Annotated in this window: 55 protein-coding genes (1 of these 55 only partly in view); 24 read left to right on the top strand and 31 right to left on the bottom strand. The window is 68.8% G+C overall.

The annotated features are described in order from the left end of the window. Nucleotides 1–225, top strand: the 3' end of a protein-coding gene (gatB, locus tag MKL09_RS26210; RefSeq protein WP_244024940.1) for an Asp-tRNA(Asn)/Glu-tRNA(Gln) amidotransferase subunit GatB. The gene continues 1,248 nt to the left of window position 1, outside the view; only the last 225 of its 1,473 coding nucleotides appear in the window; its start codon lies off the left edge, out of view; the stop codon is at nt 223–225. Between the two features lie 526 nt (nt 226–751). On the opposite strand, the gene MKL09_RS26205 is transcribed toward gatB, so the two are convergent. Continuing rightward, nucleotides 752–1,237 (bottom strand): DUF3280 domain-containing protein, encoded by a 486-nt coding sequence (locus MKL09_RS26205; RefSeq protein ID WP_244024939.1) that lies wholly within the window; start codon nt 1,235–1,237, stop codon nt 752–754. Between the two features lie 140 nt (nt 1,238–1,377). Between MKL09_RS26205 and MKL09_RS26200 the strand changes: the two genes are divergently transcribed. After that, nucleotides 1,378–2,010 (top strand): LysE family translocator, encoded by a 633-nt coding sequence (locus tag MKL09_RS26200; RefSeq protein ID WP_244024938.1) that lies wholly within the window; start codon nt 1,378–1,380, stop codon nt 2,008–2,010. Between the two features lie 57 nt (nt 2,011–2,067). Here MKL09_RS26200 and MKL09_RS26195 read toward each other — a convergent pair whose 3' ends face one another. The 4 genes from MKL09_RS26195 to MKL09_RS26180 form a co-directional block, all read right to left on the bottom strand. Next, entirely contained in the window at nt 2,068–3,117 is a 1,050-nt protein-coding gene (locus MKL09_RS26195; RefSeq protein ID WP_244024937.1) for an HlyD family secretion protein, read from the bottom strand. After that, on the bottom strand, nt 3,118–3,312 hold the full coding sequence (locus MKL09_RS26190) for a DUF1656 domain-containing protein (RefSeq protein WP_243970523.1): 195 nt from the start codon (nt 3,310–3,312) through the stop codon (nt 3,118–3,120). A 23-nt stretch (nt 3,313–3,335) separates the two neighbouring features. Then, nucleotides 3,336–5,375, bottom strand: coding sequence for an FUSC family protein (locus MKL09_RS26185; protein ID WP_244024936.1), 2,040 nt, complete (start codon nt 5,373–5,375; stop codon nt 3,336–3,338). A gap of 117 nt (nt 5,376–5,492) precedes the next feature. Beyond that, nucleotides 5,493–5,774, bottom strand: coding sequence for a hypothetical protein (locus MKL09_RS26180; protein WP_244024935.1), 282 nt, complete (start codon nt 5,772–5,774; stop codon nt 5,493–5,495). 236 nt (nt 5,775–6,010) lie between these two features. Between MKL09_RS26180 and MKL09_RS26175 the strand changes: the two genes are divergently transcribed. Continuing rightward, nucleotides 6,011–6,646 (top strand): glutathione S-transferase N-terminal domain-containing protein, encoded by a 636-nt coding sequence (locus MKL09_RS26175; RefSeq protein ID WP_244024934.1) that lies wholly within the window; start codon nt 6,011–6,013, stop codon nt 6,644–6,646. A 3-nt stretch (nt 6,647–6,649) separates the two neighbouring features. Here the strand turns inward: MKL09_RS26175 and MKL09_RS26170 are convergent, their stop codons facing one another. Continuing rightward, nucleotides 6,650–7,114: a DUF2147 domain-containing protein gene (locus MKL09_RS26170; protein ID WP_244024933.1), complete on the bottom strand. Its 465-nt coding sequence runs from the start codon at nt 7,112–7,114 to the stop codon at nt 6,650–6,652. 268 nt (nt 7,115–7,382) lie between these two features. On the opposite strand from MKL09_RS26170, the gene ndk reads away from it, so the two are divergent. Further along, complete coding sequence (gene ndk, locus MKL09_RS26165; protein ID WP_244024932.1) at nt 7,383–7,805, top strand: nucleoside-diphosphate kinase; 423 nt, start codon at nt 7,383–7,385, stop codon at nt 7,803–7,805. A 168-nt stretch (nt 7,806–7,973) separates the two neighbouring features. Next, nucleotides 7,974–8,339: a hypothetical protein gene (locus MKL09_RS26160; RefSeq protein WP_244024931.1), complete on the top strand. Its 366-nt coding sequence runs from the start codon at nt 7,974–7,976 to the stop codon at nt 8,337–8,339. A gap of 58 nt (nt 8,340–8,397) precedes the next feature. On the opposite strand, the gene purN is transcribed toward MKL09_RS26160, so the two are convergent. Further along, nucleotides 8,398–9,048, bottom strand: a complete 651-nt coding sequence (gene purN, locus MKL09_RS26155; RefSeq protein ID WP_244024930.1) for a phosphoribosylglycinamide formyltransferase — start codon at nt 9,046–9,048, stop codon at nt 8,398–8,400. Further along, nucleotides 9,048–10,115 (bottom strand): phosphoribosylformylglycinamidine cyclo-ligase, encoded by a 1,068-nt coding sequence (purM, locus tag MKL09_RS26150; protein ID WP_244024929.1) that lies wholly within the window; start codon nt 10,113–10,115, stop codon nt 9,048–9,050. Before purM ends, purN begins: the two co-directional genes overlap by 1 nt. Nucleotides 10,116–10,365: 250 nt before the next feature. Between purM and MKL09_RS26145 the strand changes: the two genes are divergently transcribed. From MKL09_RS26145 to MKL09_RS26130, 4 genes are all read left to right on the top strand, one after another. Further along, nucleotides 10,366–11,076, top strand: a complete 711-nt coding sequence (locus MKL09_RS26145) for a hypothetical protein (protein WP_244024928.1) — start codon at nt 10,366–10,368, stop codon at nt 11,074–11,076. 91 nt (nt 11,077–11,167) lie between these two features. Next, nucleotides 11,168–13,744, top strand: coding sequence for an RNA degradosome polyphosphate kinase (locus MKL09_RS26140; RefSeq protein ID WP_244024927.1), 2,577 nt, complete (start codon nt 11,168–11,170; stop codon nt 13,742–13,744). Between the two features lie 270 nt (nt 13,745–14,014). Further along, nucleotides 14,015–15,568 (top strand): exopolyphosphatase, encoded by a 1,554-nt coding sequence (gene ppx / locus MKL09_RS26135; RefSeq protein WP_244024926.1) that lies wholly within the window; start codon nt 14,015–14,017, stop codon nt 15,566–15,568. A gap of 484 nt (nt 15,569–16,052) precedes the next feature. Continuing rightward, nucleotides 16,053–18,149: a methyl-accepting chemotaxis protein gene (locus MKL09_RS26130; protein ID WP_244024925.1), complete on the top strand. Its 2,097-nt coding sequence runs from the start codon at nt 16,053–16,055 to the stop codon at nt 18,147–18,149. A 56-nt stretch (nt 18,150–18,205) separates the two neighbouring features. Here the strand turns inward: MKL09_RS26130 and MKL09_RS26125 are convergent, their stop codons facing one another. Further along, entirely contained in the window at nt 18,206–20,533 is a 2,328-nt protein-coding gene (locus tag MKL09_RS26125; protein ID WP_279606134.1) for an NADP-dependent malic enzyme, read from the bottom strand. A 78-nt stretch (nt 20,534–20,611) separates the two neighbouring features. On the opposite strand from MKL09_RS26125, the gene MKL09_RS26120 reads away from it, so the two are divergent. Both MKL09_RS26120 and MKL09_RS26115 read left to right on the top strand, forming a co-directional pair. Then, nucleotides 20,612–21,301, top strand: a complete 690-nt coding sequence (locus MKL09_RS26120) for a CatB-related O-acetyltransferase (protein ID WP_244024977.1) — start codon at nt 20,612–20,614, stop codon at nt 21,299–21,301. Beyond that, nucleotides 21,298–21,549 carry a DUF3297 family protein gene (locus MKL09_RS26115; RefSeq protein WP_244024924.1) on the top strand — a complete coding sequence of 84 codons (252 nt, stop codon included), beginning with the start codon at nt 21,298–21,300 and terminating at the stop codon, nt 21,547–21,549. The genes MKL09_RS26120 and MKL09_RS26115 overlap by 4 nt, the downstream gene beginning before the upstream one ends. On the opposite strand, the gene MKL09_RS26110 is transcribed toward MKL09_RS26115, so the two are convergent. The 6 genes from MKL09_RS26110 to aspS all read right to left on the bottom strand — a co-directional run bounded on the left by MKL09_RS26110 (nt 21,519) and on the right by aspS (nt 26,644). Next, entirely contained in the window at nt 21,519–21,842 is a 324-nt protein-coding gene (locus tag MKL09_RS26110; protein ID WP_244024976.1) for a hypothetical protein, read from the bottom strand. The two genes, MKL09_RS26115 and MKL09_RS26110, sit on opposite strands and share 31 nt — an antisense overlap. 138 nt (nt 21,843–21,980) lie before the next feature. Next, the gene (locus MKL09_RS26105; protein WP_244024923.1) at nt 21,981–22,406 is read right to left on the bottom strand and encodes a helix-turn-helix domain-containing protein; all 426 of its coding nucleotides are present in this window, start codon (nt 22,404–22,406) and stop codon (nt 21,981–21,983) included. Further along, a complete protein-coding gene (locus MKL09_RS26100) occupies nt 22,399–22,653 on the bottom strand; it encodes a type II toxin-antitoxin system RelE family toxin (RefSeq protein ID WP_244024922.1) in 255 nt (84 codons plus the stop codon). The genes MKL09_RS26105 and MKL09_RS26100 overlap by 8 nt, the downstream gene beginning before the upstream one ends. A gap of 178 nt (nt 22,654–22,831) precedes the next feature. Next, complete coding sequence (locus MKL09_RS26095) at nt 22,832–23,908, bottom strand: acyltransferase family protein (protein ID WP_244024921.1); 1,077 nt, start codon at nt 23,906–23,908, stop codon at nt 22,832–22,834. Further along, complete coding sequence (locus MKL09_RS26090; RefSeq protein WP_244024920.1) at nt 23,908–24,777, bottom strand: glycosyltransferase family 2 protein; 870 nt, start codon at nt 24,775–24,777, stop codon at nt 23,908–23,910. Before MKL09_RS26090 ends, MKL09_RS26095 begins: the two co-directional genes overlap by 1 nt. A 22-nt stretch (nt 24,778–24,799) precedes the next feature. Beyond that, nucleotides 24,800–26,644, bottom strand: a complete 1,845-nt coding sequence (gene aspS / locus MKL09_RS26085) for an aspartate--tRNA ligase (protein WP_244024919.1) — start codon at nt 26,642–26,644, stop codon at nt 24,800–24,802. Between aspS and MKL09_RS26080 the strand changes: the two genes are divergently transcribed. The 6 genes from MKL09_RS26080 (at nt 26,643) to MKL09_RS26055 (ending at nt 33,628) form a co-directional block, all read left to right on the top strand. Continuing rightward, nucleotides 26,643–27,176 (top strand): hypothetical protein, encoded by a 534-nt coding sequence (locus MKL09_RS26080; protein WP_409566990.1) that lies wholly within the window; start codon nt 26,643–26,645, stop codon nt 27,174–27,176. The two genes, aspS and MKL09_RS26080, sit on opposite strands and share 2 nt — an antisense overlap. A gap of 88 nt (nt 27,177–27,264) precedes the next feature. Then, a complete protein-coding gene (rnd, locus tag MKL09_RS26075) occupies nt 27,265–28,452 on the top strand; it encodes a ribonuclease D (RefSeq protein WP_244024918.1) in 1,188 nt (395 codons plus the stop codon). 646 nt (nt 28,453–29,098) lie between these two features. Then, complete coding sequence (locus MKL09_RS26070; RefSeq protein WP_244024917.1) at nt 29,099–29,386, top strand: hypothetical protein; 288 nt, start codon at nt 29,099–29,101, stop codon at nt 29,384–29,386. Between the two features lie 846 nt (nt 29,387–30,232). Then, nucleotides 30,233–32,038 carry a lanthanide-dependent methanol dehydrogenase XoxF1 gene (xoxF1, locus tag MKL09_RS26065; RefSeq protein WP_244024916.1) on the top strand — a complete coding sequence of 602 codons (1,806 nt, stop codon included), beginning with the start codon at nt 30,233–30,235 and terminating at the stop codon, nt 32,036–32,038. 133 nt (nt 32,039–32,171) lie between these two features. Next, entirely contained in the window at nt 32,172–32,783 is a 612-nt protein-coding gene (locus tag MKL09_RS26060; RefSeq protein ID WP_279606133.1) for a c-type cytochrome, methanol metabolism-related, read from the top strand. Further along, nucleotides 32,783–33,628 carry a substrate-binding domain-containing protein gene (locus tag MKL09_RS26055; RefSeq protein WP_244024915.1) on the top strand — a complete coding sequence of 282 codons (846 nt, stop codon included), beginning with the start codon at nt 32,783–32,785 and terminating at the stop codon, nt 33,626–33,628. Before MKL09_RS26060 ends, MKL09_RS26055 begins: the two co-directional genes overlap by 1 nt. Before the next feature lie 46 nt (nt 33,629–33,674). Here the strand turns inward: MKL09_RS26055 and folK are convergent, their stop codons facing one another. The 16 genes from folK to MKL09_RS25975 all read right to left on the bottom strand — a co-directional run bounded on the left by folK (nt 33,675) and on the right by MKL09_RS25975 (nt 47,362). After that, the gene (folK, locus tag MKL09_RS26050) at nt 33,675–34,145 is read right to left on the bottom strand and encodes a 2-amino-4-hydroxy-6-hydroxymethyldihydropteridine diphosphokinase (RefSeq protein ID WP_313901208.1); all 471 of its coding nucleotides are present in this window, start codon (nt 34,143–34,145) and stop codon (nt 33,675–33,677) included. Further along, nucleotides 34,142–34,519, bottom strand: coding sequence for a dihydroneopterin aldolase (folB, locus tag MKL09_RS26045; RefSeq protein ID WP_244024914.1), 378 nt, complete (start codon nt 34,517–34,519; stop codon nt 34,142–34,144). Before folB ends, folK begins: the two co-directional genes overlap by 4 nt. After that, the gene (gene folP, locus MKL09_RS26040; RefSeq protein ID WP_244024913.1) at nt 34,516–35,352 is read right to left on the bottom strand and encodes a dihydropteroate synthase; all 837 of its coding nucleotides are present in this window, start codon (nt 35,350–35,352) and stop codon (nt 34,516–34,518) included. Before folP ends, folB begins: the two co-directional genes overlap by 4 nt. Nucleotides 35,353–35,491: 139 nt before the next feature. Beyond that, nucleotides 35,492–35,854, bottom strand: coding sequence for a hypothetical protein (locus MKL09_RS26035; RefSeq protein ID WP_244024912.1), 363 nt, complete (start codon nt 35,852–35,854; stop codon nt 35,492–35,494). Next, a complete protein-coding gene (locus MKL09_RS26030) occupies nt 35,835–36,500 on the bottom strand; it encodes a hypothetical protein (RefSeq protein WP_279606137.1) in 666 nt (221 codons plus the stop codon). The genes MKL09_RS26035 and MKL09_RS26030 overlap by 20 nt, the downstream gene beginning before the upstream one ends. A 41-nt stretch (nt 36,501–36,541) precedes the next feature. Next, on the bottom strand, nt 36,542–37,687 hold the full coding sequence (gene pqqE, locus MKL09_RS26025; protein ID WP_244024910.1) for a pyrroloquinoline quinone biosynthesis protein PqqE: 1,146 nt from the start codon (nt 37,685–37,687) through the stop codon (nt 36,542–36,544). Further along, nucleotides 37,684–38,781: a pyrroloquinoline-quinone synthase PqqC gene (gene pqqC / locus MKL09_RS26020; protein ID WP_244024909.1), complete on the bottom strand. Its 1,098-nt coding sequence runs from the start codon at nt 38,779–38,781 to the stop codon at nt 37,684–37,686. Before pqqC ends, pqqE begins: the two co-directional genes overlap by 4 nt. A 181-nt stretch (nt 38,782–38,962) precedes the next feature. Beyond that, nucleotides 38,963–39,862, bottom strand: a complete 900-nt coding sequence (gene pqqB, locus MKL09_RS26015) for a pyrroloquinoline quinone biosynthesis protein PqqB (protein WP_244024908.1) — start codon at nt 39,860–39,862, stop codon at nt 38,963–38,965. Nucleotides 39,863–39,911: 49 nt separating this feature from the next. Continuing rightward, entirely contained in the window at nt 39,912–40,001 is a 90-nt protein-coding gene (gene pqqA, locus MKL09_RS26010) for a pyrroloquinoline quinone precursor peptide PqqA (RefSeq protein ID WP_007564431.1), read from the bottom strand. A 222-nt stretch (nt 40,002–40,223) separates the two neighbouring features. Beyond that, a complete protein-coding gene (locus MKL09_RS26005) occupies nt 40,224–40,928 on the bottom strand; it encodes a response regulator transcription factor (protein WP_244024907.1) in 705 nt (234 codons plus the stop codon). After that, the gene (locus tag MKL09_RS26000) at nt 40,925–42,559 is read right to left on the bottom strand and encodes a sensor histidine kinase (protein WP_244024906.1); all 1,635 of its coding nucleotides are present in this window, start codon (nt 42,557–42,559) and stop codon (nt 40,925–40,927) included. Before MKL09_RS26000 ends, MKL09_RS26005 begins: the two co-directional genes overlap by 4 nt. 34 nt (nt 42,560–42,593) lie before the next feature. Further along, nucleotides 42,594–42,800: a hypothetical protein gene (locus tag MKL09_RS25995; RefSeq protein ID WP_058190388.1), complete on the bottom strand. Its 207-nt coding sequence runs from the start codon at nt 42,798–42,800 to the stop codon at nt 42,594–42,596. A gap of 84 nt (nt 42,801–42,884) precedes the next feature. Then, nucleotides 42,885–43,679: a formylmethanofuran dehydrogenase subunit C gene (locus MKL09_RS25990; RefSeq protein WP_244024905.1), complete on the bottom strand. Its 795-nt coding sequence runs from the start codon at nt 43,677–43,679 to the stop codon at nt 42,885–42,887. 3 nt (nt 43,680–43,682) lie between these two features. Further along, complete coding sequence (gene fhcD, locus MKL09_RS25985) at nt 43,683–44,630, bottom strand: formylmethanofuran--tetrahydromethanopterin N-formyltransferase (protein ID WP_244024904.1); 948 nt, start codon at nt 44,628–44,630, stop codon at nt 43,683–43,685. A gap of 27 nt (nt 44,631–44,657) precedes the next feature. Then, nucleotides 44,658–46,289, bottom strand: coding sequence for a formylmethanofuran dehydrogenase subunit A (locus tag MKL09_RS25980; RefSeq protein ID WP_244024903.1), 1,632 nt, complete (start codon nt 46,287–46,289; stop codon nt 44,658–44,660). Continuing rightward, complete coding sequence (locus MKL09_RS25975; RefSeq protein WP_244024902.1) at nt 46,283–47,362, bottom strand: formyltransferase; 1,080 nt, start codon at nt 47,360–47,362, stop codon at nt 46,283–46,285. The genes MKL09_RS25980 and MKL09_RS25975 overlap by 7 nt, the downstream gene beginning before the upstream one ends. A gap of 306 nt (nt 47,363–47,668) precedes the next feature. On the opposite strand from MKL09_RS25975, the gene MKL09_RS25970 reads away from it, so the two are divergent. The 7 genes from MKL09_RS25970 to fae all read left to right on the top strand — a co-directional run bounded on the left by MKL09_RS25970 (nt 47,669) and on the right by fae (nt 54,537). Continuing rightward, nucleotides 47,669–48,649 carry a beta-ribofuranosylaminobenzene 5'-phosphate synthase family protein gene (locus MKL09_RS25970; RefSeq protein WP_244024901.1) on the top strand — a complete coding sequence of 327 codons (981 nt, stop codon included), beginning with the start codon at nt 47,669–47,671 and terminating at the stop codon, nt 48,647–48,649. A 91-nt stretch (nt 48,650–48,740) separates the two neighbouring features. Continuing rightward, nucleotides 48,741–49,634: an NAD(P)-dependent methylenetetrahydromethanopterin dehydrogenase gene (locus tag MKL09_RS25965; RefSeq protein ID WP_244024900.1), complete on the top strand. Its 894-nt coding sequence runs from the start codon at nt 48,741–48,743 to the stop codon at nt 49,632–49,634. A gap of 22 nt (nt 49,635–49,656) precedes the next feature. After that, a complete protein-coding gene (locus MKL09_RS25960) occupies nt 49,657–50,805 on the top strand; it encodes an ATP-grasp domain-containing protein (protein ID WP_244024899.1) in 1,149 nt (382 codons plus the stop codon). Next, nucleotides 50,805–51,779, top strand: coding sequence for a methenyltetrahydromethanopterin cyclohydrolase (mch, locus tag MKL09_RS25955; protein WP_244024898.1), 975 nt, complete (start codon nt 50,805–50,807; stop codon nt 51,777–51,779). The genes MKL09_RS25960 and mch overlap by 1 nt, the downstream gene beginning before the upstream one ends. Nucleotides 51,780–52,049: 270 nt before the next feature. After that, a complete protein-coding gene (locus MKL09_RS25950) occupies nt 52,050–52,958 on the top strand; it encodes a RimK family alpha-L-glutamate ligase (RefSeq protein ID WP_244024897.1) in 909 nt (302 codons plus the stop codon). Next, nucleotides 52,955–53,788: a triphosphoribosyl-dephospho-CoA synthase gene (locus MKL09_RS25945; protein ID WP_244024896.1), complete on the top strand. Its 834-nt coding sequence runs from the start codon at nt 52,955–52,957 to the stop codon at nt 53,786–53,788. Before MKL09_RS25950 ends, MKL09_RS25945 begins: the two co-directional genes overlap by 4 nt. Before the next feature lie 239 nt (nt 53,789–54,027). Then, nucleotides 54,028–54,537 carry a 5,6,7,8-tetrahydromethanopterin hydro-lyase gene (gene fae / locus MKL09_RS25940; RefSeq protein WP_058190399.1) on the top strand — a complete coding sequence of 170 codons (510 nt, stop codon included), beginning with the start codon at nt 54,028–54,030 and terminating at the stop codon, nt 54,535–54,537. Nucleotides 54,538–55,380: the final 843 nt, after the last annotated feature.

The following is a 55,380-nucleotide window of genomic DNA, read 5'->3' as shown; positions in this document are numbered from 1 at the left end:
CGCGCCGTGGTCGAGAGCCGCGGCATGAAGCAGGTGACCGACACCGGCGCCATCGAGGCCGCCATCGACCAGATCATCGCGGCCAACCCCGACAAGGTCGCCCAGGCCAAGGAGAAGCCGACCCTGCTCGGCTGGTTCGTCGGCCAGACCATGAAGGCGACCGGCGGCAAGGCGAACCCGGCGGCGGTCAACGCGCTGCTCAAGGACAAGCTCGGGATCGCCTGAGCCGCGTTTGGATCACGGCACGATGAGATCCCGCCGCGGCCATGCCGGGCGGGCGGTGGCAGATCGGGTCCTGAAGAAGAAACCGCGGCGGAAGCGGCGCTAAGTGGGGCCTTTCGCGCATTCGAAGACGGGCCATCACTTGGCCGCTTCTGCGCCCCTGGGGCCGCTCCCGTCCGGTTGTTCGTTTGCTGCCGCTGGATCCCGGGCCGAACCTGTCCCAAAAATCGTCTAGGCGGCGTCACGCTGCGGTGGAGTCATGCCTGTCTCCTCCAGCTTCGGGGGACCGATCAAGACCAGCACATCCCTGATGTGCGTGGCGCTAATCTGATCTGTGTCCGCTGTTGCTGAACACATCTGAAGACTGCGCCGGGTTCGGATGTGCGTCAACACGGAAATTCCGGCCACGCTCGCTTTTCTCTGATCTCGCCCAGCAGCGCCGCAGCGCGGCATCAGTGGATCAACGACTTACAAGACCGAGTACGGCACTACAAAAGTTTACGTCGTGTCCGTCCGGATCGCCCGCGCTCTACTTGCCGCCGCCCATGTTGTTCTCGACCAGAAACCGTATCCCGCGCTCGAAGGACTCGTCCGTGTCTCCGCGCACGTCGACGCTGTAGGCCTTCTCCGGGACGTTGCCGGAGAGCTGCTTGACGTAGACGTTGAGGTTCAGGATCAGGTTGGACACCTTCTGGACCTCACCGGTGATCGCCACGTCGGCGCCGAGCTTGCGGGCGAAGGTGTCGGCGCAGCCGTTGCAGCGGCGTAGGTCCGCGCTCTTGGCGACCTCGTCCTTGACCGGATCGGTCGGCACGATCACGAACAGACCCTTCTTCTGGAGAAGGTCGCGCAACTGGGCGCTGGTGCGATCGAGCCGCGCCCGGTCGGCGTCGTCGCCCGGCACCGGCGAGAGGTTGGAGAACTGGAAGTCGAACACCGCGGCCTTCTCGGGGGCGGCCAGGGCCGGGCCGGCCGCGACCGATAGGGCGGCCACGCAGAATGCGGTCCGGAGCATGGGCGTCTCCTCGGCGGCGCGCGTCTCGGCGCCATGCAGGGCCAACGCGCCAGATTTGCGTTCGCGCCTGCGATCGGGCGGCACGATGCGGTATCGTTCCTCTCGCACCGAGTCGCCGGATGTTGGGGAAGCCAGGACAGATGCCCGACGCACACAACCTGCTCGCCTTCGCGGCCGTTGCCGTCGGGATGGTCCTGACCCCGGGGCCGAACATGGCCTACGTGATCTCGCGTTCGATCTGCCAGGGCAGGGCCGCCGGATTCATATCCCTCGGCGGCGTCGCGCTCGGCTTCGTCGTCTACATGCTGTGTGCGGCGTTCGGTATTACGGCCCTGCTCCTGGCAGTGCCCTATGCCTACGATGCCGTTCGCGTCGTGGGCGCGCTCTATCTGCTGTGGCTCGCCGTGCAAGCCGTCCGGCCGGGGGGTCGCTCGCCGATCCAAGTCAAGAATTTGCCGCCGAGCAGCTCGACCAGACTGTTCGCCATGGGATTGTTGACCAACCTGCTCAATCCCAAGATCGCGATCATGTATCTCTCGCTGCTGCCACAATTCATCGATCCGGCGAACGGCAGCGTCCTGAGCCAGGCTCTCGTGCTCGGCACGACGCAGATCGTCATCAGCTTGATGATCAACGCGATCTTCATCGTGTCCGCGAGTTCGATCGCCAGGCTCTTCACGTATCGTCGGTCGTTCGCCGCCGTGCAGCGCTGGGTGATGGGAACGGTGTTCGCCGCGCTCGCCGTCAGGATGGCGACCGAGTCGCAGCGCTGACACAGGAGCGGCGGCTCGCGGCAGAGGAGGGCGGCAACCACCTTTCGGGACGAGGCGCTAACGCGCCCCGGTCTGGTCGCCTGTCGGCGAGCCCGAGAAGGCGAAGAGGCGCTGCCGCAGATCCACGAACCAAACCGGCATCGGCGCGCGGCCGGTGCCCACAACCACGGTTGCGGTCATGCCGGCCACCAGCGGCACGTCGTCCGGCTTGTGGTCGATGCGGACGCGCACCGGGACGCGCTGGGCCAGGCGCACCCAGGTGTAGACCGGGTTCACGTCCGGCAGCCCCTGCGTGCTCGCGGCGGCGTTGGCGGTGGAGATGCCGAGGGTGATGCTCTCGACCGCCCCGGCGAGATGCGGCCCGTAGCCCATCAGCTTGATGTCGGCCGAGTCGCCGACATGGATGTTGGCCATCTTGGTCTCCTCGAAATAGCCGTCGATCCAGAACGAATCCGTGTCGACGATGCTGATGTTCGAGGTGCCGGTGCGGGCGTAGTCGCCGACCCGCATCAGCAGGTTGGTCACCCGGCCGTTGACCGTGGACTTCACCTGGGTCCGTTCGAGATTGACCTTGGCCTGCCGCAGCTGCGCCTGCGCGCTCTCCAGCGACGCCTCGGCGATCTTGGCGGTCCCGGCGAATTGCTGCTTCTCCTCGATCGAGGTCGAGACGGTGGTGAGCGCCTGGCGCCGGGCCGATTGCGCGTTCTTCACCTGAAGATCGGCCTCGCGGTTCTTCACCTCGGCATCGGCCGAGGTGACCGCGACCTCGAAATCGACCGGGTCGATCACGTAGAGCAGGTCGCCCTTGTGGACGAACTGGTTGTCCTGGACGCGCAGGTCGACGATCTGCCCGGACACCTGCGGGGCGATGTTGGCGACCTGGACGCGCACGCTGCCGTCCCGGGTCCAGGGCGCGGCGACGTAGAATTCCCAGACGAAGACGGCGGCCACGAAGGCGAAGAGCAGGATCAAGCCGGTGGCGGCCAGGCGGAAGACCTTGGCCGCACGGCCCCGGCGTGCCGTGAGCGGCGGTGGATCGGCCCGGCTCTGCGCGGTCGCGCGGGAAGCAGCCTTGGGATCGTCCTCGTCGGCGGTGGTGGCGGGCATCTAGATGAACGCGATCAGGAGGGCGAGGACGCAGACGTAGATGCCGGCCTCGGCGAGCGGGGCGTTGGCGACGTAACGGCTGAAGCGGATTTGGGCGAAGACCCGGCGCAGGATCAGCAGGATCACGAAGGCTGCGAGCGCATAGGCGACGAACGAGGAGATCAGCACCCCGCCGATGTGAATGTCCTGGTACATGCCGGCCCGAACCAACCCCTGCGTTAGAACAATGCGATGTCGAGTCGGCGCAAGAATCGCCGATGGCGTGCGATGGTCCGCGCCGCCGTCACGAGATCGCTAGCGGCCCGCGCCGTGGTGAGCCGAACATCCCGGTCCTGCCGCGAGGCCGCCCGGATGAGATCCCGGGCTCCGGTCTCAAGGGCGCGGTCGTCCCCCGCGGCCAGGGCGGTCCGGCTCCGCTGGATCGCCTCCCGCAGCGGTTCGATCGGCCAGAGCCGGCGCAATTCGGCATGGGCCCGGGCCGCCGCGGCCTCAAGCCGAGCGAGCGCGAAGGCGTGCGAGAGGCTCGCCCGGCGCACAGCGCCGCTGCCCGAGCTGTATCCGGCGAACTGGAACAGGCGGTCGGCGTTCAGGCTCGTCCGGGTGGTCGCGTCGCCGCCTTCGCCGACCAGGGCATCGGCCAGGGCGTGCCGGGCCGAATCGAGGGCGTAGACCCGCTGCTGTTCGGCGGTGACCGGCAGCACCAGACGCACCACGATCGACAGGATGATGGCGGCGGCCACCACGAGGAATGCGTTCAGCAGGAAGGTCTGCGCGTCGTAGCTCTGCGGGTTGGCCGGACCGAGCAGCACGGGAAAGAACACGATCAGGATGAAGCCGATGCCGAAGGTCTTCGGATTCAGCGACAGGAAGCAGCCGAGGAAGATCACCGGCGCCATCACGATGGCGAGCATCGGGAAACTCTGAACCCCGTCGAGGAACACGAAGCGAGCGATACCCGCGAAGGTCGCGGCCAGGGTCATCCCGATCACCACGCCGTTGGCGAATTTTTTCGGGTCGGGCGTCACCGAGGACAGGGCTGCGGTGGCGGCGACCTGGACGAGCGCGAAGGACGCCTGTGGCAAGCCGAGCGCTACGAAGGCCGCTGCGGTCACCGCGAACCCGACCGCCACCCGCAGCGCTCCGCGCAGCGCCACCGGGAAGTCCCGATGCGTCGGCAGGTTCGCGTCGCGCAGGGGCTGATGGCCGTCGGCCACCGCCCGGATCCCGTCCTGCGCGAAGGTCGCCGCACAGACGACGTCGAGGGCCCGCTGGAGCACCACGACCTCGTCGAGGGGCCGGTTGCCGTCGCGGATCGCGGCGTCGACTAGGTCGCGCATCCGCACGTCGTCCGCGTCGAGCGAATCCGGATCGGGGTCCTCGACGACGCGACGACAGATCCGGAGCGCCTCCTCCACGGCGGGACTGCGGGTGCGCAGGCAGGCAGCGGCGACCGCGACCGCGCGGATCGCGGCCGCCAGGACATAGAGGGCTGCAATGCAACTGCGCGCACCTGCGGCCCGCCAAGGGCCGTCGTCGAGTTCGCCGGCGATGGCGCTGGCATCGGCTCGCATCGGCGCGACGGTGCGGATCAGCGCAGCGGTGCGGGATGCGCCGAGATCGCCCTTGTCGAGAGTCTCGCGCGCATACGCGCGGGTGTCGTCCCAGGCCTTGCCGAGCTGGGGCAGCAGCGTCCGCCACGTGCTCGGAGAGGCCAGGGCATCGTTGATGAAGGTGATCACGAGGATGCCGAGCACGATCACGGCGACGCGTGAGACGGCGGCATCGAAGGTGCCCTGCGGCTCGTCGATCTGGCCCAACGCAATGATCGCCACCGTGTAGCCCGACAGCATCGCCCCGTAGGCGCGGGTATCCTGCAGATAGTGCGCGGTGAACACGCACAGGCCGAGCCAGACCGTGAACGAGACCAGCAGCAGCACCCGATCCTGCCCGAACAGCGCCATGAACACGATCGACACCGCGGCGCCGATCAACGTTCCGAGCAGACGGTAGACCGCCTTCGAGATCGCCTGCCCGCGCTTAGGCTGGGCGAGGATCGCCACGCAGGTGGCCGCCGACGAGGCGCTGTCGAGCTGAAGCCAGAACGCGGCCGCGAGCGCCAGCATCATGGCGATCCAGATGCGCAGCGCGAACGCCCAGGCCGCGGGCTTGGGCACCCAGGCGTCGAGGAACCCGATCAGCCGGTCCACGGCCGACGCCGCGGGCTGTTGCGAGCCGGCGGTGGCCGCTGCCTCAGCCATGCCGCCTGCGAGCCCTCGACCGCCAGGGCGTCTGCCGATTCGTCATGTCAGCGTCGGTTCCCGGTCCCATCTCATCCGGTCTGCAACGAACGAGAGGCGTGGCGGTTCGCGCCGTGGTCAGGCTTTATCGCCGCCCTTCAATCGCTTGTTGCAGCTGCTCCAGAATTGCGGCCATTTCGGTCCCTGCGCGGCCTTCTGGGTGTCGGTGAGCCCACGCCACTCGGCGCCGCACTTCTTCTGCCGCTCCCGCGCGGCGCTCTGCCCCGGACTCGGCGCCTTGGCCGCAGGCGCCTCGCTCGCGGTTGGCGGCGTCGCGGGCGCGTCCTTGGCCTGGAGCGGTTGAACGAGGATGAGTTGGGCCGCCAGAAGCGGCGCGGTCAGCACGAAACGGTCGAACATCGCGAATCCCCCGGTCGACGCAACGATTCCGGGCGGCAATCTCGCCGTCCGGGCGCGCCTCCCGCAAGAGCCAGCGAGTCTTCGCCAACAACCCAGGCCGCGGCTCTCGGAAACGTGAGGCGCGGGCCAGCGATGCCCTTGAGCGCGGCCGAGAAATCGTCTTCAGTGCCGGAATTGTCCGAGATCGGCGGGTGAGGGCCGCGCCGCCGTATGATCGGTCGAGGAGCAGGTCCATCATGGCAGCTTTGTCCGGGCGGCCGATCGACGTCCACACCTGGAGCACGCCGAACGGCTGGAAGATTCCGGTCATGCTGGAGGAGTGCGGGCTGCCGTACCGGGTGGTCCCGGTCAATATCGGCAAGAACGAACAATTCGCGCCCGACTTCCTGGCGATCTCGCCGAACAACAAGATCCCGGCGATCGTCGATCCGGACGGCCCGGACGGGCAGCCGATCACGGTGTTCGAATCCGGCGCGATCCTGCAATACCTCGGTCGCAAGACGGGGCAGTTCTACCCGGTCGATGAGCGTGCCCGAGTCGCCGTTGACGAGTGGCTGTTCTGGCAGGTGGCGGGATTCGGCCCGATGCTCGGCCAAACGCATCACTTCAAGATCTACGCCCCCGAGAAGGTGCCCTACGCGATCGAGCGCTTCACCGCGGAGGCCAACCGTCTCTACGGCGTGCTGGAGCGTCGGTTGGAGGGCCGCGACTATCTCGCGGGCGACTATTCCATCGCCGACATCGCGACCCTGACCTGGGCCAAGCTGAACTTCAAGCAGGGCGTCGATATCGCCGCCCTGCCGAATGTGTCGCGCTGGCTCGAGACCGTCCTGGCGAGGCCGGCGGTCCAGCGCGGCCTCGCGGCGGTCTGAGTCTCAGTTCTTGTTGGCGGCCTGCTGGTTCACGTCCGGCACCCGGGTCCAGGTCTGGGAGCCGCACAGCACCTTGAGCATGCAGCCCGAGACGCTGAGTTCGGCCTCGCTCTCGCGCTCGAGGCTGACGGTGTAAACCTTGCCTTCTTCGATGTTGTAGAGCTCGCCGGTGAACTTCTCCTCGTCGGGCTTCAGGCCGTCGATGAGCTGCAGGCCGATCACCGGACGGCTGCGCTTCTTCGGATCTGGGTTCTTCATGTCGGTCTTGGCGGCACCGTTCTCGGCGGTCGGGGCCTTGAGCCAGACGACCTTGCCGCAGACGAGGCTCTGGCCGGGGCCGCAGCGGTCGATCCGGATCTTGGCGCGGCCGTCTCCGGTGAGCCAGGTGCCGGACGGATCCTTCCCGGTGTCGGCGGCGGCGGCCGAGAGGCCGGCGAGGAGGAGGGCGGCGCTGAGGGCGAGGCGCATGGTTCGTCTCCGAGTTTTGGGCACCGAAGGCGCCTGAGGGGTGGACGAAATCGGCTTGGGTCGAGAGAGCCGTCGCAATCAGGCGATTTTTCGGCGGTGTTGCGGCAGGGCCACGGCCGCGCTTGTTTCATCCCGCCGTCAGAGCAGCTTGAGGCCGGGTAGGGCGCTCGCTATAAGCCTGCCGCGGAAGCGAAATTTTCGCCCCTGAGATGCGCCCGTCAGTGCGGCGCGCACTCTCCGCCTTTTCCACAGACAGACCGGACAGACCATGGCCACCGAGCGCACCTTCTCGATCCTCAAGCCCGATGCCACCCGGCGCAACCTGACCGGCGCCGTCAACGCGGTGATCGAGGAGGCGGGCCTGCGCATCGTCGGCCAGCGCCGCATCCGCCTGACCCAGGAGCAGGCCGAAAAGTTCTACGAGGTCCACAAGGAGCGGCCGTTCTTCGGCGAGCTCGTCAGCTTCATGACCTCCGGCCCGGTGGTCGTGCAGGTGCTCGAAGGCGAGAACGCCGTGGCCAAGTACCGGGACGTCATGGGCGCCACCAACCCGGCCCAGGCCGCCGAGGGCACCATCCGCAAGCGGTTCGCCGAGTCCGTCGGTGAGAACACCGTGCACGGCTCCGACAGCGCCGAGAACGCCAAGATCGAGATCGCGCAGTTCTTCAAGGATTCCGACATCGCCGCTTGAGGCGGATGAAAGGTGGCGGGTCGGGCACACCGGCTCGCCATCCTGGCGCGGCGGACCCGGCGGCGCGGCAAATGCCGCCCGGTGTGTCCGGACCGTCATTGACGGATCGAAGCCCGAGGGCGACCAACGGCCAAGGTTACTCAACCTCAGCTTTGGACCGCCAACACCATGACGATGCGCCGCCTGCCCCTGCTGATCGCGACCGGCCTGATCGCGATCGGCGCGACCGCCGCCCTCGCGGGCGGTTCCTCGGCCCCGTTCCAGCAGTACGAGCCGGATCCGGCGCTCAAGACCGCCACCAAGGCCAATCTCGAGGGCCGTGTGCGCCATGCCTGCACGATCGTCCAGGCCCGGCTGACCAGCGCCCCCGAAGCCGCCCTGGAGCGTCCCTGCGGCTGCTACGCCAAGCAGACCCTGCGCAGCCTCGACGAATCCGAGGTCGAGGCCTACCGTGCCACCGGCTATTTCAACGATTCCGCCCGCGCCAAGGCGCTCGCGGCCCTGGACAGCTGCAAGCTGCAGCGGCCGATCTGATCATTCCGGGGCGCTGCCCCGGACCCTGCCAGAGGGACTTGTCCCTTCGGGATTCCCGTTACAGGCTGAACAGGACGCCGTCCGGGGCATCGTCGGCGATGACGACGCGGTCGCCGTCCAGATGGGCGCGCCCACTGGCTACGAGGGCCAGCACCGCTGGATAGAGCCGGCGCTCCTGGACGATCACCCGTTCGGCGAGGCTGTCCGGGTCGTCGCCCTGGCGCACCGGGATCGCGGCCTGCGCCACGATCGGCCCGGCATCGAGTTCCGGCACGACGAAATGGACCGTGCAGCCGTGCAGCCGCACGCCGGCGTCGAGGGCCTGCTTGTGCGTGTGGGTGCCCTTGAACAGGGGCAGCAGCGAGGGATGGATGTTGAGCATCCGCCCGGCCCAGCCGGCCACGAAGCCCGGCGTGAAGATCCGCATGAACCCCGCTAGGCACACGAGGTCGATGTCGGCGGCTCGCAATTCGGCGTCGAGAGCGGCATCGAAGCTGGCGCGATCCGTGAATGTCGTGTGGTCGATCGCCCGGGCCGGGATCCCGGCCTCCGCCACCCGTGTGAGGCCCGCGGCGTCGGGCCGGTTCGACAGGACCAGCACGATCTCGGCCGGATAGGCCGGATCTTTCGCCGCCTCGATCAGCGCGGCCATGTTCGAGCCGCGGCCCGAGATCAGGATCGCGACGCGGGTCTTTCGCGGGGTTGCCATCAGAGCGCGAGGCGTCCGCGGAAGGTTACGGCCTCGGGCCCGCGTGCGGTGATCCGGCCGAGGCGCACCGGAGCCTCGCCGGCCCGGGTCAGCGCCTCGTCGACGTCGTCGACCGCGTCGGCGGCGGCGATCACCACCATGCCGATCCCGCAATTGAAGGTCCGCAGCATCTCCGCCTCGGCGACGCCGCCCTCGCGGGCGAGCCAGCCGAACACTGCCGGCGGGGTGATCGCATCGAGATCGATGGCGATGCCGATATCGTCCGGCAGAACCCGGGGCAGGTTGTCGGGGAAGCCGCCGCCGGTGATGTGGGCGAGCGCGCGAATGCCGTCGGTCGCCTCCAGCGCGGCGAGCAGCGGCTTCACGTAGATCCGGGTCGGCTCCAGTAGGGCATCACCGAGGCTCCGCGCGGGATCGAACGGCGCCGGGGCGTCCCAGCCGAGCCCGGTCTTGGCCACGATCCGGCGGACCAGCGAGAACCCGTTGGAATGGACCCCGGAGGAGGGCAGGCCGAGCACCACGTCCCCCGGGCTGATGCCGGGCTTGGGCAGCAGCGTGCCGCGCTCGGCGGCACCCACCGAGAACCCGGCGAGGTCGTAATCCGAGCCGTCGTAGAGGCCGGGCATCTCGGCGGTTTCGCCGCCGATCAGCGCGCAGCCGGCCTGCCGGCAGCCCTCGGCGATCCCGCGCACGATGTCGGCGCCGACGCCGGGCACCAGCTTGCCGGTGGCGTAATAATCCAAAAAGAACAGCGGCTCGGCGCCCTGGACCACGAGGTCGTTAACGCACATCGCCACGAGGTCGATGCCGATCGTGTCGTGCCGTCCGGTCTCGATGGCGATCTTGACCTTGGTGCCGACGCCGTCGTTGGCCGCCACCAGGATCGGATCGCGGAACCCCGCGGCCTTCAGATCGAACAGGCCGCCGAAGCCGCCGATCTCGGCATCCGCCCCCGGTCGCCGCGTCGAGCGCACCAGCGGCTTGATCGTCTCGACCATGGCGTTGCCGGCGTCGATATCGACGCCCGCCTCCGCGTAGGTCAGTCCCTGTCCGTCCTTGGCCGTCATGCCAGCGTCGTCCCGGTCATCATCGGTTCCGCTCTAGCGGCTTCCAGCGCGCCGCGCGAGTCGGCAGCGCCGGGACTCGATCGGCGGAGGGCCGATGCTCACTCTGCGACGGGTCGTGGTATGCGGTGTCATCGGGCGCCATCAGGCGCGCACGGGCTGTCATCGGGTTACGAGCCCTCCTCGCGCCGAGCCGTCTCCCCTTGACCGCCACCGGTGCGCCTTCATCCTGAGCGCCCCAACCGAGCAACCCATGCGCGAGAACGCACCACCCCGGCAGCTGGCCTTCGACCTGCCGCTCGATCCCCGCTACGGCCGCGAGGATTTTCTGGTCGGCCCGGCGAACGAGGCGGCCTACGCGCTGGTCGAGGCCTGGCCGGACTGGCCCGACAGCGTGCTGGTGCTGACCGGCCCCTCGGGCAGCGGCAAGAGCCACCTCGCGGCGATCTGGGCCGAGCGCGCCCATGCCTGGAGGGTGTCGACCGCCGAGGTGGGGGCGGACGCGGTCCAGCACCTCGTGTCGAACGGGGCTCTGGTCGTCGAGGATATCGACCGGGACGCGGGCCGGGACGAGGCCGCCCTGTTCCACCTGCTCAACCGCGCCCGCGAGCTGGCCTGTCCGGTCCTGCTGACCAGCGCGGCCGGGATCGACGCGCTGGGGCTGGCGACGCCCGATCTGCGCTCGCGGCTTCGCCTCGCGCCCAGCATCGCCATCGACGCACCGGACGATGCGCTGTTGCGCGCCGTCCTGGTCAAGCTGTTCGTGGACCGGCAATTGGTGGTCGATCTCAGCGTGATCGAGGCGCTGGCCCTGCGGATCGACCGGTCCCTCGGCCGGGCCCGCGATCTGGTCGCCGAGCTGGACCGGGACGCCCTCGGGCGCGGACGGCGGATCAGCCGACCGCTGGCGCTGGCCGTGCTACGACGCATGGGCTTCGACGACGAGGCCGACGCGGACGCATAAAATCGCAAACCGGTGGCCGTCACGAAAGCGTCGTGAAAGCTACGGGTGTAGAATGCTAGACGCGCCGCGATCGGCAGGGACAGGTATCGGAATGGAATCGACGCAGAAGCCCATGGACCGCGACGCCGCCGACGAGGCCGCGGAGCCCCGTCGGCCCGACGCGACCGATCCGGCGCCGCGCCGCGCCGCCGTCAGGCGCGCGCCGGCCAGGGCCACGGCTGCCAAGAGCGTTGCCGTTCCGAACGAGACCCCGGGCACGGCGGCGAAGAGCGTGCCTGCTCCGAGCGCGCGAGCCCGGACCACGGCCGCTAAGAACGCGATCGCCGATAGCGGGACTGCCAAGAGCCCGGTCGTCAAGAGCCCGATCGCCGCCAGCGCAACCGCGCCGAGCGCGACAACAGCGAGCGCAACCGCCGCTGCCCCCAGTGCCGTCGCGGCGCCGGTCGACACCGCCGACGAGTGGCCCGCCGTGCCGACCGCGCCGGCAGAGCAGCCGGCGGGTGCCGCCCGCGAGCCCGTGGTCGAGGCCGGGCGCTCGCTGCGCCATTCCCCCGAGCGGTTCGTGAACCGCGAGCTGTCCTGGCTCCAGTTCAACCGCCGGGTGCTGGAGGAAGCCTCCAACCCGAACCATCCGCTGCTGGAGCGCCTGCGCTTCCTGTCGATCTCGGCGAATAATCTCGACGAGTTCTTCATGGTCCGCGTCGCCGGCCTGATCGACCAGGTCCGGGCCGGGCTGACGCTCCCGTCCCAGGACGGGCTGACGCCGTCCGAGCAGCTGAACCGGATCGGCATCGAGGTGACGCGGCTCGCCGCCGACCAGCAGACCCGCTGGCGCGAGCTGCGCGTGGAGCTTCAGGCCTCCGAGATCGAGATCGTCGAGCCCGCCGCCCTCACCACCGAGCAGGCCGCGTGGCTGGAGGAATACTTCCTCAACCACGTTTCCCCGGTCCTGACGCCGCTGGCGATCGATCCGGCCCACCCGTTCCCGTTCATCCCCAATCTCGGGACCACCATCGCGCTGATGCTGGTGCGGCCGCGCGACGGGCGGGTCCTGCGGGCCCTGATCCGCGTGCCCGGCGTCATCGACCGGTTCGTGCGCCTGCCGAGCAGCGACAGCGCGGCGTCCGTGCGGCTGATCCCGATCGAGCAGGTGATCGGCATGTTCACCGGGCGGCTGTTCCCCGGCTATCTGGTCAAGAGCAGCGGCGCGTTCCGGGTGGTGCGCGATTCCGATCTCGAGATCGAGGAGGAGGCCGAGGACCTCGTCCTGCATTTCGAGACCGCACTGAAGCAGCGCCGCCGGGGCGTCGTGATCCGCCTCGAAGTCGAAGCCGGAATGTCGGAGGATCTGCGCAGCTTCGTCGCGGACGAGTTGGAAATCTCCGCCGACGCGATCTTCATGATCGAGGGCATGCTCGCCCTGAACGAGCTGTCCCAGATCGTCGGGATCGACCGGCCGGACCTGAAGTTCAAGCCGTACAACCCGCGCTTCCCCGAGCGCATCCGCGAGAGCGGCGGCGACGTGTTCGCGGCGATCCGGCAGAAGGATTTCATCGTCCACCACCCCTATGAATCCTTCGATTCGGTGGTGCAGTTCCTGGCCCAGGCGGCCCGGGACCCGAACGTGGTGGCGATCAAGCAGACGCTCTACCGCACCTCGTCGAACTCGCCGATCGTCGCGGCGCTGGCGGAGGCCGCCGAGCTCGGAAAGTCGGTCACCGCCCTGGTCGAACTGAAGGCGCGGTTCGACGAGGAGGCCAATATCCGCTGGGCGCGCAACCTGGAGAAGGCGGGCGCGCAGGTGGTGTTCGGCTTCGTCGAGCTGAAGACCCACGCCAAGCTGTCGCTGGTGGTCCGGCGCGAGGGCGACAAGCTCGTCACCTACTGCCATGTCGGCACCGGCAACTACCACCCGATCACGGCCCGGGTTTACACGGACCTGTCGTTCTTCACGGCCGACCCGGCGATCGCCCGGGACGTCTCGCGGATCTTCAACTTCATCACCGGCTATGCCGAGCCTGCGGAGCTGGAGCGGATGTCGGTCTCGCCGCTGACCCTGAAGAACCGCCTGCTGGAGAACATCGAGGCCGAGGTCGCCCACGCCAAGGCCGGCCGGCCGGCGGCGATCTGGATCAAGTGCAACTCCCTGGTCGACGCGCAGATCATCGACGCGCTGTACGATGCGTCCTCCGCGGGCGTGCAGATCGATTGTGTCGTGCGCGGCATCTGCTGCCTGCGGCCGGGCATCCCGGGCCTGTCGGAGACGATCCGGGTCAAGTCGATCGTCGGGCGGTTCCTCGAGCACGGGCGGATCTACGCCTTCGGCAACGGCGTCGGGCTGCCGCATCCGAAGGCCACGATCTACATCTCGTCGGCCGACCTCATGAGCCGCAACCTCGACCGCCGGGTCGAGGCCATGCTGCCGATCACCAACCCGACAGTTCACCAGCAGGTCCTCGACCAGATCATGCTGGCCAATCTCCTGGACAACCGCCAGAGTTGGCGGCTGCTCGCCTCCGGCGGCTGCGAGCGGATCCAACCCGCCGATGGGGAGGAGCCGTTCAACGCGCACAAGTACTTCATGACGAACCCGAGTCTTTCCGGCCGCGGCAAGGCGTCGAAGAAGTCGAGCCCGCGTGCTCTGAGCCGCCGGGCACAGCGTGGCTAAGTGCGTCGTCAGATGCGCGGCAAGTTCGACAGGTTTCGCAAACGTGTTGTGCAGTTCTGCGTGAGGACTTTGCGCCCGGCCGGAAAGCCGGGCGGACGAAACGTTGCCCTGCCGGCCCGATTTGGCTTAGAGCATTCGTCGCCGCCAAGGGTTTCAGTTCGGCCGCGAGCGCATCGCATCATCGACTTGGAGCCGAGTTCGGTTTCGGCTCCGGATTGCACGCGCGGCCTGCCGGTCCGGCCGGCCGCGCTCCATCAAGGACTCGGACGTTTGGGCAGCCCTCGCGCCAACCTCACCCTCGCGCATTCCGCGGACCGGCCCTCGCGCGACCTGCATCCGCCGGTGGCGATCATCGATATCGGCTCGAACTCGGTCCGGCTCGTCGCCTATGACGGCCTGAGCCGCGCGCCGACGCCGCTCTACAACGAGAAGGTGCTGTGCGGCCTGGGTCGCAACGTCCTGACCACCGGCCGGCTCAACGAGGACGCGGTCGCGCGCGCGCTCACCGCCCTGGGCCGCTTCCGGGTGCTGTGCGACACGATGCGCGTCGGCCGGGTGTTCGTGCTGGCGACCGCGGCGGCCCGGGATGCCGAGAACGGCCCGGACTTCCTGCGCGCCGCGGAAGCCGCCTGCGGCCAGGAAATCCAGCTCCTGTCCGGTCGGCGCGAGGCGGAGCTGTCCGCCATGGGCGTGATCTCGGGCTTCCACGCGCCCAACGGCGTCGTCGGCGACATGGGCGGCGGATCCCTCGAACTGGTGGACGTGCGCGGCACCGTGGTCGGGCAGGGCGTGACCATGCCGCTCGGTGGGCTGGCCCTGCAGGACCTCTCCGGCGGGTCGATCAAGAAGGCCGCCAAGATCGTGCGCGAGCACATGCGCAAGGCCGAGCCGCAGCTCGAGACCTTGCGCGGCCGGACCTTCTACGCGGTCGGCGGCACCTGGCGCGCCCTGGCGCGGCTGCACCAGGCCGCCCGTGGCTATCCCGTCCACGTGATGCACGGCTATTCGGTCGAGCCCACCGACGAGATGAGCTTCCTCCAGATCGTCGAGCAGACGGAGGTTGGCCTGCTTCAGGATGTGGATACGATCTCGGAGGCGCGCCGTCCGCTCCTGGCCTACGGCGCGGTGGTCCTCGAAGAGATCATCCGGGTCGGCCGCCCACGGGAGATCGCGATCTCGGCCTCGGGGGTGCGGGAGGGGCTGCTGTTCGAGCAGCTCGACCGCGACACCCGCCTGACCGATCCGCTCCTCGCATCGGCGGCGGAGTTCAACGCCCTGCGCGCCCGCTCGCCCCGCCACGGGGAGGAGTTGATCGCCTGGACGGACCGGTTCGTCACAACCCTGGACGGACCCGAGACGGCCGACGAGCGCCGCCTGCGCCATGCTGGCTGCCTGCTCTCGGATGTCGGCTGGCGGGCGCACCCCGATTACCGCGACGAGCAGAGCATCGCGGCGATCCAGAACGCCGCCTTCGTGGGGGTCGACCATCCCGGACGGGCCTATCTCGCCCTGTCGGTGTCGCTGCGCCATAGCGGCCTGGCTCCCGAAAAGGCCAACCCGATCCTCCGGACCGTCGCCGGGCCGCGCCTGTTCGAGCGGGCGCGCCTCCTCGGCGCGCTGCTGCGCGTGGCATTTCCGATCTCAGCTGGCATGGACGGGGCGCTCACCCGCGCCCCCCTCGTGGTCGAGGATGGCCGCGTGACCCTGCGGATGCCGCAGGATTGGGCCGCCCTCGCCAGCGACCGGCTGCTGAACCGGGTCCGCGGCCTCGGCCGCGTGGTCGGGCTGGACGGACGAATCGAGATGTGCGGCGGCGCCGACTGATTTTTGGCGGCCGGGCCCGACGGGCGAAGCGCACCGCTTCCGTCGTCTACGACACCGAATCTGGACCCGGCGCGCGTTCCGGCGTGGGTCGGTCGCATCCCCGCGCTTGTCCGAACCGCCGGTTCGTCCACCCGGGCGGATGCCGGCGAAAAGGCGGCGCGGTCTTTCACACCACGTCCGTGCCGACTGCGTGAGGCCGGCCACGACGAACGGCCGGCCCTCAATACGGCGATATCGCCTGCTTGCAGGCTCCCGGACATGCAGCCATGCTTAAAATTCTCTTCTCGGGAGATACCGCGGTCGGCGGAACTTTAAAACTTTTATGCCGACTAACTGGCAACTATAGGTTAAACCAATAATACAATTACGAATTATGTAAGCTTCTGGATAGTATCGCATTCGTTTCAACCTCGGCCAGTGCATCCCGATCTGGGTTCAGATATCAAACCACCTAGAGGCCGTACGTGGCCATCGGAGTTTGATCATGCGCTGGCTCGGCCGGTTCTCGATAAAGACGCTTCTGTGCTTGGTGATTGGCGTGATGGCGCTGATGTTGCTGAGCTATACGGCGACCGCGCTCCTGAACGCGCGGGAGCAGGCCGAACAAGCCGACCGGGCCGTCACCCTGGCGCATACGAGCCGGCGCCTGCTCAAGACCATCCTGCCGCTGCGGATCGAGCGCGGCTCGTCCCTCGCACTGGGTGGCCAAGAGCCGGCCGGACCGGACACGCTGTCGGCGATCTCGGCCAATCGGCAGGCGATGATCGAGAGCTTCGACAGGGTGCAGGCTCTCTTGAACCAGCAGGCGGTCCCGGCGGTCACGGCGACGACCGCCCGGCTGATCGCGGCGCACGAGGCCGTGAACGCCCTGCGCCCTCGCATCGACGCGGCCCTGCGACTCCCGAAGGCGCAGCGCGACGCGACGCTCCTGCCCGCCATGCTCGCCACCTTCCAGGACCTGCTGGACGCGCTGACCGCCACGACCGACGCCGTCGACGGCGCCATCCCCCGTTCGGATGCCGCTGTCCAGCGCTACCTCGTCCTCAAGCGTGCGGCCTGGGTGGCGCGGGTCGCGATCGGGAACGTCGCCCTGCGGGTCCAGACCTCGCTGGCGGCCGGAACCTCCTGGACCCTGCCCGAGACCGTGGCCGCAGCCGAGGAGCGCGCCCGGCTGCAGACCGCCTGGGCCACCACCACCGAGGCTGCTTCCGACGTCTCGGACACGGTCCGGGCCGCCTTCCGGAAAGCCAACGCCGTGAATTTCGAAGGGGCCTCCGCGACGATCTCGAAGTCCGTGTTCGACGCGCTCAGCCAGGGGCAGCCGTCGACGGTCACGTTCCAGGCGTTCCGGCAACAGAACACGGTCGCCCAGCCGGCGATCGTGGACCTCGCCTACGCCGCCATGGACGAGATGATCGCGCGCGCCGAAGTCTTGGCCGATGAGGCGCGCGGCATCCTGATCCGCAACGGTGCCGCGTTGGCGGCGGTCGTCCTGCTGGTCGGCCTCGGCCTGGTCGTCATCTTCGCCGGGGTGCTGCGGCCGATCCGCACGATCGCGGCGACCATGCGGGATCTGGCGGCGGGCGACGCGTCCGTCGCGGTGCCGGTCGGGCTGTACCGGAACGAGTTCGGCCCCATGACGGCGGCCGTGCAGGTGTTCAAGGACAACCTGATCCGCAACCGGCAGCTCGAAGCGGAGGCGACGCAGGCGCGCCTCACCGCCGAAGCGCAGCGCAAGGCGGGGATGCAGCAGATGGCCGAGGCCTTCGAGCAGGCGGTCGGCGGCATCATCGGCCAAGTCTCGTCATCCGCAACCGAATTGCAGGCCACCGCCCAGACCCTGACCGCCACAGCGACCCAGACCGCGAGCCAGTCGACCACGGTGGCCGCAGCCGCCGAAGAGGCCGCCAGCAACGTCAACACCGTGGCCGCCGCCTCCGAAGAGCTCGGCTCCTCGGTCCAGGAAATCGGCCGGCAGGTCGATGGATCCGCCAAGCTCGCGCAGGGCGCCGTCGCCGAGGCCGGTCAGACCGGCGCTCTGGTTCAGGAGCTGAGCAGCGCCGTGGCGCGGATCGGCGACGTGGTCGGGTTGATTTCTTCCATCGCCGGCCAGACCAATTTGCTGGCGTTGAACGCGACCATCGAGGCCGCCCGCGCCGGCGAGGCCGGGCGTGGCTTCGCGGTTGTAGCCTCCGAGGTGAAGGCGCTCGCCGAGCAGACCGCCAAGGCGACGGAGGAAATCTCCGGTCAGATCGCCCGGGTCCAGGCCTCCACCGGTCAGGCGGTGACGGCGATAGGCTCGATCACCGCCCGCATCCAAGAGATCAACGGCGTGGCCACGAGCATCGCCGCAGCGGTAGAGCAGCAGGGCGCCGCCACTCAGGAGATCGTCCGCAATGTCGGGCAGGCGGCTGCGGGCACCAGCGAGGTGACCAGCAATATTACCGGCGTGGCCAGCGCCGCGGAAGAGACCGGCAAGGCCGCGAACCAAGTGCTCGGCGCAGCCACGGACCTGTCGCGCCAGTCCGAGCACCTCACCACGGAGGTGGCGCGCTTCCTCGACACCGTCAGGGCGGCCTGAGACGATCGCCCCAATCGATCCCGGCGGCGAAAGCCGCCGGGATCGGCGCGATTACCTCACTCCGAGATCATGCCGACACCGACCTCGCCGCGGGGCAGGGGCGCCGGCTCGGATTGCGCCTCGACCACCGCGGCGGCCGTGACGTTGACGATGCCGCGGGCGGTGACCGAGGGCGTCAGGATGTGGGCCGGCTTGGCCGGGCCGATCAGCAGCGGACCCACGGGCAGCGCATCCGCCAGCACCTTGGCGAACTGGAACGCGATGTTGGCCGCGTCGAGGTTCGGGAAGATCAGCACGTTGGCCGCGCCCTTGAGGCGCGAGCCCGGCAGCACCCGGTCGCGGACCAGCTCGGACAGCGCCGAATCCGCCTGCATCTCGCCGTCGACCATCAGGTCCGGCTCGCGGGCCTGGAGAAGCGCCAACGCCTCCCGCATCTTCATCGCCGAGGGCGAATCCGACTGGCCGAAATCCGAGTGGCTGAGCAGCGCGATCTTGGGCGTCAGGCCGAAGCGGCTGACATGGCCGGCGCAGGCCTGGGCGACCTCGGCGATCTCTTCCGCCGTGGGGTTCTGGCGGACATGGGTGTCGGCCAGGAAGTAGGCGCCCTCGCTGGTCACGATCAGGCTCATGGCGGCGCATTGCGTGATGCCGGGGGCGAGCCCGATCACGTCGCGGATGATCCGCAGCCGGGTCTCGAACCGGCCCTCCAGGCCGCAGATCAGCGCGTCGGCCTCGCCGCGCCGGACCGCGATGGCGCCGATCACGGTGTTGTTGGTGCGCACCAGCGTGCGAGCGGCATCCGGGGTGATGCCGCGCCGGCCGGCGACGTCCAGGTAGGTCTGGACGTAGGCGCGGTAGCGGGGATCGTCCTCGGGGTCGATCAGCTCGAAGTCCCGGCCCTCCTGAATCGAGAGGCCGAAGCGCTTGAGCCGTGACTCGACCACCCGCGGCCGGCCGACCAGGATCGGGAACGCGACCTTGTCCTCCACGATCGCCTGGACGGCGCGCAGCACCCGCTCGTCCTCGCCCTCGGCGTAGATCACGCGCTTGGGCGCGGCCTTCGCCTTGGAGAACAGCGGCTTCATGATCAGGCCGGACCGGTGCACGAACCGGTCGAGGCTCTCGACATAGGCGTCGAAATCCTTGAGCGGCCGGCCGGCCACGCCGGACTCCATCGCGGCCCTGGCGACCGCCGGGGCGATGCGCACGATCAGGCGGGGGTCGAACGGGCTCGGGATCAGCGATTCCGGGCCGAACGGCCGGGCCTCGCCGTCATAGGCCCGGGCGACCACGTCGGACGGGGTCTCGCGCGCCAACGCCGCGATCGCCTTCACGGCGGCGAGCTTCATCTCCTCGTTGATGCTGGTCGCGCCGACATCGAGCGCGCCGCGGAAGATGTAGGGGAAGCACAGGACGTTGTTGACCTGGTTCGGGAAATCCGAGCGGCCGGTGCAGATCATCGCGTCGGGGCGCTTGGCCTGCGCGAGATCCGGCATGATCTCCGGGTAGGGGTTGGCCAGAGCCATGATCAGCGGCTTTTCGGCCATCTTCTCCAGGAGCTCGGGCTTCAGCACCCCGCCGGCCGAGAGGCCGATGAACACGTCCGCCCCCGGGATCACCTCGGCCAGCGTGCGCGCCTCGGTCTCCTTGGCGTAGATGTCCTTCCAGCGGTCCATCAGCTCCGGGCGGCCCTTGTAGACCACGCCCTTGATGTCGGTCAGCGTGATGTTCTCCCGGGTCGCGCCCAGCGACACCAGCAGGTTGAGGCAGGCGAGCGCCGCCGCGCCGGCCCCGGAGGTGACGATCCGGACGTCCGAGAGGGTCTTGCCGGCGAGTTCGAGGGCGTTGAGCACGGCGGCGGCCACGATGATCGCGGTGCCGTGCTGGTCGTCGTGGAAGACCGGGATGTTCATCCGCGCCCGGCACTGCTCCTCGACCTCGAAGCACTCGGGGGCTTTGATGTCCTCGAGGTTGATGCCGCCGAAGGTCGGCTCGAGGGCGCAGACCACGTCGACGAGCTTGGACACGTCGTTCTGGTCGACCTCAATGTCGAACACGTCGATCCCGGCGAATTTCTTGAACAGGACCGCCTTGCCCTCCATCACGGGCTTGGAGGCGAGCGGGCCGATATTGCCCAGCCCCAGCACTGCGGTGCCGTTGGTGAGCACCGCCACCAGGTTCTGGCGGATCGTCAGTTCGGCGGCCTGCTGCGGATCGTCGTGGATCGCCATGCAGGCGACGCCGACGCCCGGCGTGTAGGCGAGCGCCAGGTCACGCTGGTTGCCGAGCGGCTTGGTCGCCTGGATCTCCAGCTTTCCGGGCTGCGGCAGGCGGTGGTAGACGAGCGCCCCGGCCTTGAGGTCCTCGGACATGTTATCGGCCATCGCTCACCTTCCAGCTCGCCCGCTTTCCCGGAGACGACGCGGTGGCACACCGCGCCGGATCCCATCGTGACCGGTCTGTTGCACCGGCTGCTTGGGGGGCGCAACCCGCACAACGAGACGCGGATCCATCTCGCCGCGCTGGCGCGCACGCACGGCTTCTCCATAGGCGCGTACTCGTACGGGCGTCCAAAGGTCCGCTTCCCCGAGAGCGGCCGTCGCCTGACGATCGGCCGCTATTGTTCCATCGCCGACAAGGTCGAGATCTTGCTGGGCGGCGACCACAGGTTGGATTGGGTCTCGACCTACCCGTTCGCGGCGATGCGCGGGTTGTTCCCCGGCGCTGGTGCGCCGTCGGATTACCACGCCTCCCGAGGCGACGTGGTGATCGGGCACGATGTCTGGCTCGGATCAGGCTGCATGATTCTGTCCGGCGTCACGGTCGGGCACGGCGCCGTGGTCGCGGCCCGGGCGGTGGTGACCCGCGACGTGCCGGCCTACGCGGTGGTCGCTGGCAACCCGGCCCGGGTGGTGCGCCGCCGCTTCGACGACGCCACCGTGGACGCGCTGGTGGAGACCGCCTGGTGGGACCTGCCGCACGATGCGGTGACGCGGCTGGTGCCGCTGCTGCAGAGCGGGCGGATCGCAGACCTGCTCGCGGCGTTGCGCGCCGACGCGGATTCCCGTACCGGCGAGCCCTTCTCCCCGCAAGACGCGCGGCAACTTGCGCGCGGGGCCGCACACGAAACCGACCCGAGATCCGGACGATGACCGATACGCCTCCCGACCGCCTGGCCGCGAACCCGAACAGCCCGTTCTACGACGAGGCCATGCTGGAGCGCGGCGTCGGCGTGCGGTTCAAGGGCGTCGATAAGACCAACGTCGAGGAATATTGCGTCAGCGAGGGCTGGGTCCGCCTCTCGGCCGGCAAGACCCTCGACCGGGCCGGCAACCCGATGACGGTGAAGCTGAAGGGGACCGTCGAGCCCTATTTCCGCGAGCCGGAAACCGAGGCCTGAGCCTCCCGCAGCGCCAGCGCCGCACCGTAGTTCTTCAACGCGCCTTCGACCAGAATCCGGACCTGATCGGGGGAGCGGGGCGCATCGATCACGAGGCTCGTGAGGATGTCGGTGCGCCGGGCGCGCTGCTTGGCGGTCCGCGCATGGTTCGACAGGCGCAGGTGCCAGGGGCTTTCCGATAGCGTGAGGTAAAAGCTGTCGCCGCGGTCGTTCCGGGCGACGACGGTGAAGCCTTCGGCTTCCAGAAGCCGTGCGGCCAGAGCCAGAGCGGCCTTTGGTGCGAGGATTGTCATCATGGGCAACGTGGTGGCCATGGCGAACACGTCATAACGCGGGACGCCTCTCTGACAGCATCCCGTCGACCACCGTAAAACCGGGATCCTTAGAAGACGAAGACGCGCGGTCCGGAGCCGACCGCGCGTGCTGTCGCGTCATCCGAGAATGTCATCCAGGCCAAGACCGAGCGCATCGGCGATCTTTCGGTAGGTCTCGACTGTCCCCTCACGCTTCCCGGTCTCGATCTGCGACAGGTAGGCCGGTGCGAGCCCGGCCTTCTCGGCAAGGGCGCCGACCTTGAGGCCGCGGTGCTCGCGCCACACGCGGACACGGTTCTCATCCGACAGCAGGCGCTCGACCACGGCGGCCGGCACGAGCTCTTCCTCGCCCGACGCGAAACAGCGTCGGAATTCAGCGACGGCTGCGCGATCAGCCCCGTCCTCCGCTGCTTCTAGAAGCGTTGCGAACGCGGATTCCGCCAGTACGACCAGCCGCTCGCCGGCCGGCGTGACGATTGTCTGTACATCCACGGCAGCAGGATCCTGATGCTGTTCATAGCGCCGAGCATTGCGTTCAGTCATAAACACCTCCGCGAGGCGCGATGCGGATGATAGCGATCACGTCGCCGGCTTCCGTGAATACGACCCGCCAGTCGCCGACCCTGAGCCGCAAAACTCCCGGCTCACCCTTGAGCGCAGTCACGTTGTTCGCCAGCGAGGCCGGATCGCGCGCGTATTGCTCGATCTTGCCTCGGATCAATGCCGACGTATTGACAGGCATCCGCATCAACGCGCGGATCGCAGCTTTGCTATATGCTATCTGCCGCATGGTTTCACATAGCGCTTAGCTAACGCGTCGGCAATAGCTTTTCGCAAGAAAGCCAAATTCCATATTTAGCGATTTGCTATTGTTATTCAATCTAACGGGGACACTTCGCCAAGAGGAGTTTCAGCAATCCCCGCCCACATGTTCCTGTCCAGTGTGACAGACGCAGTTTCATCCCCTCTCACGGTCCCGCAGGCTCGATCGTGCCGAGGCTGCGTCGGCCGAGCGCCCGCGCCTTCAGCGCCAGGGCCGGCCGCTCGATGCCGTACCAGGACAGGGCCGCCACCGGCAGGGTCAGCGCGAGGGCGGGGGCGAGCAGGGCGAGGCCGGACGGGTCGGGCCAGAGGGCGTGCAGGCTCTGCTGGATCGGCCAGCCGTAGAGGTAGATCCCGTAGGACAGGTCGGCCTTGGGATCGAACAGGCTGCGGGCCATCGGCCCGAGCGCGAGCCACACGGCCCCATAGGCTTCGGCCAGGAACAGCAGGGCCGGGTAGGTCGGCGTTTTGGCGAGGATGACGGCGGCCACAATCAGGCAGGCGAGGGCAGATCCCGACACCCGCAGGCGGTCACGCCAGAGATACAGGCAGGCCCCGGCCGAAAAGATCAGTGGCAGCCGCAACGCCGTCTCCAGCCCCTTGGGCAGCTCCGGGCCTCGCAGAAGCATGGCGGCCGTCAGGGCAACCGAGAGCCCCGCAACGATCAGGAGCACCGGAATCCGCCGCCGGAGGAGGCCGCACATGGCGGCGACCAGAACCCCGAGGTAGCACAAAACCTCGTATTTCAGGGTCCAGATGGTGCCAAGCGGTGCCCGGTACGGATTGGCTTCGAAGACGCCGGGCAGGGCGGCGTTGCTCTTGAACGTCGTCAGGGTGCCGCGCACGAACGACCAGAGGCCGGGATCGCGCAGATACTCGGCCAGCGTCAGGCGGGTCATCGCGGGTCCGAGGACCAGAGAGACGAGAAGGGTCGCGGCGACGAAGCCCGGCACGATCCGCAGTGCCCGGGCGAGGGCGTAGTCAAGGATGCCCCGCCGGTCGCAGCTCATGGTGACCAGGAAGCCCGAGACCGCGAAGAAGCCGTTCACCGCGTGCTCGCCCAGCGTGAAGCCGGTGAGCCGCGCCAAGGGCTCGTCGCCTGCGGCACCGGTGGCGACGCTGAAGGCGTGCGAGACGACGACCGCCAGGGCCAGGGCGAGGCGCAGCCCGGTGAACCCGTTGCGGCCTTCTCCGAGGGCGGTAGCGATGGTGGGTCCGGCCATCAACGCAGCCCCTCCTGCGCCAGGGCGTCCTGACCGCGCAGGAAGGCGAGGGCGCCGGAAGTCGAGCCGCCATAGCGCTCCATCCCGGATCTGCGCAGGACCAGGGCCGAGAGTGCGGCCTTCGGCAGGTTGGTCATGAGGTGCGACAGGCTCGGGTCCGGCAGGCCGTATTTCCGGCTGACATAGGCTCGCGACCAGGCCTGGTGCCAGCGCGACCGGAAAACCCGGCCCGGCTCCGACGCCGACGAGCGGCCGCGGCCGTGCAGCGCCTCGGCAGCGTGGACATGGACCAGGGCGCGCCCGGCATCGGCGACCCGCCGACATAGGTCGTCATCCTCGTAGAACAGGAAGATGTTTGGGTCGAAGCCGCCGAGATCCAGGAACAGGGCGCGCTCGACCATCAGGCAGGCCCCGGACAGGAACGGCGCGCAGGCGTCGCCCTCGGGCAGCGACAGGCGGCCGCCGGGATTGGTGAGATACGGCGCCAGCAGCGAGCGCGCTTGGTAGAAGAACCGCCCGTCCGGCTCGACCAAGCGCGGCGCCAGCAGGCCCGCATCCGGCCATTTTTGGGAGGCTGCCAGCAGGGCATCGACGGCCCCCGGGTGCAAGACCACGTCCGGATTGACGATCAGGACCCGCTCCGCCGTCTCGGCTGCCGCCACGCCGATGTTGTTGGCGCGGCCATAGCCCTCGTTGCGGGCGTTGCGGATCACCCGCGCTCCGGAGGCCTCGGCGACCGCCACGGAGGCGTCGCGGCTTGCGTTGTCGACGACGATCGTCGGCACGTGCTGGCCAGCCAAGGCCGCGAGGCCGGCCGGCAGCACCTCGGCGCTGTCATGGGCGACGACGATTGCGACGAGGCCGACCATCGTGGGTCGGCCCGCGCGGGCCTTACGCCTTCTTCTCCGGCAGGTTCAGGCGGATGTGCAGCTCGCGCAGCTGCTTGGGCGTCGCCTCGGAGGGGGCGCCCATCATCAGATCCTCGGCGCGCTGGTTCATCGGGAACAGCACCACCTCGCGGATATTGGGCTCGTTGCACAGGAGCATGACGATGCGGTCGACTCCCGGGGCGATGCCGCCGTGCGGCGGGGCGCCCATGCGCAGGGCATTCAGCATGCCGCCGAACTTCTGCTCCAGCACGTCGTGGCCGTAGCCCGCGATGGCGAACGCCTTCTCCATCACGTCGGGGCGATGGTTCCGGATCGCACCCGACGACAGCTCGATGCCGTTGCAGACGATGTCGTACTGGAACGCCTTGATGCCCAGGATTCGTTTTGTGACTTCGCCGTCCTGGCCTTCCGTGGCCAGGGCATCGAGGTCGAGGGCCAAGAAGTCCTCGCGGTCGATGTTCGGCATCGAGAACGGGTTGTGCGAGAAGTCGATCCGCTTCTCCTCCTCGCTCCACTCGTACATCGGGAAGTCGGTGATCCAGCAGAACGCGTACTGGTCCTTGTCGCACAGGCCCAGCTCGTCGCCGATGCGAATGCGGGCCTTGCCGGCGAGCGCCGCCGCCTTGGCCTCGGTGCCGGCCGAGAAGAACACCGCGTCGCCGGCCTTCGCACCGGTCTTCTGCGCGATCAGCGCCTGGACTTCGGCCGGGATGAACTTGGCGATCGGCCCCTTGCCGGTGAGCTGGCCGCCGTCTTCCTCGAACACGACGTAGCCCAGCCCGGGCGCGCCCTCGGAGCGGGCCCAGTCGTTGAGCTTGTCGAAGAACGAGCGCGGCTGCGCGGCGGCACCCGTCGCCGGGATCGCCCGGACCACGCCACCGGCACTGATGACGCCCTTGAACGCCTTGAACGCCACGTCGTCCCGAGCGAACTCCTCGGTGACGTCAGCGATGATCAGGGGATTGCGCAGGTCCGGCTTGTCGACGCCGTATTTCAGCATCGAATCCGCATAGGTGATGCGCGGGAAATCCTTGGTGACGCGCTTGCCCTCGGCGAACTCCTCGAACACCCCGCGCAGGACCGGCTCCACCGCCTGGAACACGTCCTCCTGAGTGACGAAGCTCATCTCGATATCGAGCTGGTAGAATTCGCCCGGCGAGCGGTCGGCCCGGGCGTCCTCGTCGCGGAAGCAGGGGGCGATCTGGAAGTAGCGGTCGAAGCCCGCGATCATCGTCAGCTGCTTGAATTGCTGCGGCGCCTGCGGGAGCGCGTAGAACTTACCGGGATGGACCCGGGACGGCACGAGGTAGTCGCGTGCGCCCTCGGGCGAAGACGCGGTCAGGATCGGGGTCTGAAACTCAAAGAAACCGCCGTCGCGCATCCGGCGGCGCAACGCGTCGATGATCGCCCCGCGCTTCATGATGTTGGCGTGGAGCTTGTCCCGGCGCAGGTCGAGGAAGCGGTAGCGCAGCCGCGTCTCCTCCGGATATTCCAGGTCGCCGAAGACTGGCAGCGGCAATTCGCCGGCCGGGCCCAGCACCTCGAGGTCATCGATATAGACCTCGACCGCCCCGGTCGGCAGCTCGGCATTCTCGGTGCCCGCCGGACGGGTCCGGACGCGACCGTCGATGCGGACGACCCATTCCGAGCGCGCGACCTCGGTCGCCTTGAAGGCCGGCGAATCGGAATCGACCACGCATTGCGTCAGCCCGTAATGGTCCCGCAGGTCGATGAACAGCACGCCGCCATGGTCGCGGATGCGGTGGCACCAGCCGGAGAGCCGGACGGTCTGTCCGACATCGGACGGGCGGAGCGCCCCGCAGGTGTGGGAACGGTAACGGTGCATGACGGGCTTCTTCTCTGGGAAGGCCGGCACCATTCACGCGAGGCCCCCCAAGTCAAGCACGGACGGCTGGAATCCGATGCCGGATCGGGCCGCGGACCTACCGGCGGGACCGGGCAATCCCCATATGATGTCCATGAGCCACAACGCTTTTTCCGTTTCGAAGGGCCGCCCCGCCCGGCCCGTCGAAAGCCCGCCCGGCCCTTGGCGGACGCTGCCCCTCGATGGCCGTTTCGACCTCGTCTACGAGGACGCCACCGGCGCCTGGAGCAACCGGTCGCTGTCGGCCCGCGAGCTGAAGCTCGGACCGGGGCGGACGCTGTTGGGCGGGATCGATGCGCGCCGGGGCGGCTATCGCGGCTTCCGGGTCGACCGGATCCGCCGCCTCACCGATGGGGCCACGGGCGAACGCATCGAGACCGGCATCCTCGACCAGTTGCTCAGGCGCGCCGAGGGCCAACGCCGCGCCGACGCGATGCGGATCCGCCGACAGACCGGTGCGCGCCGGCGCGCGACGATTGCCGACCCTGCGTAGCCCCCGCTGTGACGTCGACCTTGTGAAACATGGGGACCTTCGCGCGTGTGGCTCCCCATGACGGCGCCGGTTGCGTATAGCCGGATTCATGGACCTGATCACCACCACCGCCGCGCTGCACGACGTTTGCGCCCGTCTCGCCGAGCAACCCTTCGTGACCGTCGACACGGAGTTCATGCGCGAGACGACGTATTACCCGAAACTGTGCCTGATCCAGATCGCGGCGCCGGATGGGACCGGTGTCTTGGTCGATCCCCTGGCGACCGGGATCGACCTGCAGCCGTTCATCGACCTGATGGCGGACGAGCGGACCGTGAAGGTGTTCCACTCGGCCCGCCAGGATCTCGAGATCATCTGGCTGATGGGCGGGATCCTGCCGCAGCCGTTCTTCGATACGCAGGTCGCCGCCATGGTCTGCGGCTACGGCGATTCCGTCTCCTACGAACAGCTCGTCAACGACGTGGCCAAGGCCAAGATCGACAAGTCCTCGCGCTTCACCGACTGGTCCCGCCGTCCGCTGTCTGACGCTCAGCTCGTTTACGCGCTGTCGGACGTGACGCATCTGGTCACGGTCTACGAGGTTCTCGTCGCCGAATTGCTACGCACGGATCGCGGTGCGTGGCTCGACGAGGAGATGGCGGTTCTCACCTCCCCGGAAACCTACCGGGCGGACCCGGCCCATGCCTGGCGACGGCTCTCCGGGCGGATGCGCAAGCCTCGCGAGATCGCTGTTCTAATGGAAGTGGCGGCTTGGCGCGAGAGCGAGGCCCAGAGCCGCAACGTTCCCCGCGGGCGGGTGCTCAAGGACGAGGCGGTGATCGATATCGCCTCCGCGGCGCCGCGCAACGCGGAGGCTTTGGGCCGGCTCCGCACGATCCCCGCCGGGTTCGAGCGTTCGCGCACGGGCGCCGACATCCTGGCCGCCGTGGAGCGTGGTCTGACCCGGGATACCGGCGATATCCGGATCCCAGAGCGGATGCGCCGGAGCGGCGGCAACGGTGCGATCGTCGAACTGTTGAAGGTGCTGTTGAAGGCCGTGTGTGAAGCCGAGGCCGTCGCGCCGAAGATCATCGCCACCGTCGATGACCTGGAGGCCATTGCCGACGACGACGCGGCCGAGGTCCCGGCCCTGCAGGGCTGGCGCCGAAGCCTGTTCGGCGACAAGGCGCTGGCCCTCAAGCAGGGCCGCCTGGCGCTCTCGGTGGAGAGCGGGCGCATCGTCGTCCGGGAACTGGATCCGACGAAAGTTGCGGATCAAGCAGGCGTAGACGGTTAGAGGCTGGTGCGATCGGGTCATGTGGCTCGGTGAACCGGGACCCCTTTCGTGGAGAGCGATCGAGCTCCGCACGAGCAGGTTCAGCGAGAGGATGTGATCGACCGCGACGCCGCTGGCCGGCGTCCTGGCCATCTGGTTCAGGGAACCGATCTCGACCGTCGAGTGATCGCCGATCGGCATTTCTAGCCCGACGAAGGAGCGGATGCGATCGAAGGCGGCGCGAGCACCTTAATCCGTGTCGTTCAGCGCTACGAAGGCCTCCGTTCAGCTCAGAGCCGAAACGCTGACATTATCCTGCGTCATCGGCAGGGCGCAGGGCAGGTTTTCGCGCAAGCAGAAACCCACGTCCCGTCCGGCGGATTGTCAGCGCTGCTGAGAGCGGGTCCGGGACGAGACCTTCACGCCGGCGATCTCGCCGATCCTCCCGTTGATCTCTCGGAAGCTGCGCTCCTCGATCCGCACGGCGTAGCGCAGGCCGCGGTTTTCGGCAGATGCGTAGCCTTCCTCGGCAACATCGCGAACCCGGTCTCGCCGATGCCGTGTCGGGTTTGCGCGACCGTACGGTCACCAGGGCGTGACAGGCCGGAACGCCAGGATTAAGTGGCAATAGAGCTTGCCATTTAATCCTGCCATCGCCCCCCCGCGTATGTTCGAGCCGAACGAGATTTTGACGACGCTGACCGGACGGGGCCTCGTCACAGCCGAGGGGTGCGATGGCGTGCGGGTTCGCTACCGCGTCGTCGTCGAGCGCAGGCAGGGTGGACTCTTCGCTTACGGTGATCTCCATGGGAGCCATGCCGGTCTGCGGCCGATCTGGATGGAGCCGGATGCGCAGCTTCGCCTCAAGACCGGCCGCCGCATCGATATTTCCCTGACCGACCTGGTCGGTGACGCCGCCGAATTCGAGAGCACGGGCGATATCGGCCCGCTCTGAACGCCTGACGCTTCTTGCGGCTTCAGGCCGGATCATCGGGGCCGCATCGTCATCGCAAGCGCCCAACGCTCAGGCATCGACGCGATCCGTCAGGACCCGCCGCAGAACGCCGGTGGGGCGAGAATATATTTGCGAACTGCCCCACCATCGCGGGCCGTCGCATCCAAGCACCGAGTCGCCGGCCCGACCAGGGATCGCCCTGCCGACCCTGCAACGCCGCGACGATTCAGCAATCACAGCGTCGCGAGATACCGCCAAAGATCGTCCAACATGGATTGCTCACAACCCATGCGGCGAGAAGGCGCACAGTCCTCGACCACCGAATACACCCGGTTTGAACCTCCACGGCCATCCCGCACCGCAATCACGAAGACGGCCGAGGCGGCGGCGGATACGCGCAGAGGCGAGGTGCCCCCACGCAGCACGAGCATAGTGGATCCTGCCATTCGGGCGCGACGTGCAAGTCTTGCATGGAGAACCCTCACGGCCGCGTGAGCATAGGGGAAACACCTCCGGCGACGCTTGTGCAGCGCAACATTTCCTTTCGCGGAGCAATGACATTCTACTGGGCATTGTCATGCGAAAAGAAGCTTTCACCGTGCCGTCAAAGCCGGAGAACAGCGAGTTGACGGCGCTCAAAAATCTCTTAAGGTCCATTCAAGCTTCGGTTTCGAGGGGGCCGCCTCAGGGATGGCGGCTCCTGGCGAGGGGATCTTTTGGTCTCCTCAAGTCCGCTACGCCCGCTACCGAAGCGTCCATCCCTGTCGCAAACAGTCAGGTCGGGGTCCGAGCGACGCCATTCTCTCAGCGCGTCTGTACGACTCTTAAGACTTGTCGGAGGAACCCATGAGAGCGGTACATCTCCTCGCGCTCGGCGCAGGTGTCGCGGCCGTCGCCGCGCCGGCGCTGGCCAACGAAAGCGTCCTGAAGAGCATCGCCAACCCGGCGGAACAAGCGCTTCAGACGGTCGACTACGGCAATACGCGCTATTCCAAGCTCGACCAGATCAACGCGTCGAACGTGAAGAACCTCCAGGTCGCCTGGACCTTCTCGACCGGCGTGCTGCGCGGCCACGAGGGCTCGCCGCTCGTGATCGGCAACATGATGTACGTGCACACGCCGTTCCCGAACATCGTGTACGCCCTCGACCTCGACCACGAGGCCAAGATCGTCTGGAAGTACGAGCCGAAGCAGGATCCGTCCGTGATCCCGGTGATGTGCTGTGACACGGTCAACCGCGGCCTCGCCTATGCCGACGGCACCATCCTGCTGCACCAGGCCGACACCACCCTCGTGTCGCTCGACGCCAAGACCGGCAAGGTGAACTGGTCGGTGGTCAACGGCGACCCGAAGAAGGGCGAGACCAACACCGCCACGGTTCTGCCCGTGAAGGACAAGGTCATCGTCGGCATCTCGGGCGGCGAGTTCGGCGTGCAGTGCCACGTCACCGCCTACGACCTGAAGACCGGCAAGAAGGTGTGGCGCGGCTACTCCGAGGGCCCGGACGATCAGATGCTGATCGACCCCGAGAAGACCACCTATCTCGGCAAGCCGGTCGGCAAGGATTCTTCGCTGAAGACCTGGGAAGGCGATCAGTGGAAGACCGGCGGCGGCTGCACCTGGGGCTGGTTCTCGTACGACCCCAAGCTCGACCTGATGTATTACGGCTCGGGCAACCCCTCGACCTGGAACCCCAAGCAGCGTCCGGGCGACAACCGTTGGTCGATGACCGTCTGGGCGCGTAACCCGGATACCGGCGTCGCCAAGTGGGTCTACCAGATGACCCCGCACGACGAGTGGGACTACGACGGCATCAACGAGATGATCCTCACGGATCAGAAGGTTGACGGCAAGGAGCAGCCGCTCCTGACCCACTTCGACCGTAACGGCTTCGGCTACACGCTGAACCGCGAGACCGGTGCCCTCCTGGTCGCCGAGAAGTTCGACCCGGCCGTCAACTGGGCGACCAAGGTCGACATGGACAAGGGCTCGAAGACCTACGGCCGGCCGCTGGTCGTGTCGAAGTACTCGACCGAGCAGAACGGCGAGGATACCAACTCCAAGGGTATCTGCCCGGCGGCTCTCGGCACCAAGGATCAGCAGCCTGCGGCCTTCTCGCCGAAGACCAACCTGTTCTATGTGCCCACCAACCACGTCTGCATGGACTACGAGCCGTTCCGGGTGACCTACACCCCGGGCCAGCCCTACGTCGGTGCGACCCTCTCGATGTACCCGGCCCCGAACTCGCATGGCGGCATGGGTAACTTCATCGCCTGGGACGGCGTCAACGGTAAGATCAAGTGGTCCAACGCCGAGCAGTTCTCGGTGTGGTCCGGTGCTCTCGCCACCGCCGGTGACGTGGTGTTCTACGGAACGCTCGAAGGTTACCTGAAGGCCGTCGACGACAAGACCGGCAAGGAGCTGTTCAAGTTCAAGACGCCGTCGGGCATCATCGGCAACGTGATGACCTACCAGCTCAAGGGCAAGCAGTACGTGGGCGTCCTGTCGGGCGTCGGCGGCTGGGCCGGCATCGGCCTCGCGGCCGGCCTGACCGACCCGAACGCCGGCCTCGGCGCGGTGGGCGGCTACGCGGCCCTGTCGCAGTACACCAACCTCGGCGGTCAGCTGACCGTCTTCGCTCTGCCGAACTAATCGGCCGCAGGGTCTCGGTGTCAAAATGGTGCCGGCGCGGGTTTCCGCGCCGGCATCCTTGTGATTAGAATTTGTCGTAAGAGGCTGCGGCTCGACGCGAGACGAAGGGCCTCGCTCCAGGGAGACTAACGCGTTGCATAACCTCAGCAACATCGTCACGCGGCCGTTTCTGGCCGCCCTCGCCCTAGCGACCGTGTCCGCGGTTGCCGTACATGCTGAGGATGCCAAGCCTGCCGATCCGGCGCTCGCCAATTCGCTCAACGCGAACGACAAGACCGCCGAGCAGGACCCCGCGCTGCTCAAGAAGAACGCCGCCGTCAAGGCCGAGGACGGCAAGTATGTCGATGCCGATGGGCATCCGACGTTCCACGTCACCGAAGATGGCAAGAAGCTCGACTGGTACACCTACTCGGGCTACCGCCGCTATCATGCCGAGTGCCACGTCTGCCACGGCCCCGACGGCATGGGCTCGACCTATGCGCCGGCCCTGAAGGACTCGCTGAAAACCCTCTCGTACGAGGAGTTCATCGGTATCCTGGTCGGCGGCAAGCAGGATGTGAGCGCGTCCGAGCAGAAGGTCATGCCGGCCTTCGGCGATAACAAGAACGTCATGTGCTATTCGGACGACCTCTACACCTACCTCAAGGCGCGAGCCTCGGGCGCGGTCGGCCGCGTCCGTCCCTCCGAACATGAGGACAAGCCCGAGGCCGCCAAGAAGGCCGAGAAGGAGTGCATGGGCAGCTGATGGCGCCCTTGCTCCGGACTTTCGCCCTCTGCGCCCTGTCCATGACGGTGGCGCAGGGGGCTGCCGCGCAGCACCTGCCGGACACGGTGACCACCGATGTCCTGCGGGTCTGCGGCGATCCCGGCAACATGCCGTTCTCCGAACGCAAGGATGACGGCTTCGAGAACAAGATCGCGGCGATCATCGCCGACGAGCTGAAGATCAAGACCCGATATTACTGGCTGACCCAGGGTCCGGGCTTCGTGCGCAACACGCTCGGCACCGGCCTGTGTGACCTGATCATGGGTCAGGCCTTCGGCGGCGACCTCGTCCAGACCACGAATCCCTACTATCGCTCGTCCTACGTGCTGGTCATCCGCACCGGTGAGTTCGACGGCGTAACCGCCCTCGACGATCCGCGGTTGAAGGGCAAAGCCATCGGGGTGATCGCCGGCACGCCGCCGGTGAACCGGATGGGCGATCTCGGCCTCGTCTCGACCATGAAGGCCTACGCACCCTATCAGCTTGATCCGTCGCGCAAGTACCAGACGGTCGGCGCCGAGATCATCGGAGCGCTCGCCGCCAAGGAGATCGACGCCGCCGTGCTCTGGGGACCGGCCGCCGGCTGGCTCGCGAAGCAGTCGGGCACGCCCATGACGGTCGTGCCGCTGCTGAAGGAGCCCGCGCGCCCGCCGATGGCCTACCGGATCGCCATGGGCGTGCGGCTGGGCGAGAACGACTGGAAGCGCTCGCTCAACACGGTGCTGCGCAAGCGCAAGGCGGATATCGACAAAGTGCTGCGCGACTACGACGTTCCGCTCCTGGACGACGAAGCCGGCGAGATGGCCGAGCCCAACACCAAATGAGCACCGATCCGGATCTGCGAAGGACACCCCGTTCGCAGATCCAGGTTCAGACCCGCTCGATGCCCGTGCGATCGAGTTTCGTCAGGGCGTCGGTCACACGCTCGCCGCCGATCACGAGGTCGGGGGCGATCTCGGCGAGCGGCACGAGCACGAAGGCCCGCTCCCGCACGTGACGGTGCGGCAGCACCAGCCGGGCATCGTCGACTGTCGCCCCCTCGTAGGCCAGCACGTCGATGTCGATGACCCGGGGGCCCCAGCGCTCCTCGCGGATCCGCCCGAGTGCGTGCTCGACGGACAGGCACGCATCGAGCAGCCCGTGCGGATCGAGATCCGTATCCACCGCGACCGCGCCGTTGAGGAACCACGGCTGGTCGGTCTTGCCCCAGGGCGGCGTCCGGTAATCCGCCGACCGTGCGACCACCGTGATGCCCGGTGTCGCGGCCAGCCCCGCCACCGCGCGGTCGAGCATCGCGGCCATGTCGCCGATATTGCTGCCGATCCCGAGATAGGCTCTCACGCGCGCTCTCCCCGCCGACGCGTGATCGCGACGCTGACCCCGTCCAGGATCGCCGGAACCGGAGCGCTCGGCTTGTCGACCCGCACCGTGATCGCTTCCACCGGTGGGAAGCGTTCAAGGATCGTCGCGGCGATCGCCTCGGCCAGGGCCTCGATCAGGTTGAAGCGCCGCTCCGTGGCGATGTCGACGGCGATCTGCGTGAGATCGGCGTAGCTGACCGTGTGGGCGACATCATCGGAGCGGCCAGCCGACGCGAGGTCGAGCCGGGCGTCGAGCGAGATGTAGAAGCGCTGGCCGAGCACCGCCTCCTCGGGCAGCACGCCGTGGCGCCCGAACACCGCGATGCGGGCGACGCCGATCCGGTCCGCGCTCATCGGGCCTCCGGCCGCATCACGGCATCGACCACCCGCATGGCGTCGATATGGGCGGCCACGTCGTGGACCCGTACGATGTCGGCCCCAAGCGTCGCCGCCAGGGCGTGGGCCGCGAGCGAGCCATAGAGCCGGTCGGCTGGCCGGGTCTCACGATCGTGCAGGCGTCCGAGCAGCGATTTCCGGGAAACTCCGACCAGGATGGGAAAGCCCAGCGCCCGGATCTCGGACAGGCGCCGGAGCGCTTCCAGGTGCTGCGACCAGGTCTTGCCGAAGCCCACGCCGGGATCGAGGACGATATCGCGCTCCGGGATGCCGGCGCGGCGGGCGATGTCGAGCGAACGTTCGAAGAAGGTCCGCATGTCGTCGACGATGTCGAGATCCGCGTCGATGGTCTCGCGGTTGTGCATGATCACCACGGGGGCGCCGTGCGCCGCCGCCACCGCGGCGATGTCGGGCTCGCACTGGAGGCCCCAGACGTCGTTGACGATGCGCGCCCCCGCCTCGAGCGCGAGCCGCGCCGTGGACGCCTTGTAGGTGTCGATGGAGATCGGGACCGCCAGGCACGGCGCCAGCGCCCGGATCACCGGCAGGACGCGGGCCTGCTCCTCCTCGGCGGGCACGGGGATGTGGCCCGGCCGGGTGGATTCGCCGCCGATATCGAGGATCGCCGCACCCTCTTCCACCAGACGCTCGGCTTGCGCGACGGCCTCGGCTTCGCCGGCGAACCGGCCGCCGTCGGAGAAGGAATCGGGCGTGACGTTGAGGATGCCCATGACCAGCGTGCGCGACCCGAGGCCGGGCAGCAGGTCGGACAGGCCGGGGGAGGGGGGCACGGATCGGGTCCCGTTCTCAGGAAGGGTTCGGGACCCGGTGTGATCGAAACCACCGGCCGGCGCAACGCCGGCCGTCATCGTCTAGCGCATGCTGATTCCGAAAACCGAATTCCACTTGTCCGCAGCATGCGTCAGGTCATCAGCCGCGGTAGCAGCGGATCTCCGCCTCGGCCTGCGCGCGCCGAAGATCCGCGACCTTGTCGTCGAAGATCTTGGTGGACTTGAACTCGTTCGCGCGGTTACCGACGCCCTGGCGCATGGACAGGACCGTGCTCGCCTGGACGTACTTGTCGTAGGGTAGGATCGCGGCGAGCTGGTCGAGCGAGCAGGAGCAGCGCTGCATGCTCTCGCGGGTCTGGCCGTTGGCCGCCATGCAGCCGAAGACGTAATCGACCCGCGCGTCGGTGGGGTAATCGTTCTCTTCGGCGGCCCATCCGGCCAGGCTCGACAGGGTCAGGGCGAGGGCGGCCAGAGCGCCGCGTTCAGCCAGCTTTCTGATCATAGCTCAGCTTCTCCTCGAGCAATTCGCCACCTTCGGCATTCTTCGACGACGCCTCGATGGAGACGATCTGGCCGGGAACCTCCGGGGCGGTGATGAAGGTGTAGGTCATCTTATCCATGCCGCGCATGCGCTGTTCCATGGAATCCTTGGCGAACGGCTGAGTCTCGACCCGCCAGCCATCGACCTCGCGGCCGTTCAGCGAAACCTTGGTCGGGGTGACGGTCGCACCCTCGCGCAGACCCTTCCGGATCGCGAGCTTCAGGTAGCGCGGATTCGCCTCCAGCGCCTTCGCCAGCGACCGCAAATGGTTCTCCAGGAAGAGAGAGACCACCGGATTGCCGCTCATATCCTCGAAGGGGCCGGCCGGCATGCGGTTCATCCCGGAGAACATCACCACGCTGATATCCCGCGCCTCGGGGCTCTTCCCGGGCTCGAGCTTGAGCGTGATCGTATCCGACAGGGGGGCTCCGAACGGCCCCTTCGAGATACCCGACCGGCGCATGTAGTCATACGTAATCGCGGAGCCGGGTGCCGCGTTCTTCATGTGCGGCTGATCGAACAGGAGGTCGGCCGCCGAGGGCGGCGCGGCCGCGTTGACCGGGGTCACGGCGGACGGCTTGGGGGCATCCTCGGCGTGGGCCGGCATCGCGGCCAGCATCAGCGCGAAAGCCGTCGTGGCAAAAACCTTCACGAGTTGACGTCCTCCTTGAACGGCGACCGGACGTTGCTGCCGATCGTCCGATACACGTAATCCGGCGGGGTCTCGGCCGCCTCTTCGACGGCGAGCGCCCGCACCTTGGCGTGGAGCGGCGAGAGCGAGCAGGCCGGATCCGTGGCCGCGGCATCGCCGGCCAGCGCCAGCGCCTGGCAGCGGCAGCCGCCCCAATCCTTCTCGCGCCGGTCGCAGGAGCGGCAGGGCTCCTTCATCCAGTCGGTCCCGCGATAGGCCGTGAAAGCCGGCGAGTCCCGCCAGATCTCGCCGAGCGAATGGTCGGTGACGTGCCAGAACTCCAGCCCCGGGATCGTCTCGGCCGCGTGACAGGGCAGGACCTTGCCCTGGGGCGTGACGTTCATGAGCTTGCGGCCCCAACCGCCGGCGCAGGCCTTCGGGTATTTCGCGTAATAGTCCGGCACGACGAGATCGATGACGAGCTGGCCCTTCAGGCGCTCGCGGGCCGCCTCGACGATGCGGATCGAGGCATCGACCTGGGCCTTGTCGGGCATCAGGGCGGCGCGGTTGACGTAGGCCCAGCCGTAATACTGCGTGTGCGCCACTTCGAGGCGCTTGGCGCCCATCTTCACCGCCAGGTCGATGAAGCCCTCGACCTCGTGGATGTTGCCGCGATGGATCACCGAGTTCAGCGTCAGCGGCAGGCCGAGCTCGACCACCTTGGCGGCGAACGCGAATTTCTGGGGCTGCGCGTTCTTCAGGCCGCCGATCTTCTCCGCGTTCTGCGCGTCGACGCCCTGCACCGAGAGCTGCACGTGGTCGAGCCCGACATCGTACAGGGCTTGGAGCTTGCCCAGCGCGCCGCCGACCCCGGAGGTGATCAGGTTCGAGTAGAGGCCGAGATCCGCGCAGGTCTTGGTGATCTCGACGATGTCGTTGCGCGCCGTCGGCTCGCCGCCGGACAGATGGACGTGGAGCACGCCGAGGCCGGACGCCTCCGTGAGGACGCGTTGCCACGTCGCGGTGTCCAGCTCGCCGGACCGACGGTCGAGCTCCAGCGGGTTCGAGCAATAGGGGCAGCGCAGCGGGCACCGGTGGGTCAGCTCGGCGAGCAGGCCCACCGGCGCAGGAACGTCCGGCCGGTTCGGCGTCAGTGCGTTCATCGCTCCAGGACCCGTTTCTCGGCCAGTCCGTCCAGCATCACGAGGATATCGGCCTCGATCGCACGCGGGTCCGCCGCGTAGGTCCGACCCAGCTCGTCGGCGATCGCCGCGACGCTGCGGTTGCCGTCCACCAGCTTGAGCACCGCCACGGCGTTGTCGTCGAGGTCGAAGGTCCGCTCGGGGGCGAGCAGGACGTATTTGCCGCGGGTCTCGTCATGACGGAGCCGCACGCCCCGCGGCAGCCGGGGCTTGTCGTCCGCCACCATCTTGCGGATTCCAGCGGCTGCCGGAGCGCCGGGCGCCTCGGCGATCAGGCCGGTCCCCGGCGTCCACGCATCCGGCGGGATCATCCCGGGGGCGACATAGGCGAAATACAGGGCGTCGAGCTGCGTCCAGAGCACGTTGCACTTGAACGTCAGCGCGGCCATGGCCAGGCGCTGCAGCTCCGGCGTCGTCGCGTGCGTCTTCACGTAATCGAGGGCGAAGTCAGCGTCGCGCGGCGCCTGAGTCAGACGCTTGTCGAAATAGGCCAGCGTATCCTTGGTGATGAAATCGTAATTCTTCAGCATCCCGGCGACGCGCTCGGAGATGATGGTCGGCGAGAACATCTCGGTCAGCGAGGAGGCGATCGCCTCGAGCAAGCTCTTCTCGGCGACGAAATGAACGTAGGCCTCGACGGAGAACTTCGTGGCCGACAGGATGCCCCGGGTCGACAGCACGTAATCGCGATCGAAGCCGACGCCTTCGGCCAGCTTGAGCCAGCGCTCGATGCCACCGTCGCCCGGATGGTCGCCGTCATGGTCGACGATGCGCTGGCGCCAGACCCGCCGCAGGGACGCGTCGGTCATCCGGGCGAGGACGGCAGCGTCCTTCACCGGGATCATCGCCTGATAATAGTAGCGGTTCAGCGCCCAGGCTCGGACTTGGTCCTTCGAGAGCTTGCCGTCGTGCAGGAGCCGGTGGAACGGATGCAGGATGTGATACCGGCGCGCGCCGATGTCGCGGAGCGCCGCCTCCAGCTCGTCCGGGCTGAGAAGCCGCTGGCTCTCGGCGGCGTCGGGGGTCGGCGCGGGGGGCGGGAAGACTGCGTTCATGGCGTTTCCGAAATCCGTTCTCGGGTCGCGTTTCCTGTACTCTGATCCCGCCCTCGTTGAGAGCCTCGTCCCGATAGCCGGAGACCGTCTTTCAGAACGCGGCCCCGGCGGGGCGAATGTCCGGGCTCAAAGTCGATATAGTGCCGGCGCGGTCTTCACCCAACGGCCGGTCGAACATGTCTCAGAGGGTTAGGCTCAGCCCATCATGGGCCACCGTCCAGCCGGCCGCCTCGACCTCGGCGCGCTCCGGCGAACCCTCGACCAGGACCGGGTTGGTGTTGTTGATGTGGACGAAGACCCGGCGTCGGATGTCGACGCTGGCGAGCGCGTCGATCGACCCGTTCGGCCCCCGCATCGGGACATGCCCCATGCGCCAGCCGGTCTTGGTGCCGACGCCGGCGCGGATCATGTCGTCGTCGTGCAGGACGGTGCCGTCGAACAGCAGCGCATCGACGCCGGCGATCCGCTCCCGCAGGCCGTCCGTGACCCGGGCGCAACCCGGAATGTAGGCGAGGCGTCGGCCGCCCGCCTCAATCAGAGCGCCCACGGTGGTCTCGGTCTCGGCGCCGATTTCCATGGTCTCGTCCTCGAGCCACAGCGGCACCTTGCCGGGGACTGGAAACAGCGTGACGGACAGACCGGGCAACGGCTCGAAACGCTGGTCCATGCCGATCGGCTGACGGGCGACGACGCCTTCGGCCATCACGTCGAACACGCGGTTGGCGTTCACCGAATCGAGGATGCCGCGCGTGGCGTAGAGCGTGTAGGGCTGGCCCTCGCGCAGCGTCAGCAGGCCCGCCACGTGGTCGACGTCTCCGTTGGTCAGGAGCACGGACCGGATCGGCGAGTGGCGCAGACCCTCGCGGGGATGCATCTGGGGATTGTCGAAGAGCTGCTGCCGGATATCCGGCGAGGCGTTGATCAGGAGCCAGTCGGTCCCGTCTGCGGAGACCGCGATGCTCGACTGCGTCCGGGGGCGTACCCGGTCGGGCTCCGACCGCGCCAGGGTGCAGATGGGGCAGCGGCAATTCCACTGGGGAAGGCCGCCGCCCGCTGCGGAGCCGAGGATCACGACGCGCATGGTGCGGTTCCCGCGATCCCCGGCCCCTAAAAACTCAGTTGCGAAACGCTCAGTTGAACGTGTCGATCTCGGCCGACTCGTAGCTCGTCACTTCCATGCCGACGCAGATTTCGGACACAACGGGGGCAGCCCACTTCATGGTGTTTCTCCTTGGCGGTATCCTCACCGAGTGTCGCGGGTTCCTAAGAGACCTCTAAGACACTGATGGCGCTCTGGTTTCCGGCGCGCCCTCGATATCGGCGATTCAGCTGCGGTCTTCAAGCACTAACTTGCCGGATGCTCCCAAATTTTTCGTGAGACTCTACCTAAATGCCCGGTTCCGCGTCGAAAACGTTACCGGATTCGACTTAAGTATAGTGGTTCATTGACGGAAATCGGGACCGCGCAGCTCCAGCATGAAGCCTTTACCCCGGACGGTGACCAATCCAGGGCCGCCATAGCGGACGAAGTCGGCCATCTTGGAGCGCAGATAGCCGATGTAGACATCGACCACGTTGAGCGAGAGGCCGCCCTGGCTGGCCCAGAGCCGGTCGAAGATGTCGGCGCGGGACACCGGCTTGCCGATGTTTTCCATCAGCATGGCCAGCAGGTCGGCCTCGCGGGGGGTGAGGCGCGCGCTGGCTTCGCCGCAGCTCGCCTGGCGGGTATCGAGGTCGAGCAGGAGCCGGCCGGCGCTGATGCGCGAGCGCGGCGCCTCGGCCTGCTCGCGCCGCATCAGGTGGGTGCGCAGGCGGGCCACGAGCTCGTCGAACACGAACGGCTTGATGATGTAGTCGTCGGCGCCGAGCGCCAGCCCCTCGGCCCGGTCGCGGATCTCGTCGCGGGCGGACAGGAACAGGATCGCGCCCGGAAACCCGCCTTCGCGGAGCGACCGGCAGACATCGTGGCCGGACCCGTCGGGCAGGTTGATGTCGAGCAGGACCGCGCCCGGCGCCGGATCGTGCGCGGCCTTCAGAGCCTCGTCGACGCAGGAAGCGGTGCCGACCTCGAACCCCTCGGCCTCGAGGCCGCGGGCCAACAGCCCCCGGATGTCGATATCGTCCTCGACGATCAGGATCCGCGTCATGCGGCCGACTCCCTCACCTGCGCGCCGCCGGCCGTATCCCCGGCCGTGCCCGTTTCCCATGCCGGATCGAGCGCCGGGATGTCCAGGCTGACCCGGGCGCCCCGTCCGTCGGGACCGGCCCCGAGGAGGATGGTGCCGCCGTGCTGCTCGACGATCCAGCGGGCCAGCGCCAGGCCGATGCCGAAGCCGGTCTCGTCCGGGTTCGCGCCCGCGCCGCGCCGGAACCGCTCGAACAGCTCGGCTTCGGAGGCACTGAAACCCGGTCCGTCATCGGTCACGGTGATCCGGGCGAGGGCGCCAGGCTCGGCCGACAGGGCGACCTCGACCCGGGTCAGCCCCTTGGCGTGGCGCAGGGCGTTGTCCACGAGGCTCTCGACGGTCTGGCGGATCCACTCACGGTCGGCCAGACATTCGATGTCCTGGGTGCCGGGCTGGAGGCTCAGGCCGACCCGGCGGCGGGCTGCCTCCGAGGCCATGTTGTCGACGGCCTCGGCCAGGACCGACGCGAGGCCGAGCGAGCGCTTGTCGAACGCGATCTCGCCGGATTCCGAGCGGGCGACGCGCAGCAGATCCTCGACTCGAAGCTTCAGGCGCTGTGCGCGCTTCCGGATCGTCGCGAAGACCGGCGCCGGATCGGCACCCCGGGGCGGCCCGCGCAGAGCAAGGTCGCATTCCCCGAGGATGACGGTGAGCGGGGTGCGCAATTCGTGGCTGACATCGGCGAAGAAGCGCCGCCTTGAGCGGTCGACGGCTTCGAGGCGTTCGTTGGCGGCGCGCAGATCGGCGGTACGGGCCGCCACCGTATCCTCCAGCGCCGCACGATCCGCGGCCACCCGCGATTCGCGGCGGGCGAGGCGCGCGGCCATGCGGTTGACGTTGGTCATGAGCAGGCCGAGCTCGTCGCGGGTCGCTACCGAGAGGCGGGTGTCGAGGGCGCCATGGCCGATGGCGCTGGCCGCCCGCCGGACCTCCTCGATCCGCGCCAGGGTCGGGCGGGTGACGCCGCGATAGAGTACAGCCAGCAGCACCAGGGCGGCCGCCACCGCGGATGCGGCGGCCACGCGCAGGCGCGCCGAGAGGGCCCGGGCCTGTTCGGACCCGAGCGCCATGCTGCGCCGCTCAACCTCGATCAGGAACGACAGCGGCTGGCCGGTCATCGCCCCGAAACCGTTGAGCGCACCCTTGATCGCGTCCTGGCGCTTGTCAGATTCGGTCTGGCGGTTGATCCGCGCCACCTGCCGGTCGAGCACGACCCGGGCGGCGCGCAGCTGAGCCATCGGGCGCGTCCGCGCGGCGTACTGCATGCGGTCGGCCGGGTCGTCGCTCGGCGGGAAGCTCCGGGCCAGCGCCTCGTCGACCGTAGCCAGGGCCCGGTCGGCGTTGTCGCGCGCGATCGCCATGGCTTCGGGCTGACCGTCGGGATTGCCCACGGTCTCGACCGCGGCCAAGCCGAACTGGGTGAGGCGGCCGGACAGCTCGGCGAGCAATTCCAGCCGCCGCTGCGCTTCGAGGGTCCGGTCGACCGTGCGCTCGGCGGCGGCGATCGATGCCAGGGCTGCCAGGGCCGCCAGCATGACCACAAGCGCGGTGCCGCCGAGCAGCAGCGCGAAGCGAAGCTTCAGCGAACGCATCGGTTGCGCCCGGCAAGCTCAGCGCAAATTGCCGTCACAGGTTCTTCGGCAGGCTGCCGCGCGCGGCGCAGCGCCAGCGCTCGACGTGCCAGTCCGGATGGGACGCCTGCCAGGTCGCCAGAGCGCTCTGCGAATGGCGCAGGCAGATGAACGGGTTCGAGCCCTCGTAGGACATCTCGATCCGGTCCTCGCGGCAGGTCGAGGGCTGGGCGACGAGGCAGATCGACAGAAGCAGGAGCATGGGCGTCTCCCCACAGTGCCGACCTCGTGCGGGCCGGCTTGGGCAGAGCATATGCCGCGCGCGGCCGCTCTGCCCAGGGCGGCGTCAGGACGCGACCCAGATCTCGCCCTTGGCGATAGTCGCGAGGTCGCCGGAATAGCGCCGCAGCGGCCGGTCGAGCAGGGCGGCATGCTCGGCGCTGAGGCCCCGCAGCGATTTCGCCAGGAGCTTCAGGAACACCAGATCGTGTGTCCCGGTCTCGACGAAGGTCGGCGACAGCCGTCCGTGTGAACCGACCAGCAGGGTGCCGCGGCGCATGCCGTAGCCCGGATGGTCGCCGACCGAGAGCGCCGCCAGGGTCCCCGCGATCATCCGCGAGCCGGCATAGGCACCCGCCCGGCCGGCCAAAATGAGCCCGCGCCGCATCCGGTCGCCGAGATGCGCGCCGGCCGTTCCGCGGATGATCAGCGTCGCGCCGTCGAGACCGGCCTTGGCCGCGTAGACCGCCCCGCCGGCATGATCGCCGGCATCGCCCTCGATCGTGATGGTGCCGCCGGTGGCGCCGGCGCCGGCATAGGGGCCGGCATGTCCGGTCACGGTCAGGCTGCCGCCGGCCATGCCCGCGCCGAGGCGTTGGCCGACATCGCCTGTGACGCGGATCGCGCCCTCCGACAGGGTAGCGCCGACCCGGTCGAGGCGCTCATGGCTGCCCTCGATAGTCAGGGTGTCGGAGCCGTCCAGCGCAACCGAGAAACAATCGCCGAGACGCACGCCGGTGCGGGTCGTCCCGACCTCCAGGCGTTCGGCTTCCGCCTGCGACAGGCGGCTGAGCGCCAGCGGGTTGATGTTCAGGAAGTCGAGCCGCTCGGGCGGGGCCGCGCGCAGGGTGAGGGTGCTCAAGGCTCAGCCCTCCGTCTTGGAATCGTCGCGCGCAAGCAGGTCGCGCAGATGGTAGTGATGGCGGCCGAGATTGCCGCCGTAATTGCCGGCTGTGACCGCGATCAGCCCGTGCCTGCCGCCGATCTCGGTGGCGGCATGGAGGCCGGCCCGCATCGAGTCGGACACGCCCTGCGAGGTCAGGGCATCGATCACGATCTCCAGCACCACGCCGCATTTGGCCGGGAGCGCGGAGCCGGCCCGCCCCTTCAGGGTCGGGCAATAGGCGTCGTTGGTCGAGGCCATCATGCCCTTGGTCCGGCCGCCGACCTTCGAGCCGGAGCGGACGATGCCACCCGGGAACGGCAGGATCGCGCCAGGCACCGCCTTGGCGGCCTCGACGGCCGCCTCGGCGACGATCAGCGTCTCCGCATGCGTGCGGCCGAGGAACAGCAGGTTGCCGCCGCCGACCGCGCCGTCCACGGCCCGGACCGAATCCTCGCACAGGAACTCGCCGTCCATCACCGGGATGCGCCAGTAGCGCCGGGCCTTGCCGGAAGCGTCGGGCAAGCGCTTGGCGATGGCGAAGCCGTCACCGAAATACCGGATCGCGCCGCCGAGCTTGATCTTGTTCGGTCCATCGACCCCCGCGAAGCAGGCGGTGCCCGGGCAGGTCAGGATGCATTGGCCGACCCGCTTGATCAGCTGCTCCTTGAGGCCGTTCGGCTCGAAGCCGAACAGCAGGATGCGCACCCCCGGCCGGCCGTCCGGCGTTTCCTCGGGCGACAGCACGGCATCGATGCCGGCCTCGGCGCCGCAGCCGATCACCGACGTGGCGAAGCCCGTCATGGTGGTCGCGGCGATCATGGCCCATTTGGCGGTGTCGTTGGTGACGACGATGGCGGTCCCGGCCACGTCGAACGCCTCCGCGAAGGTGTCGACGATCGGGATGCCGTTGAGGCTGAGCTCAGACATGGTTGTTTCCGCCACTCGCCCCGCTGATCACGCCCGGCATGGCACCGCCTCAAAGGTGTCCGCATCCGCGTCGAACGCCGCATCCGGCACCGCGAAGCTGTCGAGCCCCGCGCCGAACCGGTCCGTGAGGTAGGTGTCGGCGCGCTTGGCCATCGCCGGATCCGACTCGACCGAGAGCGACAGCGTCCGGCCGGCCCGCCACTCGACGACCTCGCCATCCTCGACGATCGGCACGCCGTCCTTGAGGACCAGCTTGGCGGCCGTGAACATCGCCGTGCGGTCCGGCGTATCGCGATAGACCGCGACGTCCGCGCAGGCGCCCGGTCGCAGGTGGCCGCGGTCGGCGAGGCCCAGGAGCTTGGCCGGCCCCGATCGGGTCAGCTGGGCGATCTCCGAGAGGGTGTACTCGCGCTCGAGGCTCGGCAGGCTGGAGCGCTCCGCGACGATGCCCGGGAGCGTCGCGATCTCGCGGTCGCGCTCGGTCTTGTCCATCAGCCAATGGATGATGCGCGGATACTGCGTGAACGGACCGCCATTCGGGTGGTCGGTGGTCAGGATCGTGCGCTCCGGGTCGGTGGAGAGCAGCATGATCTCCAGGCCGATCGCCCATTGCAGCGAGCTGGTCGGGCCGCGCGGCCGATACAGGAACGGCACCACGCCACCGCCCTCGGCATCGCCGGCATTCAGCACCCATTTCTTCGGGTTGGCGCCCTTGCGGCCGGCGAACTGGCGCAGGATGTCGAGCGACACCGTCACGGTCTGGCCGAACACCACCTGACCGATGTCGAGGGTCGCGTTCGGGTTGTCGGCGATCGCCTGCGCGATCCGCTCGGCAGCCGAACGGAAGCCGCCGCCCTCGGTCGCGCCGTAGGCGTAGAACTGCGCGTGGGCGAAGTGGATGCGCCGGCCTTCCGCCGCCTCCAGGGTCTCGATGAACGAATCGTCCGCCCCGGGCAGGCCGAGATTGTTGCAATGGACGTGCAGCGGATGGGGCACGCCGATCTCCTCGACGGCGTCGAGCAGCGAGCCCATGATCTGCCGGGTCGAGAGGCCGTAGACCGGGATCTCGTCATCCAGCGACAGGCGCAAAGCGCCGTCCTTGAAGGCCGAGGCGCCGCCGGCGTTGATGCACTTAACGCCAAGACCGCGCGATGTGGCGACGGAGAGCGCCACGAGATCGCGCACGGCGTTGCCGCCCTGGCGCTCGCGCAGAAGCTGCAGCAGCTGGTCGTCGTTGCCCATCACGGTGAGCGCGCCGCGGTCGAGCAACGGGATGTCGGCGAGCTCGAGCTGGGTGGCCAGTGCGTGGGTCGGCGGCATCGCCGGCTCGACCGCGGTGGTGTAGCCCATCCGCGCGTAGGTCGAGCCGATCCAGCCCGCAGCCCCGCCGGCATGGGCGAAGGGGTGCCCCTCGGGCGACGCCTCGCTCACGTAGAGATCGGGCAGGAGCAGGCGCGACGTGATCACGTTGCCGCCCGCGATGTGCGAATGCACCTCGACGCCGCCCGCCATCACGACGCAGCCCGACGCATCGATCACCCGATCGGGCGCGCGGCCCGCAGGCTCGACCACGCGGCCGTCCTCGATCCAGACGTCGCCCACGGCATCGCGGGACGCGGTCGGATCGACGACGCGCCCGCCCCGGATCACGCTCAGCATGCGGGCTCACTCCTCGACGCGGCCCCAGCGGTGACCAGGCGCTCCCGAAGGGTGCCCAGCACCGACGCGGCGGACGGCAGGTCAGTCGGGGCCGAAGCCGGCCAATAGGTCAGCGCGGCGCGCTGCTCGTTCCACAACACGCCGCCCAGGTCGCGACCGGGACGCCCGACCGCGATCACCACGTCGGCGAGAGACGCCTCGGCCTCGGCGACCAGCGCCACGGACGGCACGGAAGCCAGCCAGTCGGGCCGCTCCACCGGCAGCGCGGCGAGCCAGATGACGGCGTCGACCTCGCCGGCAGCGACCTGCCGGGCGACATCGAAGCGCCACGGGTCGTGTTCGGGGACGCGCCGGCCGAACCCGCTGCGCGGCGCCTGCCCGGTCATCCAGGCGGCCACCGGCACGACGGCGCGGTCCTGGTCCGGACCCGATATCGCCAGGGTGAAGCAGCGCGTGGTCTCGTTCAGCTCCATGGCGAAGGCCTGGAGCATCTCCACGCCGAGCTCGCCGAGCTCGGCGGGATCGTACAGCAGGACGCCGTATTGCGCGGCGGTGAGCTGTGCCACGAGCTTGGCCTGCGGTGTGTCACCGGCGAGATGACCTTTTGCGTAGGCGCGCAATTCCGCGACCGCCTCCGCCAAGCCGTCTTCGGCGGGGTAGGACGACGCTGCCTTGGCGCCATCGGCACCGGCGCCGAGCGCCAGGAGCGCCCGATCGGCTCCCGCGGCACGCCCGCGTACCGGCTTCGTCTCAGACAGACGCTTCACGAGCGCCGTGCGCCACGGCGCGGCCCCAACCACGAGGACCGCATCGGCCCGGCCGACCGCCTCGGCCGGCGTCGAGGTGATAGCGCCCACCCGGCTCAGTGCGCCGAGCTCGGCATAGGTGCCAACCGCGCCGGCAGTGTCGATCGAGGCGCCGATGCGCCCTGCCAGATCATAGGCCGCGCGGATCGCGGCGACATCGGCGCTGAGGCCGGCGATCACCGGCGCGCGCGCCTTGGCGAGCAGGGATACGGCCGCCCCGATGGCGGTGTCCGCGTCCGTCGCGCCACCCTTCACCCAGGCTGCCATGCTCCCTCACGCGACATTCTTGTTTGGCTTCGGTGCGGGCGACGGCCGTAAGACCGGACGAAGCGGGTTCACTCCCGAAGGAGAATCCCGCCGGATCGGAATGGCTCGACCGCCGGACGGGTCCGGGCGGGCGGCAACTCGGCGCGCCGTCGCTGGCCTAGGTTTGCATTCATCCGCCCGCCGCGGCAAGGGGGGTCGGAGCACACGCCGATCGATCGGGCGTACGATCCCGTTGCTTCGGCTGCCCGCCGCATGGGAAAAGCGCCCCGGCCGGGCGGGTCGCCGGCGGGTCTCGGGGGCATGGGCGTGGGCGAGGTTCCCGGGCGGAACGAGGCGGGTACGGCGCAGGGCGCCGTCCGGGTCGAGGCGCCGGCGCGGCTCCATTTCGGATTCCTGGACCTGCATGGCGGCCTCGGCCGTCGCTTCGGCAGCATCGGGCTCGCCATCGACGCGCCGTCCCTGGTGCTCACCGCCCGCCGGGCCGAGGATTTTTCGGTGACTGGCGACGAAGCCGACAGGGTCCGCGGCTACGCCCGGGCGGCGGCGAGTCATCTCGGGAGCGCCGAGGCGGCCTCGATCCATGTCGAGCGCACGATCCCGGCCCATGCCGGCTTCGGATCCGGCACCCAACTGGCCCTGGCGGTGGCGGCGGCCGTGGCGCAGCTCAACGGAGTCGCGTTTTCCGCAAAAACCTTCTCGGCCAGCCTCGACCGGGGCAACCGCTCGGGCGTCGGCCTGTGCGCTTTCACGGAGGGCGGCCTGATCGTCGATGGCGGGCGCGGCGACGACGGCGCCCCGCCGCCGGTCACGGCGCGGCTCGCCTATCCCGAGTCCTGGCGGATCGTCCTCATCCTCGACCAGAGCATGGCCGGCGTTCATGGCGCGCGGGAGGTGGAGGCATTTCGCGAACTCCCGCGTTTCCCGGAGGCCCAGGCTGCCGAAATCTGCCGGATCGTGCTGATGCAGGTCCTGCCGGCGGCGGCGCTGGCCGAGCCGCAGGGCTTCGGCGCTGGCATCACCCGGATCCAAGACCTCATCGGCGACCACTTCGCCCCGCATCAGGGCGGCCGCTACGCGAGCGCCGCCGTCGCGCAGGCGCTGGCCCAGGCCGCCGCGCAGGGCGTGCCCGGCTACGGCCAGTCGTCCTGGGGACCGACCGGCTTCGTGCTGATGCCGAGCGAAGCCGAGGCCCAAGCCCTCGTGGCCGGTCTCGACCGCGGCGGGCCGCTCCGCTTCCTGATCGCCCGCGGCCGCAACACAGGGGCATCGATAACCACGGCGGCCTGAACTGGCTGGCCCGGGCTTGACCGCGGCACGCGCAGCGGGTTTGGACGGTCGGCAGGCGCAGGTTGATGCGCGCCCCACGGGATAGAACGTCATGGCCCGCTCGATCCTCCACATGTTGACGCCGCTCCGGCACATGAGCCCGTTCGACGTAAACATGGCCGTCGATGCCGGCTTCGAGACGGTGGTGACCTACACCGAGGTCAGCCTCGCCGACGTGGTCTCGCTCACCCAGGATTCGATTTTTTCGCGGGCGCCGGCCGACGGCACCCGCACGGGCATCTTCATCGGCGGCAAGAACGCCGAGGACGCCCTCGACATGGTCGACCGGGCCAAGAAGGCGTTCGTGCCGCCCTTCGTGAACCATGTCTTCGCAGATCCCGCCGGCTCCTTCACCACCGGCGCCGCCATGGTGGCGCAGGTCTCCCGGGCGCTCCGGCAGAAATTCGGCACCGACCTGACCGGCAAGCGCATCGTGATCTTCGGCGGGGCCGGCGTCGTCGCCTACGTGGCTGCGGTGATCGGCGCGCTCCAGGGCGCGCAGACCGTCCTGGTCGGCCATGACGGCGAGGAGCGGGTCTCGAAGATCGCCTTCACGATGAAATGGCGCTTCGGCATCGAGGTCGGCGCCGTCGACGGCACGACCCCGGAGGATCGCCGCGTCGCGATCCGAGATGCTGACGTGATCCTGTCGGCCGGCCCGGCCGGCATCCCGATCCTCTCGGCGGAAGACCTGAAATCCGCCCCGAAACTTCTGGTCGCCTCCGACGTGAACGCGGTGCCGCCGGCCGGCATCGCCGGGATCGACGTCAACGCCGTCGACGTGCCCCTGCCGGCCGGCAAGGGCGTCGGAATCGGTGCCTTGGCGGTGGGCAACGTGAAGTACCAGACCCAGCGCCGCCTGTTCGACCGGATGCTCGCCTCCGACACGCCGCTCTGCCTCGATTTCCGCGACGCCTACACCCTGGCGGTCGAGATCGCCGGCTGAGCCGGCTCCGGCGCATCCCGGCATGGCCCAGGCGATCCTGATCGCCGCGCAGGCCGGGCGCGCCCTGGCCGAGGCGGCCCGGCGGGCGGGCCTGCGCCCCTACGTCGCCGACCTGTTCGGCGATTCCGACACGCTGGCGCTGAGCGAAGCCTACCGGCCGCTGCCGGGGCGCTTCGGAAAGCCGATCGCGGCCGACGCGACGCTCGCGGCCATCGACGCACTGGCCGATGCCGCCGGTTCGCCGATGGGCATCGTCCTAGGCAGCGGCTTCGAGGACGCCCCCGGTCTTGTCGCCCGGATCGCGAAAAATCATCGGTTGATCGGTGCCGATGCCGACGCCATCGCGGCGCTCAAGGACCCCTTCGCATTCGCCGCGCTCTGCGCCCGGCTCGGCGTTCCGCATCCGGCGATTGCGACGGATGCGCTGGCCGACCCGTCGGGCTGGCTGCTCAAGCGGATCGGCGGCAGCGGCGGCAGCCATATCCGTCCGGCCACACGCGGCCCCGCGCCGGACGGCCACTATTTTCAGATTCGGGTTCCCGGCCGGCCCTACGCCCTGAATGTCCTCGCCGACGGACGCACGATCCAGGTGCTGGCAGTTACGGAGCAATGGTGCATGCCGTCGCCGATCCGGCCCTATCGCTACGGCGGCGCCCTAGCCACTGGCGCCGCGGAGGCTCCGCTTCTCCCCGACGCGCTGATCGCCACGGTCGCGGAGGCCGTCGAAAAAATCATCGCGGCGACGGGCCTGCGCGGGCTCGCCAGCGCCGACTTTCTAGCCGACGGTTCCCGCTGGTGGCTCACCGAGATCAACCCGCGTCCCGGCGCGACGCTGGATATCCTGGATCGGCGGAGCACACCCCTGCTGGCCGCCCATATCGAGGCCAGCCTCGGCGCCAGGCCGGCGCTCGGCGCGCAACCGGCGGATGCGGCCGCCGCGCAGATCTGTTACGCGGAGCGTGAGCATGCGCCCGTCCCGGACTTTTTCTGGCCGGATCATGTGCGCGACCGCCCGCGCCCCGGCACGGTGGTCCGCCGCGACGCGCCCCTCTGCACGGTGCTTGCCCTTGGGGCCGACCGGCAGGCGGCGCTCGACAGTCTGAACACGCGGACGGCGCAGTTGCGCGCTGCCCTGGCCGCAAAGAAAACGCACCCCGAGGAAGCCCTGTGATGAGTGCCAGCCAATCCTATCCCAGCGTCAACGCGCTCACCGCGCCGCTGATCGAGCGGTTCGTGGCCGATGCCGCGACCCTGCGCCTGTCGGTCTCGCAGGCGGCCGGCGGGGCCCGGATGGTCGATGCCGGCGCGCAGGCCCGGGGCTCGATCGAGGCCGGACGGCGCATCGCCGAGATCTGCCTCGGCGGCCTCGGCACCGTGACCATCGCCCCGAGCGGCCCGATCGCCGCCTGGCCGTATTCCGTGATCGTCCACGCGGCCGATCCGGTGCTCGCCTGCCTCGGCAGCCAGTATGCGGGCTGGAGCCTGGCTGACGAGGCCGGCGATTCCGGCTTCTTCGCGCTGGGCTCGGGCCCCGGCCGCGCGGTCGCGGCGGTCGAGGACCTGTATCAGGAGTTGGGCTACCGGGATTCGGCCACGAAGACCGCCCTGGTCCTCGAAGCCGCCGGCGGACCGCCCGAGAGCGTCGTCGCCAAGGTCGCCGAAGCCGCGGGCCTGCGCCCCGAGGACCTGACCTTCATCTTCGCCCCGACGCAAAGCCTCGCCGGCTCGACCCAGGTGGTCGCCCGGGTGCTGGAAGTCGCCCTGCACAAGGCGCACACGGTCGGCTTCGACCTGCACGCCATCGTGGACGGCATCGGCTCGGCGCCGCTCTCGCCGCCGCACCCGGACTTCATCAAGGCGATGGGCCGGACCAACGACGCGATCATCTACGGCGGCCGGGTTCAGCTGTTCGTCGATGCCGACGATGCCGACGCCAGGCAGCTCGCAGAACAGATCCCGTCCACGACATCGAGCGATCACGGCGCGCCGTTCGCCGAGATCTTTTCACGGGTGAACGGTGACTTCTACAAGATCGACGGCGCGCTGTTCTCGCCCGCTGAAGCGATCGTCACCTCGGTGCGCACCGGCGCCACCTATCGCGGCGGCCGCCTGGAGCCGACGCTGGTGGATGCGTCGTTCGCATAGGTAGATCGGGTTCCTCCGGCTTCGCTTGATGAGCGAGTGCAGCGTGAACCTCGTCACGTCGTCGGTCGCATGAGGCGCGGGTCCCCTCTCCCGTGCGGGAGAGGGACAGGGTGAGGGATTCGACCTGTCCGGAAGACCCTGGTCCCTCACCCCAGCCCCCTCCCGCACGGGAGAGGGGGCGCGTCGTGGCAAGCTTTTGCGATCACGCCTCGAAACCGCAATGACCGAAGCCTTCCCCTGAGCGGAAGGGCCGTCGAGAGTCGTCCATCCATGCGCATCGCCCTCGCGGCCGACAACGGCAATTGGCACAAGGCCCGGCTCCTGGCGGCCCTCCGGGCGCAGGGCGTCGAGCCGGTGCTGTTTTCGCTCTCCGACGTGATCGTCGCCACCGGTGGCGGCGAGCCCCTGCGGGTCCCGGGTTTTGCCGGCGCGCTGCCCGGCGGGGTCCTGCTGCGGACCATCGCGGGCGGCACCTTCGAGGCGACCACCATGCGGCTCGGCGTGCTGCACGCCCTGGTCTCGGCCGGCGTCACCGTCTGGAACGCGCCGACCACCATCGAGCGCTCGGTGGACAAGGCGGCGACCTCGCTCCTCATCGCCCGGGCCGGCCTGCCGACCCCGGAGACCTGGGTGGTCTCGAAGCGCGAGGCCGCCGCCGAGATCGTAATGCGCGAGGGCCGCCCCGGCGCACCGCTGGTCTTGAAGCCGCTGTTCGGCTCACAAGGGGAGGGGCTCGCGCTGATCGAGCGCCCCGAGGACCTGCCCGACGAGGAGGCGGTGGCCCGGGTCTATTACCTCCAGCGCTACGTGCCACGTCGGGACGGCCTGTGGCGCGACTATCGCGTGTTCGTTTGCGACGGCCGGGCGATCGCCGGCATGATCCGCGAGGGCGACGGCTGGATCACCAACGTCCATCGCGGCGGCCGGCCGCTGCCCTGGGCGATGCCGCCCGCCGCCGCCGAGATGGCGGAGGCCGCCGCCGCCGCGGTCGGGGTCGATTATTCCGGCGTCGACCTGGTCGAGGACGGGGAGGGCGGCTTCTCGATTCTCGAGGTCAATTCCATGCCGGCTTGGTCGGGCCTCCAGACCGTGTGCGAAACCGACATCGCCGCCGCCGTGGTGCGCGGTTTCCTGACTGCCGTCCGCGGCGCCAGCGTTCCGCGGCTCGTGGTGGCATGATCGGACTCGACCCAGCGCTGATCGGCACGCTCTACCGGGCCGCCTGCCTGGCCGAACTCGACGCGCTGAAGCCCGGCAACGTCCATGCCTACGCCGCCGGCCACCGCATGGTGGTGGCGGATTTTATCACCAGCGCCGATGTTTCGGCGCCGGAGCTGGCCCGGGCCGGGGCGGGCGTCGGCGAGCGGGTCCGGGCCGGGATCGGCGCGACCCTCGCGGCGGTCGCCCAGAACACCAATCTCGGGATTCTTCTGCTCTGCGCTCCCCTCGCGGTCGCTGCCGAGCGCGGCCTATCGGTTGGTGCAGTGCTGGATCATCTCGACGCGGCGGATTCGGCCGCGGTGTTCGCGGCGATCCGGCTCGCCAATCCGGGCGGCCTCGGCCGGGCTGCGAAGCACGACGTCGCGGCGGAGGCCCCCGCCTCCCTGCGCGCCGCCATGGCGGAAGCGGCCGACCGGGATCGCATCGCCCGCGCCTACGGCACCGGCTTCTCGGACATCGCCGCGATCGGGCTGCCGGCGCTCGCCGAGGCCCGCGCCCAGGGTCTTGATCCGTCCTGGTGCACGACGGCGATCCATCTCGCCTATCTCCGCTCCGTCCCGGACAGCCACATCGCCCGCAAGGGCGGCGCGGAGGTAGCCGAAGGCGTACGCCGGGAAACGGAGGCCGTGCTCTCCGGACTCGACCTCGCCGTCCGGCCGGCGGAGCCGCTCCTCGCCCTCGACGCGTCGCTCAAGGCCCGCGGCCTCAACCCCGGCACGAGCGCGGATTTCACGGTGGCCACATTGTTCTGGGATGCGCTCGCATCGGCCGGGGCCGCCCTGGCGTGAAACCTCGAAAAGTTCCCGCGTTTCGCGGCCCGGTGCCAAAGAAATTCCTCATCATCAGGGTGTTGCGCGGGTTGTGAGCCGCTGGGCCGCACTGTAGGGTCCGGCGCGCTGTCCGGCCCAACCGGCTCGGCCTATCCGGCACGGCCGGAAGGCTGGGCGCCGATAACAAGGATGGCTTCCCGGCCGCTGGCCTCGTCCGGCGCCGCGGCCCTATTTCGGAATCCAGGGAGAGACACCGAATGGCGAAGATCACCAAGGTTCAGGTTGGCGAAGCCCTCGTCGGCGACGGCAACGAAGTCGCTCACATCGACCTGATCATCGGACCGCGCGGCTCGCCCGCCGAGACGGCTTTCTGCAACGGCCTCGTGAACAACAAGCACGGCTTCACCAGCCTGCTCGCGGTCATCGCGCCGAACCTGCCCTGCAAGCCGAACACCCTGATGTTCAACAAGGTCACCATCAACGACGCCCGTCAGGCCGTCCAGATGTTCGGCCCGGCCCAGCACGGCGTCGCCAAGGCCGTCCAGGACGCCGTCGCCGAAGGCATCATCCCGGCCGATGAGGCCGACGACCTGTTCATCCTGGTCGGCGTGTTCATCCACTGGGAAGCGGCCGACGACGCAAAGATCCAGAAGTACAACTACGAGGCCACCAAGCTCTCGATCCAGCGCGCTGTGAACGGCGAGCCGAAGGCTTCGGTCGTCACCGAGCAGCGTAACTCGGCCCAGCATCCGTTCGCCGCCAATTAGATTGGGGACGGTCCTGGGCAGAGTGAGCCTCCGCCCGCACCGCGGGGCCTGCTCCAGCGACTGGCCTCGATCTTTTTAGGTCGATAAGAACAACCACCGACGGGACGGCGAAAGCCGTCCCGTTTTTTTGTTTTATGGCGGCTTGTTCGGAGTTCGGCATCCGGATTGCTGAACCTGAACCCATCCTCATGCTTCGAGATATCCTTATCGCCATGGGCCCGACGATGCGGGCTCGGCCTCCGGATATGCGTCATCGTCCCCACCCGCCTCAAGGCGCCGGGGGCATGGCCCAAGAAGACCCAGCACGAGGGACGCGGGACGCCGCGGGGACCCAGGTGTCGGCCAAATACGCGCGGGATCCGGTCCCCGCGGCGGCCCGCGGCATCGACCGGGCATGGTCCCCGGCCGGTGCCGTCTTTCTCGTCGCGATGTCTTGCCGGCGCACCGATCCCGCGACTCCGCGTTAGCGGTCCAGGCGGGACGGCCCGGCCGCAAAGGCAGGCCAAGCACGCCCCCGGAACCCGCATCGCCACCGTGGCCTTCCACCCGACCTCCGCCTCGTAGTGGGCGGGTCCGCAGGTTGCTCAGGGTCACGCCCAGAGACGGGTCGCCGCGGGGGCATTTCCGCACCCCCCCGCGCAAACTGCCCCCCGATCTCACGCCCGTCACCGCGACACCCCCCGCATCGGCACGCCGCCCGGGGCGATGGCGGCCGAGAGCCACCGACGCGGGCACCGCCCCACCCTCCGAGCCCGCCGGTCAGCCACCGGACGGAGCCCCGAGTGGATCCGCGCAACCCCCCCCGCCGCCCCGGACGCCGGGGCCACGGCAATTACGCCCAAA

The organism is Methylobacterium sp. J-048, from assembly GCF_022829515.1.
GTDB lineage: Bacteria > Pseudomonadota > Alphaproteobacteria > Rhizobiales > Beijerinckiaceae > Methylobacterium.
This window is presented reverse-complemented; position numbering and strand designations above follow the sequence as displayed.

Coding starts and splice junctions, on each gene's coding strand:
- MKL09_RS26205 (WP_244024939.1), bottom strand. CDS start 1,237: ATGCTCCGGACCGCATTCTGCGTGGCCGCCCTATCGGTCGCGGCCGGC.
- MKL09_RS26200 (WP_244024938.1), top strand. CDS start 1,378: ATGCCCGACGCACACAACCTGCTCGCCTTCGCGGCCGTTGCCGTCGGG.
- MKL09_RS26195 (WP_244024937.1), bottom strand. CDS start 3,117: ATGCCCGCCACCACCGCCGACGAGGACGATCCCAAGGCTGCTTCCCGC.
- MKL09_RS26190 (WP_243970523.1), bottom strand. CDS start 3,312: ATGTACCAGGACATTCACATCGGCGGGGTGCTGATCTCCTCGTTCGTC.
- MKL09_RS26185 (WP_244024936.1), bottom strand. CDS start 5,375: ATGGCTGAGGCAGCGGCCACCGCCGGCTCGCAACAGCCCGCGGCGTCG.
- MKL09_RS26180 (WP_244024935.1), bottom strand. CDS start 5,774: ATGTTCGACCGTTTCGTGCTGACCGCGCCGCTTCTGGCGGCCCAACTC.
- MKL09_RS26175 (WP_244024934.1), top strand. CDS start 6,011: ATGGCAGCTTTGTCCGGGCGGCCGATCGACGTCCACACCTGGAGCACG.
- MKL09_RS26170 (WP_244024933.1), bottom strand. CDS start 7,114: ATGCGCCTCGCCCTCAGCGCCGCCCTCCTCCTCGCCGGCCTCTCGGCC.
- ndk (WP_244024932.1), top strand. CDS start 7,383: ATGGCCACCGAGCGCACCTTCTCGATCCTCAAGCCCGATGCCACCCGG.
- MKL09_RS26160 (WP_244024931.1), top strand. CDS start 7,974: ATGACGATGCGCCGCCTGCCCCTGCTGATCGCGACCGGCCTGATCGCG.
- purN (WP_244024930.1), bottom strand. CDS start 9,048: ATGGCAACCCCGCGAAAGACCCGCGTCGCGATCCTGATCTCGGGCCGC.
- purM (WP_244024929.1), bottom strand. CDS start 10,115: ATGACGGCCAAGGACGGACAGGGACTGACCTACGCGGAGGCGGGCGTC.
- MKL09_RS26145 (WP_244024928.1), top strand. CDS start 10,366: ATGCGCGAGAACGCACCACCCCGGCAGCTGGCCTTCGACCTGCCGCTC.
- MKL09_RS26140 (WP_244024927.1), top strand. CDS start 11,168: ATGGAATCGACGCAGAAGCCCATGGACCGCGACGCCGCCGACGAGGCC.
- MKL09_RS26130 (WP_244024925.1), top strand. CDS start 16,053: ATGCGCTGGCTCGGCCGGTTCTCGATAAAGACGCTTCTGTGCTTGGTG.
- MKL09_RS26125 (WP_279606134.1), bottom strand. CDS start 20,533: ATGGCCGATAACATGTCCGAGGACCTCAAGGCCGGGGCGCTCGTCTAC.
- MKL09_RS26115 (WP_244024924.1), top strand. CDS start 21,298: ATGACCGATACGCCTCCCGACCGCCTGGCCGCGAACCCGAACAGCCCG.
- MKL09_RS26110 (WP_244024976.1), bottom strand. CDS start 21,842: ATGACAATCCTCGCACCAAAGGCCGCTCTGGCTCTGGCCGCACGGCTT.
- MKL09_RS26105 (WP_244024923.1), bottom strand. CDS start 22,406: ATGACTGAACGCAATGCTCGGCGCTATGAACAGCATCAGGATCCTGCT.
- MKL09_RS26100 (WP_244024922.1), bottom strand. CDS start 22,653: ATGCGGCAGATAGCATATAGCAAAGCTGCGATCCGCGCGTTGATGCGG.
- MKL09_RS26095 (WP_244024921.1), bottom strand. CDS start 23,908: ATGGCCGGACCCACCATCGCTACCGCCCTCGGAGAAGGCCGCAACGGG.
- MKL09_RS26090 (WP_244024920.1), bottom strand. CDS start 24,777: ATGGTCGGCCTCGTCGCAATCGTCGTCGCCCATGACAGCGCCGAGGTG.
- MKL09_RS26080 (WP_409566990.1), top strand. CDS start 26,643: ATGACGGGCTTCTTCTCTGGGAAGGCCGGCACCATTCACGCGAGGCCC.
- aspS (WP_244024919.1), bottom strand. CDS start 26,644: ATGCACCGTTACCGTTCCCACACCTGCGGGGCGCTCCGCCCGTCCGAT.
- rnd (WP_244024918.1), top strand. CDS start 27,265: ATGGACCTGATCACCACCACCGCCGCGCTGCACGACGTTTGCGCCCGT.
- MKL09_RS26070 (WP_244024917.1), top strand. CDS start 29,099: ATGTTCGAGCCGAACGAGATTTTGACGACGCTGACCGGACGGGGCCTC.
- xoxF1 (WP_244024916.1), top strand. CDS start 30,233: ATGAGAGCGGTACATCTCCTCGCGCTCGGCGCAGGTGTCGCGGCCGTC.
- MKL09_RS26055 (WP_244024915.1), top strand. CDS start 32,783: ATGGCGCCCTTGCTCCGGACTTTCGCCCTCTGCGCCCTGTCCATGACG.
- folB (WP_244024914.1), bottom strand. CDS start 34,519: ATGAGCGCGGACCGGATCGGCGTCGCCCGCATCGCGGTGTTCGGGCGC.
- MKL09_RS26035 (WP_244024912.1), bottom strand. CDS start 35,854: ATGATCAGAAAGCTGGCTGAACGCGGCGCTCTGGCCGCCCTCGCCCTG.
- MKL09_RS26030 (WP_279606137.1), bottom strand. CDS start 36,500: ATGCCGGCCCACGCCGAGGATGCCCCCAAGCCGTCCGCCGTGACCCCG.
- pqqE (WP_244024910.1), bottom strand. CDS start 37,687: ATGAACGCACTGACGCCGAACCGGCCGGACGTTCCTGCGCCGGTGGGC.
- pqqC (WP_244024909.1), bottom strand. CDS start 38,781: ATGAACGCAGTCTTCCCGCCCCCCGCGCCGACCCCCGACGCCGCCGAG.
- pqqB (WP_244024908.1), bottom strand. CDS start 39,862: ATGCGCGTCGTGATCCTCGGCTCCGCAGCGGGCGGCGGCCTTCCCCAG.
- pqqA (WP_007564431.1), bottom strand. CDS start 40,001: ATGAAGTGGGCTGCCCCCGTTGTGTCCGAAATCTGCGTCGGCATGGAA.
- MKL09_RS26005 (WP_244024907.1), bottom strand. CDS start 40,928: ATGACGCGGATCCTGATCGTCGAGGACGATATCGACATCCGGGGGCTG.
- MKL09_RS26000 (WP_244024906.1), bottom strand. CDS start 42,559: ATGCGTTCGCTGAAGCTTCGCTTCGCGCTGCTGCTCGGCGGCACCGCG.
- MKL09_RS25995 (WP_058190388.1), bottom strand. CDS start 42,800: ATGCTCCTGCTTCTGTCGATCTGCCTCGTCGCCCAGCCCTCGACCTGC.
- fhcD (WP_244024904.1), bottom strand. CDS start 44,630: ATGTCTGAGCTCAGCCTCAACGGCATCCCGATCGTCGACACCTTCGCG.
- MKL09_RS25980 (WP_244024903.1), bottom strand. CDS start 46,289: ATGCTGAGCGTGATCCGGGGCGGGCGCGTCGTCGATCCGACCGCGTCC.
- MKL09_RS25975 (WP_244024902.1), bottom strand. CDS start 47,362: ATGGCAGCCTGGGTGAAGGGTGGCGCGACGGACGCGGACACCGCCATC.
- MKL09_RS25965 (WP_244024900.1), top strand. CDS start 48,741: ATGGCCCGCTCGATCCTCCACATGTTGACGCCGCTCCGGCACATGAGC.
- MKL09_RS25960 (WP_244024899.1), top strand. CDS start 49,657: ATGGCCCAGGCGATCCTGATCGCCGCGCAGGCCGGGCGCGCCCTGGCC.
- mch (WP_244024898.1), top strand. CDS start 50,805: ATGAGTGCCAGCCAATCCTATCCCAGCGTCAACGCGCTCACCGCGCCG.
- MKL09_RS25950 (WP_244024897.1), top strand. CDS start 52,050: ATGCGCATCGCCCTCGCGGCCGACAACGGCAATTGGCACAAGGCCCGG.
- MKL09_RS25945 (WP_244024896.1), top strand. CDS start 52,955: ATGATCGGACTCGACCCAGCGCTGATCGGCACGCTCTACCGGGCCGCC.
- fae (WP_058190399.1), top strand. CDS start 54,028: ATGGCGAAGATCACCAAGGTTCAGGTTGGCGAAGCCCTCGTCGGCGAC.